Genomic DNA, 54,499 nt, shown 5'->3' with positions numbered 1-54,499 from the left:
CGAATGTCTTGGGCTCGACCAGTTGATGCCTGCCGTCCTTCAATCCCTTCAGCAGGCGGTCGGCACGCTCGGGCTGCTCGGTGGTGCGCTTGACGACACCGCGAACCAGGAAGAATTGCGGATCATGGCTGCGATGCAGTTCGGTATGGACGGCTTTCACTCAAACACTCCGTGGTCGCGTGCTCTTTAGGGCGCAGCAGATGTCTTGATGCCAGCGCCGGCCAGATGCAAGCAAGAAGAATGCCGCCCTTGCCATACCGTTCTGCGCCTAAAGCAGATCGCCCGTGAGGCGCTCTAGCTAGCAGCGCCCGCGCTGGAGGCAGTGCTCGCGGCCCTGCTGGTCGGTGCGGAAGGACTCGACGAAGCCGCCCTGGCGCTGCGTGACGAAGACGGTCTTGCCGTCGCTGCCGCCGAAGGCGAGGTTGGTCGGCTCCTTGGCCTTCAGCACAATCTCGCGCTCGACCGCGCCATTGGGCTTCATCAGCGAGATCGTGCCCTTGAGAATGCGCGCCACATAGAGACGGCCGGCCACGTCGGTGCGCAAGCCGTCGACGGTGTCGGGCTGGAACGACTTCACCAGCTTTGCGCCGGTGAGCTCATTGCCGCTGATCGCATAGGACCAGATCTGGCCGCTGCTGGACTCGCCGACATAGAGCGTCTTGCCATCAGGGCTGAGGTCGATGCCGTTGGTGGTGCCCATCGCGCGCGGCGCCGGCATCACCTGGCCCTGCACGGTTCCGTCGGCAGCTTTCGCGATGCGCCAGATGTGGCCCTCGCGTCCCTTCCAGTTCGGATCGCTCGCATAGATCGTGCCGTCGCGCGCGACCGTGATGTCGTTGGGCTGGTTCATCTCGTCGGAGTGAAACCAGACGGCAGGCTCGGTCGCGCCCTTCGGGATCGCGAAGATGTTGTGCTTCTTGTAGTCGGCGATGAACATGGTGCCGTCGCGCGCGAACCGGATGGCATTGCCGACGCTGCCTTCGGGAAGCGCCGTGAATTGCTCCGACGCCTCGCCGCCCGCGAGCAGCCTTCCGATGGTGCCGGGCTTGCCGAAATTGACGACGTAGAGATTGCCGTCGAGATCGACGGCCGGCCCCTCGATGCCGAAGGTATATTCACCGGAGGGCGTGACCTGCACGCTCTCGAACAGCTTGGTTTCGGCCCGGGCCGGCGAAGCCGCGATGACGAGAAGGACGCTACTGCACAGGCACCAGAAATTCCTGCCGGATGTAATAGCCATCGTCGTCGGTGCACTCGCCGTTCAGATAGGGATCGGCCGGCCGGAAGAATCGGCTGAAGCCGGGTTTGTCTACAGCGCTCCTTTGTGTCACGACAACGACCTTGGCAGCCGGTATTTCGCCGCATTCCTTGCTGGTCTTGCCAAAAAACTTGCGTTGCGGCGGACCGGCCTTGATCCGCATCCGCGTTCCCGGAACCATCCTGGCGACGAGCAGGTCGGCGGTATCGAGCAGGCGCGCATAGCCGGGCTCGGTCTTCGGCAGGGTCTCGCCGCCCGGCGGCATCAGCTTCTCCGCGCCGAGACCGCGAAGCCGCGTGCGCAGCCTGCCGGCATCGGGATCGCCCGGATAGATCCAGCCGTCCTGCGACAGCATGAAGCGCAGCACGGCGCTGTCCTTCTCCGCATCCGATTGTCCTGCCTTCAGACCGAAATCGGAATGGCAGCCGAGGCAATGCTTCTCGACGAGGCCCTTGCGCAGCGTGGTGAGGCGGACGCTGTTCTGCGCGTCCCTGGCGACGAAGGCCGCGAGCTGGTCGATCATCGCCTGGCTGCGCGTGTCGCAGGGCAGCGGCTGAGGCACATCGCCCGCAGCGCGATCAATGCGGATCACGGTCTGGTTCTTGTCCTCGACCAGCCAGATCGCGCCGTCCTCGGCGACCGTCATGCCGACGGGTGCTCCTTGCGGCCGCGCGCCGTTGACCCGGTGCCAGCCTGCAATCAGCTCCTCGAACGGCGCGGCGGCGACCTCGCCGGCGTCGGTCTGGAAGCTGTGCGTCGGATCAGCCGCGCAGCTGACATGGTAGCGCACCGGCGGAGGGCTTGGCCTGGGAAAACCGTGGTCGTCGACATCGTAGATGAGGACGCGGCTGCCGGTCGGGCGATAGCCGTGCAGGCCGACCAGCAGCTTGCCCTCCAGCTCCGGAAATTTCGCCCCGTGATAATAGAGCATCGCGAGCGGCGCGCCGTGCGGCGGCATCAGCGAGAACGGCGGCTTGTACAGCGCGTTGGCCGTGCAGAGCGATTTGTAGGTCCCGGACTGCAGCACGATCCTGAACTCGGGGCTCGGCGTCGACAGGTCATAGCAATAGGGCCAGCCATAATGCCGGCCCTGCTCGATCGCGTTGATCTCCTCGTTCGGCTTGAAGATGTCGGGCAGGTCGCGGCCGTTCTCGCCCTGCAGGAAGGCGTAGCCGGCATCGGGGAAATTCGGATGCAGCGCCAGCGCCATCGAGTTGCGCAGGCCCCGCGCATAGACGGTGTGCGGCGGGTCGGGGTCGTTCGGCCTCAATGCCGGGAAAACGCCGCCCGCGGGCGGCGTGAACAGCCAGATCGATGCCATCGCGGAGGCGCCCTCGGCCGCAGCGCAAGGCTTTGTGATTGGCGCACGCGTGATGCAGTCGTCGCTGTGCGAGCCGACATTGACGAACAGCCGGCCGTCGCGATCGAACACGAACTGCTTGAGCGGATGCGCGCTCTCGTCGAGCTTCGTCCCGTCCGGCAGCGTGATCCGACGGCCCGGCATGTGACGGATGATGGTCTCGACCGTGCCGCGCGGATTATCCGCGAGCGGATCGAACCGGAAGATCGTTTCGGCGGTCGAGGCGTAGAGCTTCTTGTCCGGGCCGATCACGAGGCCGAATGGATATTCGAGGCCTGTCAGCAGCTCCTTGAACCGCTTGCCCTCGGCAGCATGCGGATCGAGCAGCAGCAGCCGTCCATCGATGTGGCCCCAGCCGCCCATGTCGGCCACTACGAACAGGTCGCGGCCGGGCACCTGGACGATCGCGCGCGGAAATTTGAGGTGATCCTCCTCGCTGGCGACGAGGCCGGCGCAAAATCCGGCCTTCATGTCGATCTGGATCCTGGGAAAGGCGAGATCGCCGCTGCCGCAACTATCCGTGCCGATCGCATAGCCGCTCTTCCTGATCGGCTCGGACGAGGCCGGGGCCAAGCCGAGCAGAGCTGCAGCCAAAACCGCTGCAAACACACGCAGATGTCGGCGTTCCCTCCCGAATGTGAACTGGTTCACGGTAGCCTCCCGGACTTTGCGAGAAGCTTGTTCCATGCCGCCGGAACGCCGTCCAGCCATCACCCGCCTGTGATTAAACCTGTAACGACCTTGGTGCCGACCAACCTCCGTAGATTCCCTTACCGGGCTCGACCCGAATGTTTCGCGAAGGCTTCGGGTGGTATCGCTTTGCCATCCTGATCGCTCCCAATAGGAGACGCATATGGTCCAGGTCTATTTTCACTGCTCCAACACCGAGGGCACGCTGATCGACCGCTACGGCGCCGCCGTCTCCAATCTCACCGAGGCACGCGACCGCGCCGCCCAGATCATGCGCTCGATGATCCTGACCCCGAGCAACGAAGACTGGCGCGATTGGATCATCCATGTCAGCGACGACGACGGCGAGGAGATTTTCGATCTCCCCTTCACCGCCATGCTTGGCAAGCCGCATTGAGGTGATGCCATGCTGCTCGCTTCCCTGACCCTGCTTCGCCAGCCCCTGACCTTCGTCGCCACCAAGTGGCAGACGCTGATCAGGATCGCCGGCGACCCCTATCGCCCCGAGCTTCACTACATGCGCGGGCCCGGCCCGAAATGGCGCGCCAAGTATCAGGCCAGCCGGCTCGACCGCAGGCTCTGAGCCGGTTTCGTCGAATTCCCACTGATCTTCCTCGTCATGGCCGGGCTTGTCCCGGCCATTCACGTTCTGGGGATGCAAAGACGTGGATGCCCGGGTCATAGGCGAACGGAAGCGACGCCGTCCTTCGGACGGCTATACCCGGGCATGACGGGTGCGGGAGGAAACGCTCCCCAACTCACCGCCCCGTAAACTTCGCCTTCCTCTTCTCGACGAAGGCGTTGCGGCCCTCGATGGCGTCGGCGCTCTTGCGGATCGTGGCCTGAAGCTCGATCTCGCGGCGGAACTGCGCCTCGTAGGTCGCATGCTCGCTCTCCTCGACCAGCGCCCGGGTAGCGACCAGTGCGCGCGTCGGGCCGTCGGCGAGACGCCGCGCCAGCAGCAAAGCCTCCCCCATCAGCTTGTCGTCGTCGACGACTTGCCGGACCAGGCCAATCTCCTCGGCGCGTTCCGCCGTCAGCGGCTCGTTGAGCAGCATCAGCTCGAGCGCGCGCTGCCGGCCGATCAGGCGCGGCAACAGCCAGGTGGAGCCGAGATCGGGCACCAGCGCGATGCGGCTGAACACCTGGATGAAGCTCGCCGATCGCGCCGCGACGATCATGTCGCCGGCCATCGCCAGGCTGAAGCCGCCGCCGGCCGCCACGCCGTTGACGGCGACGACGACTGGCACGCGGCATTCGCGCAGCGCCCTGAAGGCTGGCCAGTAGAAGCGCATCACGCCGGCCGCGATGTCCTCGCCGAGCGCTTCGGAGGCCTTCAAATTCTGGCCGGAGCAGAAGCCGCGCCCGGCGCCGGTGAGGATCAGCGCGCGAACATCCCCGTCCTGCGTCATCTCGTCGACGGCGGCAGCCAGCGCGCCGAGCAGGTCCGGCGTCATCGCGTTCAGGCTTGCAGGCTCGTCGAGCGTCAGGATTCCGACCGCGCCATCCCGCGCCTGTTTCACACCAGCCATGCCGCTCTCCCTTTGGATGTTCTCGTTGGCCGCAATGTGCCATTGTCCGCGCGCTTCGCCAATCGCGGAGCTTTCACGTCAGCGCAACGAAGCCAAGACACACAAGACGACATCATGCCTCACCAGTTCAGCCTCGCCCAAACCGTCCGCAAGCCTGCCGTCACATCCAAGGGTGGTATCGTCGCCGCGCAATCGCGGCGCGCGGCCGAAGTGGGAGCGCAGGTGCTGGCGGCGGGCGGCGATTGCGTCGACGCAATCGTCGCGACCACCATGGCGCTGAACGTGCTGGAGCCCTGGAACAGCGGCATCGGCGGCGGCGGTGCGATGGTGCTCTACCGCGCCGGGGAAAATCGCACCGAGGTGATCGACTACGGCATGTGCGCGCCGCAGAGCCTGCGCGTCGCCGACTATCCGCTCAGCGGCGAAGGCGCAGCCTCCGATCTGTTTCCCTGGCCGCGGGTGAAGGACGACCGCAACATCCACGGCCCCGGTGCGGTCGCCGTGCCCGGCGTCGTCGCCGGCATGGAGGAGGCGCATCGCCGCCACGCGAAGCTCCCGTGGAAGGATTTGGTCGCGCCGGCCGTCGCCCTCGCCGGCGAGGGCCTGCTGGTCGATTGGTGGACCACGCTGACGATCGCGAACTCGGCGGCCGATCTCAGGCGCTATCCGGGAAGCGCGGCGACGTTCCTGAAGGACGGCCTGCCGCCGAGCGCGCCATGGGGCATCAAATCCGAGACGCGGCTGCCGCTGGACAAGTTGAAGGCGACACTGTCGCACCTTGCCGAAGCAGGCCCCCGCGACTTCTACCAGGGCGATCTCGCCAGAAGCATCGCCTCGGACATCAAGGCCGACGGCGGCTCGCTGTCGGTGGAGGATCTTGCCGCGTTCCGCAGCCATCTGCGCGAGCCGCTGGCGATCCCCTATCGCGGCGGCAAGGTGTTCGCCACGCCGGAGCTCACGGCCGGACCGACGCTGGCGCATGCGCTGCGCCTGTTGCAGCAAAATCTGAGTCCGGGAAGCACGCCGGATGCGGCCGCCTACGCCGAATATGCGGTGGCGCTGCAATCGGCCTATCGCGAGCGACTCAAGGACATGGGCGATGCCGACGGCAAGCGCTCGCTCGGCGCCGAATATCTGGCGCCCGCTTGCACCACGCATTTTTCCGTCGTCGACCGCCACGGCAACATCGCGGCGGTCACGCAGACGCTGCTCTCGTCGTTCGGCTCGAAATACGTGACCCCGCACACTGGCATCGCCATGAACAACGGCATCATGTGGTTCGATCCGACGCCCGGCACCACCAACTCGCTCGCCCCGGGCAAGCGCTGCCTCACCAACTACACGCCTGTCATTGCCGAGACCAGGGACGGCAAGCGTCTGGCCATCGGCGCCTCCGGCGGCCGCCGCATCCTGCCTTCGGTGATGCAGCTCGCATCCTTTGCGATGGATTTCGGCATGGACCTCGACGCCGCCATCCACCAGCCGCGCATCGACGCCAGCGAAGGCGCCGTCGTGATCGGCGATATCAGGCTGCCGGCGGACACGCGCAAGGCGCTCGCCGCGCGCTTCGATTATGAAGAGAGCCGGGTGCAGGCCTTGCCGCAGAAATTCGCCTGCCCCAGCGTGGTCATGCGCGACGGCGACACGAATTCCGGCGCGGTCGAGATCTTCCAGCCGTGGGCTGATGCCGTCGCCGAATCCTAGGCGTCATGACTCCTCCACATTTGCAGGGAACTTACCTGCGCACGGTCCGTTCATTGAACGGACAAGTGCGCTCGCCCCTGTGGAGGACATGATGAAGAAACTTGCGCTCGCCGCGTCGCTGATCATTGCGGCCGGTCTCACGCTGACCAATCCTGCGTTTGCGAAGGGTGGTCATGGACACGGACGCGGTCATGGCCACGCGATGGGTCATCATCACCATGGCACGCCCCCCGGCTGGCATCACGGGCGCAAGGTCGGCTGGCGCGGCATGGGCTGCCCACCCGGCCTTTGGAAACAGGGCCGCTGCTAAGCAGTCCCGATCGGTACGACGGTGCGCCGTCCCTCAAAGGGGCGGCGCAAATGCGTTCAGATCCCCAGCCGGTCCCGCAAGCGGCCCGCGATCACGGCGGTCGTCACGCCAACCGGCCAGAACGCATGCATCGGGATCGGCTTGATGCCGGTGACGGGCATGTCGATCTCCGCCTTGGCGCCGCCGATCAGGCGGCGGGCGAGCTGGGCGCCCATCGCGGTCGAGAGCGCGACGCCGCGGCCGTTGCAGCCGAGCGAGATCAGGACGCTTTCTGCCGGCTCATGCACATGCGGATAGTGGTCCTTGGTAATCGCGAGCCGGCTGTTCCAGCCATGGGTCCAGGCGATGCCCTTGAGCTGCGGCCATAGCCGCTCGGCATAGCGCATGAGATAGGCGACGTCGGTGGGCGAGCTGATCCAGCGCATCGGGCCGCGGCCGCCCATCAACAGCCGGTTGTGCTGGTCGATGCGGTAATAGACGGTGATGTGGCCGCTTTCGTAGAGCACCGGCCGCGTCGGCATGATCGAGCGGGCGACCTCGTCGGACAAGGGCGCGGTGGCCGCGATCGAGGAGAACACCGGCACGATGGTGCGGCGAAGCGCCGGCCAGAGATCGTCGGTGAAGCCGTTGGTCGCGAGCAGAACCTTGTCGGCATGCACGACCGCGCGCGGCGTCTCGATGCGCCAGCTTCTGCCCTCGCGGCGCAGCGACAATGCCGGCGTCTCGCCGTGCACCTTCGCGCCCGCCGAGATCGCGGCGCGCGCGAGGCCGCGGGCGTAGCTGAGAGGATGCAGATCGCCGCCGCGCGTGTCCAGCATAGCGCCGATATAGCGGTCGGTGCCGGTCATCTCGCGCAACTGCTCGCGATTCAGGTACGACACCGGCATGCCGCGGCGGATGCATTGCTGCGCCGTTTTCTCGATCGCCGCGGCACTGGCCTCGTGATAGGCCGCGCGCAGCGTGCCGTTCTGCCGCGCCTCGCACGGGATCTGGTAGCGGCGGATCAGCTCGTGCGTGAAATTCGGTGTGCCGTAGGAGAACTCGATCATGCGGCGGCCGAGTTCTGTGCCGAAGTCCGCCTCGATCTGGTCGGGATCGTGCTTCAGGCCGGGATTGGTGTGGCCGCCATTGTTGCCCGACGCGCCCCAGCCCGGCTCCTGCGCCTCCAGCACCAGCGCTTCGACGCCCTGCTCCGCCAGATGCAGCGCGGTGGACAGGCCGGTATAGCCGCCGCCGACAATCGCGACGGAAACGGTCTTGTCGACGTCGAGCGACGGCGTCGCGACCGGCGCGACGGCGGTGTCGGCATAAAGCGAAGGCGGCAGAGGCAGGCGCGTCGTCATGGCGAAGACCGATCAGAGCGGATGCAGCACGCGGCGCAAAAAGTCCTGCGTACGCGGATGCTGGGGTTGATTGAGGACAGCCTTCGCCGGCCCCTGCTCGACGATGACGCCGCCGTCGATGAACAGCACGCGGTCGGCGACGTCGCGGGCAAAGCCCATCTCGTGGGTGACGACGACCATGGTCATGCCGTCGTCGGCGAGCTTGCGCATCACGCCGAGCACGTCGCCGACGAGCTCGGGATCGAGCGCCGAGGTCGGCTCGTCGAACAGGATCGCCTTGGGCTGCATCGCGAGCGCGCGCGCGATCGCGACGCGCTGCTGCTGGCCGCCGGACAGCTGCGGCGGATGCGCGTCGGCCTTCTCGGCGAGCCCCACTTGCGCGAGCAGCGCGCGGCCGCGCTCGAGCACCTGCGCGCGAGGCTCCTTCTTCACGAACAGCGGCCCTTCCACGACGTTCTCCAGCACGGTGCGATGCGGAAACAGGTTGAAGCGCTGGAACACCATCGAGACCTGGGTGCGGACCTTCACGATGGAGGGCGCATCGCGGTCGACCTTCAGGCCCTCGACGCTGATGTCGCCGCGGTCGTAGCTTTCCAGCCCGTTGATACAACGCAGGATCGTCGACTTGCCGGAACCGGAAGGGCCGACGATGCAGACCACCTCACCCTTCTGCACGGAGGCCGTGATGCCCTTGAGCACCTCGTTCGCGCCGAAGCTCTTGTGGACGTCGGTGAGCTCGATCATTTCTTGCCCGCCCGCTTCTCGAAATGACGAACCAGCAGGATCAGCGGAATGCTCATGGTGAGATACATCAGCGCGACCATCGTGAACACGTTGGTGTTCTTGAAGGTCGAGGAGGCGATCAGCTTGCCTTGCAGCGCGAGCTCGGCGACCGTGATGGTCGAGGCCTGCGAGGAATCCTTCAGCATCATGATCATGACGTTGCCGTAAGGCGGCAGCACGATGCGCACCGCCTGCGGCAGCACCACGCGGCGCATGGTCAGCCACCAACCCATGCCGATCGACTGCGCCGCCTCGATCTGGCCCTTGTCGATCGCCTCGATGCCGGCGCGGAAGTTTTCCGCCTGATAGGCCGAATAGGCGATGCCCAGTCCGAGGATCGCGGCCTGCAAGGCCGACAGCGTGACGCCGAGATCGGGCATCACGAAATACAGGTAGAACAGCAGCACGATGATCGGGATGCCCCGGATCACGTTGATCAGGCTGGCACTGAGCATCGACAGCGCCTTGATGCCGGAGACGCGCATCATCGCCCAGACGAGGCCGAGCACCGTCGAAAGCAGCAGCGAGCCGATGGTGACGACGATCGTCAACGCGACGCCGCTCATCAGGATCGGGAAGAACTCGGCGGCGTCGTGCCAGAAGCCTTTCATCGGGCAGCCTTACCAGCCTCGATCAACCTGTATGTCTCAGCCTTGCGCCTTCTGGCCCCACTTCTCGAGGATCTTGTCGATGGTGCCGTTGGCCTTCAGCTTGGCCAGCGAAGCGTTGATCTTGCCGAGCAGCGCGGTCTCGCCCTTGCGGACGCCGATGCCGACCGAGCCGACCGTGACGGGCCTGTAGCCGTCGACGAGCCGCACCTCGGGGAAACCGCCCTGCTTCAGATTGTAGGCAAGGATCGGATAGTCGGCATAGCCGGCCTTGAGGCGGCCGGTGTTCACGTCGCGCAGGATGTCGGGAATGGTGTCGTAGGCTTTGACGTCGGCGAACAGGCCGGTCTTCTTCAGCGCGTCGACGAAAGCGGTGCCGACCTGGGCGCCGACCGTCTCGCCCTTGAGGTCGTCCTGCGTGGTGTAGGCCTTCGTATCGCTCTTCGGGACCACGAGGCCTTCGCCGTAGCTGTAGATCGGGTCGGAGAAGTCGACGACCTCCTTGCGCGGCGCGGTGATGAACATCGCGGCAGCAATGATGTCGATCTTGCTGGAGGTCAGCGACGGGATCAGCGCCGAGAACGCCATCGGCTCGATCTGCACGCTGAGGCCGGCGTCCTTGCCGACCTCGGTGATGAGATCGACCATGATACCCTGGATGGTGTTGGTCTTGGTGTCGAGGAAGGTGAAGGGAATGCCGGTCGGCGTCGAGCCGACCTTCAGCACCTGCTGCGCCGAAGCCGGCACGACCGCGGCAATCGCGAGCGCCGCAACCGCGGCCTGGACAAAACGCTTCAACGCCATCGCATCATCCCCTTTGGGTCCGGCCGCCGGCGGCGCTCGCAGATGTCTTGATCGCAGACGTTGCGGGCCAAGCCGTTTCGGCCTATTTTCACCAATATGAAAATTTGGTCACACTTTCACGGCTGATGCAAGCGGTTTTCATGCACATGAAGGAAGCGGTTTGACGTGAGCGGTGGCAAAAGAATGCGCAAACCGGCCGCCGCAAAGCCGGTGAAGAAGGCGAAAGCCAGAACGGCGCCGGTCAAGGCCGTCACCAAGCCGGCCGAGCCCGCGATGGATGTCGCGGTCGGCCGCCGCATCCGCGATATCAGGCGCGACAGGCAATTCTCGCTGGAAACGATCGCCGCGCGCACGGAGCTGTCGATCGGCTTCCTCAGCCAGATCGAGCGCGGCCTGTCATCGCCGTCACTGCGCGTGCTGGCCACGCTCGCCGACGTGCTCGGCGTCGGCATCGCCGCGCTGTTTGGCGCGAGCCCGAACGCCGATGGAGCATCTGATCAGGTGGTGACGCGCGGGCTTCAGCGGCCGGAGCTGAAGCTCTGGCGCACCGGCGTCTCCAAGCAATTGCTGAGTCCGGCCAGCGCCGACAACCGGCTCAACCTGTTCATGGTGCATCTGGAGCCCGGCGGCTCCACCGGCGACGAGCTCTACACCCATGACGGCGAAGAAGCCGGCCTCGTGCTCGAAGGCGAGATGATGCTGACCGTGGACAGCGAGACGTGGTCGCTCAAGTCCGGCGACAGTTTTAGATTTGCGAGCCGCAGGCCGCACCGGTTTTCCAATCCGGCGCAGGATGCGAAGGCTGTGGTGCTGTGGGTGAATTGCGTGACGGGGGCGGGGTAGGCCTTCTTCCACGCATAAACTCTCTGCCCAGTCATCCTGAGGTGCGAGGCTTGCGATGCGATCGCATCGCAAGGGAGCCTCGAAGGATGCACGGCCCCGATGCAGCCGGGCCGTCGCCCTTCGAGGGCCGCTGAAGACGCGGCCACCTCAGGGTGACGGTGATGGAAAGGATGCGCGCTGCCTCCACGCCGTCATTGCGAGCGAAGCGAAGCAATCCAGAGTCTCACCGCGGAGGCATTCTGGATTGCTTCGTCGCAAGGGCTCCTCGCAATGACGAGCGGATAGAGCTTTAGCCGAACCGATGTGCGTACCGGTCCACCGTCAGCGCGCTGACGTCGACATCCGGCTTCTTGCCCGACAGCATGTCCGCCAGCACCCGCCCCGAACCGCAGGACATGGTCCAGCCGAGCGTGCCGTGGCCGGTGTTGAGGTGGAGGTTGGCGTATTGCGTCGGGCCGATCACGGGCGGGCCGTCCGGCGTCATCGGACGCAGGCCGCTCCAGAAAGTCGCCTTGGAGAGATCGCCGCCGCGCGGGAACAGATCGGTCAGCGAATGATCGAGCGTGGCGCGGCGGGCGTCGTAGAGCTTGGACGAGAAGCCCGAGATTTCGGCAGTGCCGCCGACACGGATGCGATTGCCGAGGCGCGTGATCGCGACCTTGTAACTCTCGTCCATCACGGTCGATTCCGGCGCGCCGGACGCGTCTTTGATCGGCACCGTGATCGAATAGCCCTTCACCGGATAGACCGGCAGCGAGATGCCGAGCGGCGCGACCATCTGCGACGAATAGCTTCCGAGCGCGAGCACATAGCTGTCGGCCTGCAGCAGGCCGGCGCTGGTGGCGACACCGCTGACGCGCGCGCCATCGGTGACGATGCGGTCGATGCCGGTGTTGAACATGAAGCGCACGCCCAGCGCTTCGGCATGCTTGGCCAGCGCCTGCGTGAACATGTGGCAGTCGCCGGTCTCGTCCTGCGGCAGGCGAAGTCCGCCGACGAACTTCTCCTTCACGCCTGATAGCGCCGGCTCGACCGCGATGCAGCCTTCGCGACTCAGCGTCTCGTAGGGCACGCCGTACTGCTTGAGCACGGCGACGTCCTCGCCGGTGCCGTCGAGCTGGGCCTGATAGCGGAACAGCTGGAGCGTGCCCTGTGCGCGCTCGTCATATTGAATGCCGATGTCGCGGCGAAGGTCACGCAGGCAGTCGCGGCTGTATTCCGCGATCGGGATCATCCGACTCTTGTTGACCGCGTAGCGCGCGCTGGTGCAATTGCGCAGCATCTTGAGCAGCCAGACCCACATCACGGGATCGAGCTTCGGCCGGATCACCAGCGGGCCGTGCTTCATCAAGAGCCACTTGACCGCCTTCACCGGCACGCCGGGACCGGCCCAGGGCGAGGAATAGCCGGGCGACACCTCGCCGGCATTGGCAAAAGAGGTCTCCAATGCCGGCTCCGGTTGACGGTCGACGACCGTCACCTCATGGCCGGCACGCGCGAGGTAGTAGGCAGAGGTGACACCGATGACACCGCTGCCGAGGATCAGAACTTTCACGCTTCGTCAAACTCCCGCGGCATCACGCTCGCCGCTGCAAGGAAACAACTCGCAACGGCGAGAGCAATTATCAGGCCACCCGCTTGATGGCGTCGCCGAGGATCGACACGATGTCGTCGATATGGCTCTTCTCGACGATCAGCGGCGGCGACAGCGCAAAGGAGTCGCCGCTCATGCGGAAGTACAGCCCGCGATTGAAGCAGTCGACCATCACGTCGTAGCCGCGCGCACCAACCGTGCCGTCACGCGGCGACAGCTCGACCGCGCCCATCAGGCCGCAATTGCGGATGTCGATGACATTCGGCAGGCCTTTCAGCGAGTGCAATGCATCGCGCCAGTAGTCGGCGATCGACGCACCGCGCGTGAGCAGGCCCTCGTCCTTGTAGATGTCGAGCGTCGCGATGCCCGCGGCGCAGGCGGTCGGATGCGCCGAATAGGTGTAGCCGTGGAACAGCTCCATCGCGTTTTCGGGGCCGATCATCATGGCGTCGTGCACCTTGCGGTGCGCGAACACCGCGCCGCAGGGAATGGTGCCGTTGGTGATGCCCTTGGCCGTCGTCATCATATCAGGCGTGACGCCGAAGAAGTTGGCGGCGAACGGCGCGCCGAGGCGACCGAAGCCGGTGATGACCTCGTCGAAGATGAGCAGAATGCCGTGCTTGTCGCAGATCTCGCGCAGGCGCTGCAGATAGCCCTTCGGCGGCGGCAGCACCGCGGTCGAGCCCGGCACCGGCTCGACGATGACGGCGGCGATCGTCTCGGCGCCGTGCAGAGCGACGAGGCGCTCGAGATCGTCGGCGAGCTCGGCGCCATGCTCCGGCTGATCCTTGGCGAAGGCATTGCGGGTCAGGTCATGGGTGTGACGGATGTGGTCGACGCCCGGCAGCAGGGTCGCGAAGGCGCGGCGGTTGGCGACCATGCCGCCGACCGAGGTGCCGCCGAAGCCGACGCCGTGATAGCCGCGCTCGCGGCCGATCAGGCGGGTACGGCTCGCCTGGCCGTTGGCGCGATGATAGGCGAGCGCGATCTTCAGCGCGGTGTCGACCGATTCGGAGCCGGAGTTGGTGAAGAAGATCCGGTCGAGCCCCTTCGGAGCGATCTCGGCGAGCCGCTCGGCGAAGTCGAACGCCAGCGGATGGCCCATCTGGAACGACGGCGCGAAGTCCAGCGTCATCAGCTGCCGCTCGACCGCGGCGGCGATCTGCTTGCGGCCGTGGCCGGCGTTGACGCACCAGAGGCCGGCCGAGCCGTCGATCACCTTGCGGCCGTCAACGGTGGTGTAATGCATGCCCTCGGCCGAGGAGAACAGACGCGGCGCCTTCTTGAACTGACGGTTGGCCGTGAACGGCATCCAGAACGAGTCGGTCTTGATAGTGTTCGGAATCTGATGAAGGGTCACGGCCGCGCTCCTTTGCTGACGAAATAGCAGAGGCACGGCTCGCAAAGCGCAACAAGTCCTTTTCTGGTGACCTGCAAGCCATTGATTTTACTAAGGCCACTGGTCCATATTTGCGCGATCCGCAACACTTGCAACAGGGGCCAGGGGCATGAGCGTCGACATCGGTGGACGGCTGCGATTCATCCGGGCGCGCCACAAGCTGTCGCAGCGCGAGCTTGCCAAGCGCGCCGGCGTCACCAATTCGACGATTTCGCTGATCGAATCCAACCAGATGAACCCGTCGGTCGGCGCGCTCAAGCGCATCCTCGACGGCATCCCGATGGGGCTCGCGGAGTTCTTCGCGCTGGAGCCGGAGAGCCGGCGCAAGATCTTCTATCGCGCCGAAGAGCTCACCGAGGTCGGCAAGAAGCCGATCTCGTATCGGCAAGTCGGCGACAATTTGTTCGGCCGCAGCCTCCAGATCCTCAAGGAGCGCTACGAGCCCGGCAGCGACACCGGGCGCGTGCATCTCGTCCATGACGGCGAGGAAGGCGGCATCGTGATTTCGGGCAAGCTCGAAGTCACCGTCGAGGATGAGCGCCGCATCCTCAATCCCGGCGATGCCTATTATTTCGAGAGCCGCCGCCCGCATCGCTTCCGCTGCGTCGGCGGCAAGCCGTGCGAGGTGATCTCGGCCTGCACGCCGCCGACGTTTTGACGCGCATCGAAGGTCATCCGGAATCATACGGAGCCCCGGTGTCTTACGGAGCTTGAGCCACCTCAATTTCCGCGAGCCAAACCGCTATATATTACGAACCGTAGCCGAGCAGCCTGGCGCAAAGGTGCTGAGGTTATGGCCCCGGACTCCTAGGCACTCCGGGGCCGCTTTGTAACAGGGCTCGCCGATGAAGATCACGCTCGCCAATGCAGAAGCCGCGCTCGACGAAGTTCGGCGCGATGCCGACAAGCTCCATTCGCAGGAGCTGCGCGAAGCGATCGCCCAGTACATCGAGACGCAGCGAGAGGCGATCAGGGCCCTCCGGCGGAAGATGAACTGACGCTTCGACGCGCGCCGCGACTCGCGCGGCTCTCATTCGACATCGCCGCAGCGCTCAGGACTGCATCAGCAATTCCTCGATCCGGACCGGAAAGCGGCGCACCCGCACACCGGTCGCATGCCAGACGGCATTGGCGACCGCGCCGGCACTGCCGGTGATGCCGATCTCACCGACGCCCTTGATGCCGAGCGCATTGACGTGCGGATCGTGCTCCTCGACCGTGATCACGTCGAGCGGCGGGACGTCCGCGTTCACGGGGATGTGGTACTCGCCGAGATTGGCGTTCATGATCCGGCCGCTGCGGCGGTCGGTGATGGCTTCCTCGTGCAGCGCGAAGGACATGCCCCAGATCATGCCGCCGAACAGCTGGCTCTTCACCAGATGCGGATTGACGATACGTCCCGCGGCGAAGGCGCCGACCATGCGGGTGACGCGGACCTGGCCGAGCTCGGGATCGACCTTCACCTCCGCGAACACCGCGCCATGGGCGTGCATCGCATACTCTTCCATCGCCGCGGGGTTCGGCGCGCCGGTGCCGCGGGCTTCGACCTCGGCAACGCCCGCGCGCGCAAGGATCTCGGCATAGCCCTCGCCGCGACTCTCGTCATCACGCCGGATCAGCCTGCCGTCCCGCGCGACCACGCCGGCATTGCCGGCACCGAACAGCGGCGAGCGCTCGTCATTCGTCGCGAGGTCGGCGAGCTTTGCGATCACGGCCGCGCCGGCGCTGTGGATCGCGGCACCCGCGGTCGCCGTGTGCGCCGAACCGCCGGCAATGCCGGCATCTGGCAGATCCGATGTCCCTGCCTTGAACGCGACGCGGTCGATATCGAGGCCGACGGCATCGGCCGCGATCTGGGCGAGCGCCGTCCATGCGCCCTGCCCCATGTCATGCGCGCCGATCTCCATGGCGCCGCTCCCGTCACGGCGGATCGCAGCGCGCGCTTCCGCCTGGAACATCAGCGCCGGGAAAGTCGCGGTACCCATACCCCAGCCGACCAGAAGACCGGCATCGTCGCGCATCTGCCGCGGCTGGAGCGAACGCTTGGCCCAGCCAAAGCGCGCGGCGCCCTGCTCGTAGCAGGCACGCAGTGCCTTGGATGAGAACGGCTTTCCGGTGATCGGCTCGACCTCGGCGTAGTTCTTCAGGCGAAAGGCGAGCGGATCGATGCCGCAGGCCCAGGCCATCTCGTCGATCGCGCTTTCAAGCGCGATCGAACCCGTCGCCTCGCCGGGCGCGCGCATGAACAGCGGCGTGCCGGTGTTGACGCGCACGGCATCATGCGAGGTTCGGATCGCAGGTGCCGCATAGAGCGTGTGCGAGGCATCGGCGGCGGGCTCGTAGAAATCGTCGAACGTGCTCGACACGGTCCGGGCGTGATGATCGAGCGCGGTCAGGCGCCCCTCGCCGTCGGCACCGATGCGGAGGCGCTGACGCGTCGGCGCGCGATGGCCGACCGGGCCGTACATCTGCTCACGGCGCAGCACGAGCTTCACGGGACGGCCGACGAGCTTGGCGGCCATGATGCCGAGCACCGGCGGACCCGCCATCAATCCCTTGGAGCCGAAGCCGCCGCCGAGGAAGGGGCTGCGGATGTGAATCTTGTCATGCGCGATACCGAACAGCTCGGCAACGCGCGCGAGCGACAGCATGAGACCCTGGGTCGGCATGTCGATTTGCACATTGTCGCCGTCCCAGGCGGCCACGATCGCATGCGGCTCCATGGCGTTATGATATTGCGGCGGCGTCTCGTACATCGCGTCGATCTGCTTCTCGGCCGCGGCAAGGCCTGCCTCGACATCGCCGAGGCGGTTTTCAGTGGGATTGCCGACGCCAACGACCGGCGGCACGAAGCTTTCACCGGCGTCGAGCCCGACGAGCGCAGGCAGCGCCTCGTAGCGCGGCGCCAGCAGCGCCGCGCCTTCCGTCGCGGCCTCCAGTGTTTCGGCGATCACGACGGCAATCGGCTGGTTGGCGTAGCGGACCTCGTTGCTCTGCAGCACCTCCATCCGGAACACGAACGGATTGGTCTTGATCTCGGGATCGATCGCGAGCGGCGGCTTGTGGTCCGGTGTCATGACGTCGACGACGCCGGGATGACGCTTGGCGGCGGCGACGTCGAACGAGGTCACGCGGCCATGGGCGATGCTGGACACCGCCATCACCGCAAACAGCATGCCGGACGGATGGTTATCGGCAGCATAGGTTGCCTGCCCCTTGACCTTGAGAATGCCGTCGCGGCGGGTCAGCGGCTGGCCGATGCTCGAGCCGTGGCGCAGATGGGCGGGCGCGCCGGTGAGATTGAGCTCAGACATGGAGGGCTCCGGAGGTCGAGGCAAAGGGAGAGGCCGGCAGCGCCGGCAGGCGCGCCGGTGTGCCGGCGGCCGCGAGGGTCAGCGCGCGCACGACGATGCGGCGCGCGAGCTCGATCTTGAAGGCGTTGTCACCGGACGGTTTTGCATCCGAGAGCGCACGCCAGGCAGCCTCCTGGAAGGCGTCGGCCGTGGGCGCGACATTCTTGAGCACGTCTTCCGCAGCCCGAGCACGCCAGGGCTTTGCGGCCACGCCGCCGAGCGCGAGCCGCGCCTCCGCGATCTTGCCGTTCTCGATCCGCAACGCAGCGGCGGCCGAGACGACGGCGAAGGCGTAAGAGGTGCGTTCACGAACCTTGAGGTAGCGGGCATGTGTGGCAAAGCTGCGCGCCGCAGACGGCAGGCGCACCGCGACGATGAGGTCGCCGGCTTCGAGGGCCGAGTCGCGCTCGGGCGTGCTGCCGGGCAGGCGATGCAGTTCGTCGAGCGCGATCTCCCGACGGCCTTTCTTGCCCTCGATCTCGACGACGGCATCGAGCGCGACGAGCGGCACACAGAAGTCGGACGGATGCGTGGCGATGCAGCTCTCGCTCCAGCCGAGCACGGCATGGGTACGGTTCTCGCCCTCCCGCGCGTCGCAGCCAGAGCCAGCCTCGCGCTTGTTGCAGCGGCTGGCGGTGTCGTAGAAGTAAGCACAGCGCGTCCGTTGCAGCAGATTGCCGCCGACGGTCGCGGCATTGCGCAGCTGCGCGGACGCTCCCGACAGAAGCGCTTCGGCGACGGCCGGGTAGGATCTTGCGAAGTTTGCGTCATGTGCGAGATCGGCGTTGCTCACCAGCGCGCCGATGCGCAACGCCCCGTCGGGAAGAGTCTCGATCTGATCGAGTCCGTCGAGATGCGTGACATCGACCAGGCGATCCGGTCGGCTGACGCCGCCCTTCATCAGATCGAGCAAATTGGTACCGGCGGCAAGATAGACCGCGCCCGGCTGCGCGGCGGCGGCAACGGCCTCGGCGACCGTGGCCGGCCTGACATAATCGAACTGCTTCATGCGGAGCGCCTCTGATTGGATTCGTCCATGCCGGCCTGCGCTTCGAGCACGGCATCGACGATGCCGGCATAGGCGCCACAGCGGCAGAGATTGCCGCTCATGCATTCGCGGATGCGTTCGGGATCGTTGCCGGCCTGCGCCTCCTGCATCATGCCGATCGCGCTCATGATCTGGCCAGGCGTGCAGAAGCCGCACTGAAAGCCGTCATGGGCGATGAAGGCGGCCTGCACGGGATGAAGCTGGTCGCCGCGCGCAACGCCTTCGATGGTGAGGATGTCGGCGCCGTCATGGCTGATGGCGAGCGCGAGGCAGGAATTGATGCGCTTGCCGTCGACGAGAATGGTACAGGCGCCGCACTGGCCGCGGTCGCATCCCTTCTTGGTTCCGGTGAGATGGAGGCGCTCACGCAGGAGATCGAGCAGCGTGACGCGCGGATCGTCGAGGACGAAGTCGCGCCGCGCACCGTTCACGGTGAGGCTGATGGAGTGGTTCATACAAGGCTCCGATCAGATATGGACATGAGTGATCGCGCGGCGCGCCACCGCCGTGGCCGCCGTCGACATGCGCCGGCCAGGCGGAACCCGGCCAACATCCATGCGAAGATACGGAGGCACCCTCCGCTTAACAAGGGCCGCCGAAAAATATTTGGAATTCGTCAAAAGCCCATGCGCAGACAACGCGATGCAGCTGGCCAGGGGTTCATTGCAAGGGTTCAATCTAACCAATTCGTGATCTACATTGCCTGATATGGACGACCACACCGACCAGATTCGCAAACCCCGCGCCGATGCCGTGCGCAATCGCGAACGCGTGCTCGAGGCCGCGAAGGTCGTGTTCAACGCGGGCGGCCCCGAGGCGAGCCTCGAGGCCGTGGCCAAACGCGCCGGCGTCGGCATCGGCACGCTCTATCGGCATTTCCCGACGCGCGAGGATCTGTTCGAGGCGGTGTACCGGCGCGAGGTCGAGCAGCTCAGCGAGCTCGCTGAGCAGTTGAAGAACGCCAGGGACCCGGTCGACGCGCTCAGGCGCTGGCTGCGCTCAGGGGTCGAATTCGTTGCCACCAAGAAGGGCATGGTGGCAGCCTTGGCACTCGCGGTGCAGAGCGGGTCGGAGTTGCATGCCTTTTCCTTCGAGCGCCTGACCAAGGCGATCGGCTCGCTTCTCGATCGCGCAGCCGGGGCCGGCGCGATGCGCGCGGACGTCAGTCCCGAGGACTTGCTGCGCGCGTTCTTCGGCATGTGCTACATGCACGACCAGCCCGGCTGGCAATCCTCGGTGCTGCGCATGCTCGACGTGTTCGTCGACGGGCTGCGGGTGCAGCCAGCCGGCAAGCCCGGCCCCAAGACCAAGGTTCGCACAGCCAGGCCCGCGAAACCGGCGGTGAAACGGAAGCGATAGCACGCCCGTATGTCCCATGGGCGTGCTAGGATCAGCACCGCCGGGATTTCAACGCGGAGCCTGTCATGCGCATTGCCGCCTTGCTCGTCGCCTTCATCATCACCCTCAGTGCCGCTCCAGTATTCGCCGGCGACGTCACGGCGGCGCAGGGCGTCATCCGCGCCCAGGAACAGGCTTTTGCGCGTGACGATGCGGCCGCAGCCTATTCCCATGCCGCGCCGGCAATCAGGGAGATATTCCCCGCGCCCGACATCTTCATGTCCATGGTGCAGAACGGCTACGCACCGGTCTACCGCCACAAGAGTTTTGAGTTTGGCGAGAGCAAGAGCGAAGGCAGCTGGATCTCCCAGCAGGTCCATATCGTTGACGCCAATGGCGAAGCCTGGGAAGCGCTGTACACGCTGGAGCAGCAGGGCGACGGCAGCTACAAGATCACCGGTTGCTCGTTGCTGAAGGTGGGACGGGAGGTGTGAGCAGGCACTTTCGTGTCAGGCGACCATTGCGGTCACAGCGCGCAGGACGTTCCCATCGACCTCCGCGATCCGGTCGAGCACCGTGAAATGATTGCAACCGGCGATCTCGCAATACTCGGCCTCCATGCCCCGTTCGCGCCAGCCGGAAACCAGATCCGAGGTCCAGCGCTTGAATCCCGCGGTCTCGTCGCCGCCGACGACACCGAGCAGCGGCACCAGGCTGGCCTGCTTGGGCAGGCGATGGAGCCGCAGGAGCGGGCTCTCCGCCTCGGCCTCCTCGGCCGACAGCGTCAGGTCACGGTTGATCGAGGTCTTGAGCAGCGGACGCAGATCGAAGGCACCGCTGACACCAACCAGGCCGGCGATGCGCCCCAGGCCTCTCTCGGCCTGATCCAACGCGAGCATCGCCGCCAACTGACCGCCGGCAGAGTGCCCGGCGACGACCACGCGGGCCGGCCTCAGATGGCCCAGCGTCCAGGTAAGGGCGAGGCGAATCTGCTCGACGATACCGCCGACGCGCACCTCCGGCACCAGATCGTAGGTCGGCATCACCACCGTCATGCCGGCGTTTCGATAGGGCTCGGCGATGAAGGAGACGTAGGACTTGTCCAGCGCGCGCCAATAGCCGCCATGGATGAAGAAGAACACGGGCGCGCCCTCGCCCGCCGGAAACACGTCAAGCAAACAGCGCGGCCCGCCGCCATAACGAACGTCGAGCCGGCAATTCCCCGTCGCACGCAGTGCGGCGCTGCGCTGCTGGTGATCGCGGTAGATGTCCTCCCGCTCGGGGTGACGGTTGCGGAGCGCATATTGCGCTTCGAGCCAGTCATCGATGCCGTGCAGGATTTCGTTTCCAGAATGCATGATCAGAGTCCGAGATAGGCGGTGCGTATGATCGGATCGCGCGCGAGCGCGGCGCTCTCCGCCTCGCGCACAATCTCGCCTTCCGCGATGACGTAACCCCAGCCGGCGCTTTGCAGCGCCATGTTGGCGTTCTGCTCGGCGAGCAGGATCGAGATGCCCTGCTGATTGAGCCGCCGGATGATGGCGAAGATGTCCTGCACGACGCGGGGTGCGAGCCCCATGGACGGCTCGTCGAGCAGCAGCAGGCGCGGCCGCGACATCAGCGCACGTCCGATCGCCAGCATCTGCTGCTCGCCGCCCGAGAGCAGCCCCGCCGGCTGGCTCTGCCGCTCGCGCAAGCGTGGAAACATGTCGAAGACGGCATCCATGTCGGCTTCGACCTTGCGGTCGCGCCGCGGCCACAGCCGTCGGAACGCGCCCATTTCGAGATTCTCGCGCACGCTCATCGGCGCAAAGACGCGGCGGCCTTCCGGCACCAGCGTTACCCCGAAATCGAGCCGCGTAGAGGCCGACCGCCCGGCGATATCGTTGCCTTCGACCCGAATCTGCCCGCTGCTCGGCCACAACAGCCCGGCGAGGCAGCGCAGCAGCGTGGTCTTCCCGGCGCCGTTGGCGCCGATCAGGCAAACCGACTGGCCCGACTCGACACGCAGCGAAATGTTGTGCAGCACGGAGACGTGTCCGTAGCCGGCCGACAGGCCCACGACCTCAAGCATGCTCGCCCTCCCCAAGATAGGCCGCGAGCACATCGGGATGGCGGCGCACGCTGTCGGCATCGCCTTCGGCGATCCGCACGCCATTGTTGAGCACGAGAATGTCGTGAGAGAGCGACATCACCATGCGCATGTTGTGCTCGACCAGCAGCACCGTCATGCCGTCACGGTTGAGCGCGGAGATGATCTTGCCGATATGCTCGGCCTCCGCCTGCGGCAGCCCGGCCGCGGGTTCATCGAGCAATAGAAGCCTCGGCTCGCTTGCGAGCGCGCGCGCAAGCTCCAGCACCTTCATCTGGCCGAAGCCGAGATCGCCGGCCAGCACATCCGCCTTGCCGTCGAGTTCGAAGCGCGCCAGCAGGTCCATTGCGGCATCCGCCATCGCCCGGTTCTCCGCACGCAGCGACGGGCCGTGCAGCAGCGCACCGACGACGCCGGCGCGACCGTGCATGTGGCGGCCGGTCATGACGTTCTCGAGCACCGTCATCTCGCGGAATATCTGGAGGTTCTGGAAGGTACGGGCGATGCCGAGTCTGGCGCGGCGAAAGGTCGGCATGGCGTCGATGCGGATGCCATCGAAGAAGATCTGGCCCGAGGTCGGGCGGGTCACGCCCGCGATCATGTTGAACAGCGTGCTCTTGCCAGCGCCGTTGGGTCCGATCACCGCCTTGATCTCGCCGGGACGGACCTCGAAGCTGAGGTCGGCGACGGCGCGCAAGCCGTCGAAGTAGCAGTTCAGCGCCTGGGTGCGCAGCAGGGGCGCGGTCATGTCCGCCCCCTTGCGAGCCGGCGTCGCAGGATCGTCGGCAATCCCGCGATCCCCGTCGGGGACGCGATCAGCACGACCAGCATCGCCAAGCCGAACAGCATCAGCTCGGCGTCTTCGTATTCGAGCAGCAGCGGCGGCACAGCGGTGTAGATCAACGCACCGAACAGCGGGCCCCAATATAATCCGCTGCCGCCGATCGCGACCATCACGACCAGCAGGATCGAATTGGAGACGCTGAACGTCTCCGGCGAAGCGAACTGGTTGACATGGACATAGAGGCTGCCGGCAATCCCGGCCATGCCGGCGGAAAGGACGAAGACCAGAAGCTTGGTGCGAAAGCTGTCGATGCCGACGGCGTCCGCGCCAAGTTCGTTGGTCGCGACGGCGCGCAAGGCGCGGCCGATGCGCGAGCGCAGCAGGTTGAGGACGGCGAGCATAACCAGCAGCGACACCAGCCAGACCAGCGGAAACTGGCGCATGTCGTTGTCGAGCGCGAAGCCGCCGACCGCGAACGGGCGCACGCCCAACAGGCCGTTGGGGCCGCCGGTCACGTCGATCAGCCGATTGAACAACACCACCAGGATGGCGTTCCAGCCGAGTGTCGCCATCGACAGATAGAGTCCGCGCAGGCGCAGTGCCGGAATACCGATGATCAGCGCCGCGAGACCCGTGAACAGCGCCGCGGCCGGCAGGCCAATCCACGCGCTCAGTCCAAGCTTCACGCCAAGCACACCACTGACATAGGCGCCGAGCCCGTAGAACCCGGCATGGCCGAGCGAAATCTGTCCGCCATAGCCCATCAGGAGGTTCAGGCTTGCAATCAGGATGAGATTGATCAGCATCATGTTGGCGAGCGAGACGAAATAGGCATTCGGCGCCACCAACGGCACCACCAGCAGCGCGAGCCACACGATCAGCAGGAGCCGATGATCCGACAGGCCGCTGGTCGCGCGGGACGGCTGCCGCAGAGGCTGCGATACCGCCTCGAGCGGAGCTGACGACAACGAAGCGGGTTTGGCGCGGGCCTGGACCATCCGGTCAGACCTTGACCACGTCGGCGCGGCCAAGCAGGCCGGAGGGACGCGCAAACAGGATGAGGAGCAGTACGGTAAAGGCGATCGCGTCCTTGAAATCGGAGGAGATGTAGAAGCTGCCGAACGCCTCGAGGAGGCCGAGGGCGAGCCCGCCGACCACCGCGCCCGGCAGGCTGCCGACGCCACCGAGCATCGCGGCACTGAATCCCTTGAAGCCGAACATGGCGCCCTGATCGTAGGAGGACAGCGTCAGCGGCGTGATGATTGCACCGGCGAGCGCACCGGCAAAGGCGGCGATCGCGAACGAGAGCATCACCGTGGTCTCGACGCGCACCCCGACAATGGCCGCCGCGTCGCGATCGGCCGCCGCCGCACGCAGCGCCTTGCCGAGCATGCTGCGCTCGAAGAACAGATGCATCGCGACTAGGAAGGCGATCGTCAGGCCGATGATCCACAGCGTCTGCGTCTGCACCGCGACGCCGCCCACCACCAGCGTCGGCACCTGCGAGAAGCCGGGATAGCCGACCGGCTTCTTGCCGAGCACCAGCATGACCAGGCTGCGCGTGCAGATCGCGAGCCCGATGCTGACGAGCGTGATCAGGAGCGTGTTCGGGCGCCGCAACGGCCAGATCACCAGTCGTTCCGACACGATCCCGACCATGATCACGATGACCACCGCAAGAGCGCAGGCGAGCCCGATATTGCTCGTCGCCGCAAACAGCAGCGCAGAGATCATCCCGCCCATCACCACCCATTCGCCTTGCGCAAAATTCATCGCTCCCGTGCTCTTGAACACGACGTTGAATCCGAGGGCGATCAGCGCATAGATGCTGCCGGTGCCTATCCCGGCGACGAGCAGTTGGAGGACGGCAGTCGTCATGGCCCTCAGAACGTCCGCATGCGGTTGGACTCGAACAGGGGCAAGGCAATTCCAAGCTCCGCGAGCTTGGCCCGCGCATTCGCGGCATAGTTCGCCAGCGCATCCTCCTCTGCCGCGCGCGGCGCGCCACCGAGACCGGTCGAAGCGGTCAGCGCATCGGCCTCGGCCTCGACCGCCGCATGTTCCGGCGCGAGCCAGGGGCAGTGATATCCTTTCAGCTCGGTTTCGCGGACATGCGCAGTCAATTCGTCGGCAATCAGCGCCCGATCTCTGGCGCTCCAATGCGGCGCGCGCGAGTCGAGATAAAGCCAGCCAAACGCAGCGTGACGCTCCTTGTCGATGATGACGCGGTCGAGCACGGCCTTGACGGTGGGATTGGTGGCGTGGGTACGCCAGGTGCGGCAGAGCTCGAGTTCGAGGCCGTCCTCGAACGCCGCGAACGACGCCACGTAGCTGTCGAGGTTCTGTCCCGCATCCATCGCACGCCGGTGCAGATTGCGGTTGAAGGTGGCCTCATAGGCGCGGTCGGCCGGTGAGGCGATCCGTCCGCCAAATGCCTCGGCAAGCCTGTCGAAACACTCGACGTGCCAGGCCTCTTCGGTATTGCGGACCGTGAGATAGAATTTCGGGTCGATCTCGCGGCCGATCTCCATGCAAAACCGCATCAACAGCGCGGGCGTCTCGGTAAGACCGGTCGCCTCGACCCAGAGCCTGCGGCTCCAGCTGCGCCGCGCCGCCTGCCGCACCGGCTCGTCATATTGCGCGGGGTCCAGCGCCGTCCAGTCGACGTCGCGATGCGGATTCCAGCGCCCGGCCTTGCCGGTATCGTAGAGCTCCCGGATCTCCGGGAGCGTCACGTTCATCTCGAGCGGAAAACGCCGCTCGATCAGCAGCCGTGACGGCGGCAAGGTCGGCTTGACCTGATGCATGGCCCTCTGCACGTCAGATCGCCCCAAGCTTGTCGTGATGGAACGGCGGCAGATCGATGCCGAGCGGCTTCATCTGGTCGCGGATGCGCTGCACTGTCGCGACGAACACCGGCTTCTCGGCTTCTTCCACCGTGGAGCCGAGCCCGGCTTCGTAGGTGATGCGGTCGGCTTCGACCTCGGCCCGCGAGGCCGGGTTCTCCGGCGCGAGCCAGCTCGAATGGTAGCCGTTGAGCTCGACCTTCTCCATCATGGTGATGACCGAATTCTCGATCATCTTCTTCTGCTCCGGCGTCAGCGTCTCGCAGATCGCCTCGAGGAAATACCAGCCGAAGGCGCAGTGGCGCGATTCATCTCGCATGATGAAGCGGACGATCTGTCTGGCGACGGGATCGCGCGTCACGTCGTCGAGATGCTTGAACACGTCGAAGGCGATCTCCTCGGCGGTGCAGACCAGCGCCGCGATGATGCCCTCGAGCGGAACGTCCGCATTCAGGGTCGCGCGACGCACGCCGTGGGTCGACACCGATCCCTCGAACAATTGCTGCACCGGCTTCTCGATGTAGCCGCCGAGCTTCTCCGCCATGGTGTGACAGACCTCGGCGTGGCGCGCCTCTTCCTGGGAGCGGATGGTGAAGAAGAGCTGCATGTCGGAGGGACGGTTCTCCAGGCCGAAGCGGAGCTGGAGCGAGGGGCTCTCCGAGATCGCGCCGTACTCGCTCCAGGCGCGACGGCTCCAGTAGAGCCGCGCCGCATAGCGCTGCTCTTCCGTATAACTCTCCGGCTTGAGCTGATCCCAGTCGACGTCGGTCTTCGGATCCCACTGGTTGCGCGTCGCTGCATGGAACAGCTCGCGAATTCGCGGCAGATCCGAGTTGAAAGTCAGCGGGAAACGGCTTTCGGGCGCATCGAGCAGGGTCTGCACCATTTCGAAAGCCTGATCTTGCGACATATCACGTGAGAGTGCCATGGCATCCTCCCTCCTGTTTTGGCCTATTCGTAGTCGGCGAGGTTGAAACGGCCGTCGCGCCAGTTGATCAGCACGATGTCCTTCTTCGACAGGCCGGAGTGGCGCTCCGGCGAGAAGCTGAACACGCCGCTCATCCCGGCGAAATTCTTGACCTGCTCCATGCCCTGCGGAAGCTTGGAGACGTCGCCGCCGACCTTGCCCAGCGCTTCCTTCGCCAGCATCGCAGCGTCGTAGGATTCCGCGGCATAGAGGCTGGCCGCGCGGTTGAAGCGCGCCTGATAGGAACGGAACAGCCGGAGAATGCCGGCCTTGAGCGGATCGCTGTCCGGAAGCTGCTCGCCGACCGGAAATTTCAGGCTCGCCAGCAGCACCGATTTCGCGGCGTCGCCGGCCAGCGTCATGTAGTGGGACGAGACGAAGCCGTAGCTGTGGACCAGCGTGCGGCTGTCGAGGCCGAGCTGCTGTGCCTGCTTCAGGAATACGACGCCGGCGGGCGTCACGGTCCAGCAGATGATCGCCTCTGCCCCGCTGTCGCGGATGCGGGTGAGCTGCGGCATCATGTCGGTGTCGGCGGGATCGAACGACTCGTAGGAGACGTCGAGACTGCGGCGAGGACCGACCTTCTTCATCTGCGTGACCGCGCCCTGGCCGAAACCGCTGGTATCGGCGATCAGCGCCACCTTCTTGATGTTCTTCTTGGCGAAGTAATCGGCGATGCGCTCGAGCACGTCCTCGTCGTCGACCGTGCTCTTGAACACCCATTTACGCTCGGTGACCGGCGTGACGATGGCGAGCGCGCCCTCGCTCGAGATGAAGGGAATGCCGGCGGATTCCGCCATCGGCGCCATCGCGAGCGCGATGCCGCTCATGTTGCCGCCGCTGAGGATGAGCTCGACCTTGTCCTGGCTGATCAGGCGCTTCGTCGCCGAGATCGCCTTCTGGGTCTGGCTCTCGGCGTCGTAGAAGGTCCAGGCGATCTTGCGGCCGCCGATACCGCCCGCGGCGTTGATCTCGTCGACAGCGAGCTGGAGGCCGGCCTTCATGTCCTCGCCGAGGAACGCGGCGGCCCCGGTGACCGAGAGGATCGAGCCGACGCGCAGCGGCTCGTCCGCCGCCCAGCCGGTCCGCGCGCCCGTTGCGGCCAATGCCGTGCCGCCCATGAATTGCAGGAAGTTGCGCCGGTCAAAATTCACGATACCCCTCCACTCGAATTGGGCGCCTTGCGGCGGCCCGCTGCCCGTCGTTCAATCGTCATGCACGCCACTCTTGTCGATCTCGCCCGCGGGCGCCTTGCCGTCGCGCGAGAGCGGCATGCTCAGCGAGTAGCGCACGAGGTCGCCGCGATGGACGGTGTGGCCCGCCATCACCAGACGGCCGGTCGCGTCGCGGTAGCGCAGCGTGCGCGTCAGCACCGGCGCGCCGGCGGCAAGATGCAGGTATTCAACCTCCTCGGGGCCCGCGACGCCGGCCTCGATGCCGAAGTCGCCGGTGCGAAGCTCGACGCGCTGCCACAAGAGATGAAGCGGCGAAGCGAGCGCCGCGCTTTCATCCCAGTCGTCAACGAGATCGGCAGGCAGGTAGCGATAGTCGATGGCGACGGGTACGCGCGCCGCGGCGCGGGTACGCTTGATGAAGAGAACGCGTGCGCCGATCTCGACCTCCAGCGCGGCGGCGATCTGGTCGTCAGCGCCGCATCGCTCGAAAACCAGAAGCGTTGGCTGGATCGGCGTGCCGGCAGCTTCCCACTGCCGCATGAAGTCCATGCCGGGACCGAACCGCTCTTCCAGCTTGCGGACGGCAACGAAGGTGCCGAGCCCGCGGCTGCGGGTGAGCATGCCTTCGCGAACCAGTTCGGACAGCGCCTGGCGCACTGTGTCCCGGCTTACGCAGAACATCTCGCACAGCTGCTCGTCCGAGAAAAAGCGCCGGTCGGGCTGCTCCCAGCGCAGGATCGATCCGATAAGCCTTTGTTTTATTTGAGCATAAAGCGGAAGCGGCGACGTACGATCGAGCGGAGGATTGATCCAATCCGCCTCCAGTACCGGCAAGCTTTCGCCTACGTCCTGCATCGCACCAACCACATCGTCGGCCCTTTATTGAATGATTGTCTGCCTAACCATACAATTGCGCAAGCGTTAATTTCCGTCCTGCCATGCGTCACTTTGGTGTGGGCGCGGTCGCAGATTTGCTGGATAAGCGGAGCCGGTTGCGTACGAACGGCTAGGCGGATGCGCGTTTTGCCATTAGTTTGCAATCAGCGTGTGCAACATTGCCGCGCGAGGAGCCTATCGGCGGAATGCTGTTGCGATTGACGCGATCGATGCGGATCAGGGTGGGGCGGATCATCGCCCTCGCCTATCTGTTCTGCGTGCTCGCACCGGCCGCAAGCCTTGCCTGGGGCAGCGGTCCGGCACCGTGCTTCGACGACGCGGTCCTCGCCGACCTCGTGCCGGCGCATCACCAGACGTCGGCCGGCCACATGCATGACGGCGTGCCGCATGACCACGCCGGCCCCCACGCGCATCACCAGACCGCCGCACAGGACGCCCCCCCTTCGCATCATCATGACGGCAAGGGAACAGTGAGCCCGTGCTGCGCGATGATGTGCGTGAGCGCACTGCCGGCCGATCTGCCCATCCTCGCCACGCCGCTTCAGCCGATCTCCGCCTGCGCGCCCGAGATCGTGGCCAGCCTGCACAGCGAGGCGCCGCCCCGGCTCTACCGTCCCCCTATCGCCTGATCTGACACGACGACGTCAGGCCGCACGCGCATCCGCGCGCGCGAACCTGTGGTCTTACGACAGATCAGGGATGAATCATGTTGACGCTTTCCGGGGCGAAGTCCGCCGCCGCATCCGCGGTGCGTGGACGACACTATCCATTGAATTGGCCACTGCTGGCCGTGATCGCGTTGGCGCTGTCCGGCTGCATGCCGGCAACGACACAGGTTGCTGACGCCGATCCTGCCGATCCGGCGGCGAAGGTCGCACCAGTCGGCTATCGGTCGACCATCGCGCCCTACACCAGCCGGCGGCCTGCGACGCCGGCACCATGGCGCGACCGCAACGACGCCGTCACGCCGCAGCCGAAGCAAGACCGGTAGGACCCCGCCATGACACACCATTTTGCGCGGGGCCTGCTCGTCCTGATCGCGCTCAGCGTTTCCGGCTGTGCCGCGTTCTCGCCCGACGGCGGCATGACGGCGGTTTCAGACCTGACCAGCCAGACCATCAACAAGGACGTCGCCTTCGTGCGGACGGCCGAGGGAGCCGCGGCTGTCGACGCGCGCGTTCGCCAGTTGCTGTCGCGGACGCTGAATGCAGAGGCTGCCGTGCAGATCGCGCTGCTCAACAACAAGGGACTGCAAGCAACCTATAACGAACTGGCGCTGGCCGAGACCGATCTGGTGGAGCAGAGCCTGCCGCCCAATCCGGTCTTCTCGGTCTCGCGGATATCGGGCAACGGCGCCAACGAGATCGAGCGTCAGGTGGTCGGCGACATCCTGGCGCTGGCCACCCTGCCATTCCGCTCCGACATCGCCCGCGAGCGCTTCCGCCAGGCCCAATTGCGTGCCGCACTGGCGACGCTGCGGCTCGCCGCAGACGTGCGTCGCGCCTATGTCGGCGCGGTAGCCGGCAACGAGATGGTGGTGCTGCTGACGGACGCGAAGGCGACCGCGGAATCGACCGCACAGCTTGCGGTCAAGCTCGGCGAGACCGGCTCGATCAACAAGCTCGACCAGGCCCGCGAACAGGTGTTTTACGCCGAGACCACCGCCGATCTTGCAACCGCGCGGCAATCGGCAACCAGCGCACGCGAAAGGCTCGCACGCCTGATGGGGCTGTGGGACGACGGCCTCGATTTCCGTCTGCCCAACCAGTTGCCGCCGCTGCCGCGCCGGCCGCAGGCGCTGCCCTCGATCGAAGCCGACGCGGTTGCTCATCGCATCGACCTGCAGATCGCGCGGATGGAGCTGACGGCATTGGCGAAGGCGCTGAATCTCACCGAGGCGACGCGCTTCGTGACGCTGCTCGATCTCGCCGGCATCTCCCGCCGCACCCAGGATCCCGAGGGCGCGCCGTTCCGCGAGCGCGGTTTCGACGTGCAGTTCCAGATCCCGATCTTCGACGGCGGCGAAGTTCGGGTGCGGCAGGCGGCCGAGACTTACAGTCTCGCCTTCAACCGCCTCACCGAACGGGCCGTGAACGTTCGCTCGGAGGCGCGCGATGCCTATCGTGTCTATCGCTCGACCTACGACATCGCCAGCCACTACCAGCGCGAGATCGTTCCCTTGCGCAAGATCATCACCGAGGAGATGCAGCTGCGCTTCTCCAGCATGCAAGTCGACATCTTTGCTCTGCTGACCGAGGCGCGGCAGCGGCTGGCGTCGCTGCGCGGCGCCATCGACGCCAGGCAAAAATTCTTCCTCGCCCAGTCCGACTTGCAGACCGCCGTCAACGGCGGCGCGCCGGCCTCCGGCGGCGACACTTCAACCACCATCGCCGCGGCAGCGCCTGCCGATGGCGGTCACTGAGATGGAGGCCAGCATGTATTCCCGCCGAGGTTTTTTGGGCACTGCCGCGCTTGCCAGCGCGTCAGCCATCAGCGGCCGCGTCCAGGCCGCGTCGATTCCGGAAGCGCCTACCATGGACAAGGTGGTGATGCAGCCGCCGCTGCACCCCATCAGCGGCCCCGATTATCGCCCCGTGGTGACGCTGAACGGCTGGTCGCTGCCGTTCCGGATGAACGGCGACTGGAAGGAATTCCACCTCGTCGCCGAGCCCGTGGTGCGCGAGTTCGCCGAAGGCATGAAGGTGAATTTGTGGGGCTATAACGGCCAGTCGCCCGGTCCGACCATCGAGGCCGTCGAGGGCGACAAGGTCCGCATCTTCGTCACCAACAAGCTGCCCGAATACACCACGGTGCACTGGCACGGCATGATCGTGCCGAGCGGCATGGACGGCGTCGGCGGACTGAACCAGCCGCACATCGAGCCGGGCAAGACCTTCGTCTACGAGTTCGCGATGAAGAAGAGCGGGACCTTCATGTACCACCCGCATTCCGACGAGATGGTGCAGATGGCGATGGGCATGATGGGCATGTTCGTCGTGCATCCGCGCGATCCGGACTTCCGTTCCGTCGACCGCGACTACGTCTTCGTGATGAGCACCTACCGCGTCGATCCCGGCTCCTATCTGCCGCAGGTCAACGAGATGACCGATTTCAACATGTGGACCTGGAATTCGCGGGTGTTTCCGGGGATCGATCCGCTGCCGGTACGGCTCGGCGACAAGGTGCGCGTGCGCATCGGCAATCTCAGCATGACCAACCATCCGATCCATCTGCACGGCCACAGCTTCGCTGTGACCTGCACCGACGGCGGCTGGATTCCGGAGAGCGCGCAGATTCCCGAGACGACGACCGACGTCCCTGTCGGAGCTGTCAGGGTGTTCGACGTGCTCGCCGACAATCCCGGCGACTGGGCGTTCCACTGCCACAAGTCGCACCACACCATGAATTCGATGGGGCACGAGGTGCGCACCCTGATCGGCGTGTCGCGCAAGGATCTCGCCAAGGCCGTCGGCAAGCTCGCGCCGGATGCCATGGCGATGGGCTCGACCGGCATGGCGATGGGCAACATGGAGATGCCCGCGCCCGACAACACGCTGCCGATGATGACCGGCACCGGCCAGTTCGGCCCGATCGAGATGGGCGGCATGTTCACCGTGATGAAGATCCGCGAAGGCCTCGCGCGGGACGATTACCGCGATCCCGGCCCCTACAAATTCCCGCAAGGCACCGTCGCCTACGAAGTTACGCCACCGGCCGCAGAGCCGGCGCGACAGAAAGGAAGCGCCCCTCCGATGAAGAACATGAAGATGTGAGCGTCTCGATGAACCACCAACTGGAGAAGACGAAGTTGAAGATGAAGACGATCAAACTCGCCCTCGCGCTGGCTACGCTTTCGATCGCGCCGGCCTTTGCCCACGAGCAGCACGGGCATGAGTCCTTTTCGGCCGGCGAGCCCGGCGACCCCAAGAAGCCGGCGCGCACCATCGAGATCCTGATGAACGAGATGGACTACGCCCCCGCCAAGATCGAGGTCAAACAAGGCGAGCAGGTCCGCTTCGTGCTGCGCAATGTCGGCAAGGAGGACCATGAATTCCTGCTCGCCACCACAAAGGAGAATCTCGCCCATGCCGAGGTGATGAAGAAGCATCCGCACATGGAGCACGACGAGCCCAACGGTGTCAGGCTCGCGCCGAACAAGACGGCCGAGGTCCTCTGGAAGTTCACCAAATCAGGCACGTTCGAATTTTCCTGCCTGATCCCCGGCCATCGCGACTACGGCATGGTCGGCCACGTCACCGTGAATTGAAGCAATGGAGAGAACCATGAACTCGATCACCCGCATCGCCGCCGCGTTCGCACTGACGCTCGGCCTGACCTTCGCCGCCGCGGCGGCCCAGGGCGCCTCGATCAGCGGCGAGGTCAAGAAGATCGACGAGAGCGCCGGCAAGATCACGCTCAAGCACGGCCCGGCCAAGAGCCTGGGCATGAATGAGCCCATGACCATGGTCTATCGCGTCAAGGACCCCGCGATGCTCAAGCAGGTGAAGGTCGGCGACAAGGTGACCTTCGAGGCCGAGGAGGCGGCGTCGGGCTACACGGTGACCAGGATGGAGAAGGCGAAGTAGGGGCACCTCCCCCAACGCCTGCAGCACGATGGATTCCGGGCTCGATGCTTCGCATCGCCCCGGAATGACACCGTTCAAGCCCGAAACACCCCGGCCTGACCTCCTGCCGCACCCCTCCGTTAACCCTTTGCTAACCATACACCCGGCAAGAATTGCCGGGTGAAGTCGAGTGTCGTCAGCCGCGTAAAACGGGAGGTCCCCCGTGGACGCCAGTGCGGTGCCTCACTTTCGGAACGGCGGCCCCTCGGCCGCCGCGCAGACAATTGGGGCGCGCGGACGACAGTCGCGCGGGGAGGCAGCTACCATGGTCGACCTTACCGCGGGACAGGGCGTAGGCAGCACGAATGCCGGCGTCCCCACCCTTGCCGAGATCGTCAACATCCTCAAGCGCGGCGACATCGCGCTGGCGCTCGGCGTCCTCACCATCCTGGTGGTGCTGATCCTCCCCTTGCCGGCGATCGTGCTGGACCTGTTCCTGGCGATCTCGATCACGCTCTCGATCCTGATCCTGATGACGTCGCTGTTCATCCAGGCGCCGCTGGAATTCTCCGCCTTCCCGACCATCCTCTTGATCTCGACCATGCTGCGGCTGTCGCTCAACATGGCCTCGACCCGCCTGATCCTGTCGCACGGGCACGAGGGCACGGATGCCGCCGGTCACGTCATCGAGGCCTTCGGCAGCTTCGTGATGGGCGGCAATTTCGTCATCGGCATCATCGTCTTCGCCATCCTGATCATCGTCAACTTCGTCGTCATCACCAAGGGTTCGGGCCGTATCGCCGAAGTCGCCGCGCGCTTCCACCTCGACGCCATGCCCGGCAAGCAGATGGCGATCGACGCCGATCTCTCCGCCGGCCTGATCGACGAGAAGGTCGCCAAGGAGCGCCGCAAGGCGCTGGAGGACGAGAGCGGCTTCTTCGGCGCCATGGACGGTGCCTCGAAATTCGTCCGGGGCGATGCCATCGCCGGCCTTCTGATCGTCTTCATCAACGTCGTCGGCGGCATGATCATTGGCGTGGCGCAGCAGGGCCTGTCCTTCGCCGACGCCGGGCGCAGCTACACGCTGCTGACGGTCGGTGACGGCCTCGTCACCCAGGTGCCGGCGCTGATCGTCTCGACCGCGGCCGGCCTGCTCGTCTCCAAGGCCGGCGTCTCGGGCGCCGCCGACAAGGCGCTGATGAAGCAGTTCTCCGGCTATCCGCAGGCGCTGGCGATGTCCTCGGCCGTCATGCTGGTGCTGGCGGCGCTGCCGGGCATTCCGACCATCCCCTTCCTCGCGCTCGGCGCCGGCGCCGGCGTGCTGGCCTGGACCGCGCGCAACCGCAACCGCGCGACCGCCAGGGCTGACGAAGTCGCCAAGGCCGCGCCCGCCGCAGGTCAGCCCGGTGCGCCGGGCACGGCGGCGACGGAGGAGCCGATCTCGGCGGCGCTGAAGATCGACGACCTCAAGATCGAGCTCGGCTATGCGCTGCTGCCGCTGGTCAACGGCCCCGACGGCACCGACCGCCTCACCGAGCAGATCAAGGCGCTGCGCCGCTCGCTGGCGATCGAGATGGGTTTCGTGATGCCGGCGGTGCGCATCCTGGACAACGTCCAGCTCGAGGCCAACACCTACATCATCAAGATCAAGGAGGTCGACGCCGGCAGCGGCAAGATCTGGCCGAACCAGTTCATGGTCATGGACCCCGGCGGCAGCCAGGTGCAGGTGCCCGGCATCCACACCACCGAGCCGACCTTCGGCCTGCCCGCGACCTGGGTCGATGCCAGCCTCAAGGAGGAGGCTTCGCTCAAGGGCTACACCGTCGTCGACGCCGCCACCGTGCTCTCGACCCACCTCACCGAGCTGCTCAAGGCCAACATGTCGGACCTGCTCTCCTATGGCGAGGTGCAGAAGCTGCTCAAGGAGCTGCCGAAGGAGCAGAGCGAGCTGGTCAAGGACATCGTCCCCGGCCAGGTCACGGTCTCCGGCATCCAGCGCGTGCTGCAACTGCTGCTCGCCGAGCGCATCTCGATCCGCGATCTCTCCACCATCCTGGAGGGCATCGCGGATTCGCTGGCCTTCTCGCGCAACCCCGCCACCATGGTCGAGCACGTTCGTGCCCGCCTCGCCCGGCAGATCTGCGCCCAAAACACCTCCTACAACGGCTATCTGCCGCTGATCGCGCTGTCGGCGCGCTGGGAGCAGGCTTTTGCCGAATCCATCATCGGCCAGGGCGAGGAGCGCAGCCTCGCGATGCAGCCCTCGAAGCTGTCGGAGTTCATGACCGCCGTGCGCGAGGCCTTCGAGCGCGCCGCGCGCGAAGGCGAGGCGCCGGTGCTGGTCACCTCTGCGGCAATTCGTCCCTTCGTGCGTTCCCTCGTCGAGCGGTTCCGCGCCCAGACGACGGTGCTGTCGCAGGCTGAAATCCACCCCAGGGCGAGGTTGAAAACGGTCGGAAGCATCTGATTTGCCTTAAGAAGCCGTGTGTTTTTCGGCCACAGGCAAATGGTTTTTGAGTTCCTGGCGCCTTGTCGACCAAATCCGGACAAGGCGCCTGAAAAGTACATTACGACTTTGAAATCATTACAAAATTGTACGATCAAGGGTCGCTTTTGATCGCGACCTTTCACGTCCTGTCACGCTCTTGTGATCGCCTCTTGGGAACGAATCCCCCCAATACTAGGTTGTTGGGGACCGGAAGCATGAACCTGCCCGAACAGGGTAGCGACTACTTCGGGTAGATGGCGGCAGGAGCCTTCCATGAACCACTCGATTTACAGCGCAGATCGCTCGACCCACCTGAAGATCGTGGTCGTCGCCCTCGTCGCAGGGATCGCGGTGGCGGGCTTCGGCATCACGGCACGCACGGGTTCGGACGAAGGTCTGACCCAGACGGCTCGCGTCATCAAGGCCGGCAAGCCGGTCGTTGTCACCAGTTCGAACGCGTCCCTCGTTCGCTAAGGAGATCTGACGAGTTTTGTGAATTCACGCGGCTCTTTACCAGCCCCCCAAAGTCGCCACGTGGATATGTAGACGACCCCAACCCCAAGTCGACTACAGAAAGCGCCCGCCCCCCACGGGCGCTTTCTCATGTCTGGGGTATGTGGGGTCGGTGCGAAATCGCCAGTCAAAGCAATTGCCACTCTCGTGTCACCGACGCGCTGCAACGCGCAAGCGTTGCTGCGCTGCGTCCGGGGCACGAGACTGTATTCGATGTATCGGCATGACTTCGCATCCTCGCGGCTGATCTCGCCCGAGCTTTGCCCATCATCTCACCCTCGATTGAAAGAGGGCGCAGGGAAGACCGGGTGCCGGCCGGGCACCCACGGTCCACTGTGCGAAAGGTGGCAACAGGAATCTGCACAGCGGCATACAGGTGAAGCCTGAACATCCGGCCTTCCCTGCGCAGTGGTTTTACGGCTTATGTCGCGCTCTCCCCGGGGAGCGTTGCACTATTGCCCCCGTCGCCTTGCGGATGGCTGATGCGGATGCCCGGTTGGGCAGTCCACATCACCGCAAGACTTGGCGCACAGACCCCGGGCGCCAGGACCACACGATTTTGCCGTACGCGAACCGCACCGGTCGTGTGCGCGACGTCTTTCGCTCACGGTTGCCCGCCCTGCAAAAGCCTTCGCGCCGATATGGCTCGCGTCCACCGCCGTCCGGCCCGCGTTCGTGACGATCGCGATACGCCCCTCTTCCTTGGGCCGGGTTGCCGCGACACATACGCCGTTTCCGAATTTCGGTAAAGTGGAATATTTTTGCCGGCGCTGATTGACCGACCGGCTGGGTGTTTTGCCCGTCGGGCAACGCAAGGGCTTGGGGCCGCTCCCGCCGAACAGCTCGCGATCTACCGCTGCATGCGTGAACCGGTCAGTTCTTGTAGCCCATGCTGCTGCAGACCGCGTACTGATAGTTGGGGTTCGCACCTTGCGCCCATAGGCCTTGTTTGCATTCCACGTACGTCCTGGCCTTGGCTGGCGCAAACGCCCTTATGTCCGGGTCGAGCACTTTGGAATGCGCACCCGCATCATAGATCTCTGTCGATGGAGCGCTCGGCTTCGTCGTTTTCTTCACGGCGTTGGCGGGGGCATTCGACAAGACGGCGACAGCCAGGCCCGCAAGGACCAGCGAGGAAAATCTCATGGTCATGTCCTCCACAACTCCACCTCGAACCGGGCAACCATCCATGGTCGCCACAATCATTGGTGGCGTCCATCGATCGTAACAACCTTGCCCCCGAAGGGCAATGGACGGAATTGCTCCAATGTCGCCGCGGGGCGAGAGGCGGACGTCGAGTAGCATGCGCGAACAGGGCGAGAAGCCGCCACCGCGACGGCTTCTCCGCTTGCACATCCTCCGATTATCGCTTCAGAACGGCAGCCGAACCCCTGCGGACCGCTTCGTCGCGGCCGGCGAATGTTCGAGGAGGGTTTGAGCTTCTTGATCGCTCCATCGTCACAGCGACCAAACCCGAACCCTCCTCAATCTACAACCCAAATGCCGTAGGCGGTGACGGAGGAGAAATGTCGTCAAGACCTGATGAACGAGAGCAGGTCGGGGTTGAGGACATCCGCATGTGTGGTGAGCATGCCATGAGGGTAGCCTGGATAAGTTTTCAGCGACCCGTTCTTAAGCAGGTTGACCGCACGCGGCACGGAACTTGCGAACGGGACGACTTGATCAGCCTCGCCATGCATCACCAGCACCGGCACGGTGATCTTCTTGAGGTCTTCAGTATAATCTTCGAGCCAGGAGTCGACAGTCGCGTAGTGAGCGAGAGCACCGCCGGCCATGCCTTGGCGCCACCAGTTCGCAATGATTGCCTCCGAAGGCTTGGCCCCATCGAGGTTGTACCCGAAGAATGGATTCTCAGGCACGAAGCGGTAAAATTCCGACCGGTTGCCCAGCACGCCTGCCCGGATCGCTTCGAACCACTCCGGCGGTTGACCGGACGGATTGCCCTCGCTCCGGTACATGTTCGGCGTCAGTGAAGCGACCAGAACCGCCTTCGCGACGCGCTTCTGGTGGCGAGCGACATAGCGAGCGACCTCGCCGCCACCTGTCGAGTGCCCGATGTGGATCGCGTCGCGCAGGTCGAGGTGTTCGGTCAGGGCCGCGAGGTCGTCAACCCAATGGTCCATGTCGTTGCCGGTGCTGGGCTGGTCGGACCGGCCGTGGCCGCGCCGGTCGTGGGCGATCACACGATACCCGTGATGAAGGAAGAACATCATCTGGGCGTCCCAGTCGTCCGCTGACAGCGGCCAGCCGTGGCTGAACACGATCGGCTGACCTGATCCCCAATCCTTGTAGAAGATGTTTACGCCGTCTGTGGTCGTGATCGTGGACATCGAGTCGCTCCATCTGTGCTGTTAGACATTTGTTGAAAAGTTTGCGGACGGGGGTCTAGAAAAAGCAAGCTGGCCCAAGCTGATCAGGCCAGACATCGCGCCCCCTGGCTTTCCAAAAGACACGATGTTCAGCGGCCTCGCCGGCGAGCCCTTGCCGTGGCAACACCCGATCGCCGATGCGCTATCGCCGGATCCGGCGCGGCGCTATTCGTCGCTCCTGCGCATTCGCGCGCGTTTCCTGCTAAATGAGGGATGCCACTCTCGATCGCGCTGCAGAATTGTCGAGGCCGTACTGAATTGCGATCACGCCGTGCCTATCGGCCTGGAGTGCTGGGATCACTTTGCTGAAGACGGTACGAGGCTTCGGCGTCGACATTGTTCGTTGTCCTTTTCTTGGTTGGAGACTGCGAAACGGTAAATCCCTCTTTGGCTGATGACCAAGACCTTGTAGGCTCCGAGCTATGCCTGGAAGATATACGAGGGGTCATGGAGCTCCGGCACCTGCGCTATTTCGTTGCCATCGCTGAAGAGGGCAGCCTGCTGACCGCCGCACAGCGGCGACTGAACACCTCTCAGCCATCGCTGAGCCGGCAGATCCGCGATCTGGAAACCGAAGTCGGCGTCCAGTTATTGGAGCGCCAGGCGCGCGGCGTGGCGCTGACCGCCGCCGGACGCGTGTTTCTCGATCATGCGCGGCTGGCGCTGCTGCAGGTGGAGGCCGCAACGGAAGGGGCCCGGCAGACCGCGCAACCGCAAAGGCCCGTTCTCTCGATGGGTTTTCTCGTTGGGCTAGAGGTGATGTGGCTCCCCCAGTTGCTGCGCATCCTCCGCGAGGAAGCGCCCGATGTCGAAGTCACGCTCAGCACGCAGTCTTCACCGGAGCTCGCGCTCGCATTGATGCGGGGAAAGCTGGACATAGCGTTCCTTCGTCCGGAGAAAGGCAACGACGGCGTCGTCTTCAAGATGCTGGCGAAGGAGCCCTTGATTGCCGTGCTGCCGGCCGAACATCGTCTGGCATCGCGCAAGAAGATTCGCCCCCAGGATCTGGCCCGCGAGATCTATGTCAGCTCGGCAAGAACATCGCCGGTCTTGCAGGAGGTCATACAGAATTACGCATCCCAGGTCGGCATTACTCTCAAGGCGAAGTACGAAGGCGAAAACATATCATCGGCCATGTCGCTCGTGGCCTCCACGGGCGGAATCAGCCTCGTCCCGCTCTATGCACAGAACATGCTGGCACCGAACGTCGTCGCCAGAGCGCTCGAGGGCGGCACGCCAACGGTCGATCTGGCGCTGGGATACAATCGGGCCAATCCGTCGCCCCTGCTCCGCCGTCTTTTGTCCCGCGCAGATGAATTGGTTGCAAACGTCCAGAACCAAAGCATCATCCGCTATGTTGAAGCTGACCAGTAGCCGACGCGGGAGTCCGCTTCGGGTCAAAATGCGAAGAACTCAACCTGAGCAAATCTAGTCCGCCATGCCTCAATGAGCGGACCTCAGCGAGGTGCGACGCTGCTTCGGCGATGGGCCAAGAACCGTCTCAAGAACGGACTCATGAACGGACTCATGCAGAATAACTGATGCCATTCGCTATTCGATAGCTGCGTCGGCACGAGCGAGCAGCCTGGGCGGAAGTTCGAGGTCGACCAAGCGGGCAGTCCGTTGATTGAGCCCCTGCTCAAGCCCGGCTGGCAATGCAGGCGTGGCACGGCCCCGGCGACAACGGAATTATTGGCCTGCCGCCGCAGCGGCGGTCGCCACATATTTCGTGTAGAACTCGGCGACCCGGCCGCGCCACATGCCGACGAACGCCTCTGACGTCACGTTGTCCACCGATTTCCAGGTGCGCTTGAACGCCGGAAGTGCATTGCCCCAGATCGCGCGTTTGCACCACCTCTCGCCCTTCTCTTTGCCTTCGCTGGTGGCGCACATCGATTTCCAGGCGGTGCGAGCAGGCCGGCTGATGTGCTCGGCGGCACCTTCCCAGCCCTGCTGATGGATCAGGTAAAGATCGCTCATGTCCGGCGTCCGGTGCGTGATCCACCCGAACTGGACGCCTTCGGTCATGATCTTGTAGGCGGCCGCTACGGCGTTGTCCCGCGGACTACGAATCTGCCCGAAGCCGAACTTCCCGAACTCATATTGGCTCAGCTGAAACAGGCCGATATACGACCCGGTACGTTGATTGGGATTGAAACCGGATTCGATCTTGGCAACCGCCATCATGAAATTGACATCGAGACCAAACGCGTCGGAAGCGCGCTTGATCTCCTCAGCCGGCGTTCCGACCGGAATGTCCTTCAACGCACGCAAGACGATCTCCGCCGGTTTCTCGGCGGGCGGCAGTTCGGACCAGATGTAATAGGTCAGATAACGGAAATCCGGCGTCGACGCCGCTTTCGGAGCACCATCGGACACATCGCGCGCTGGCGGCAGCGACTGGACGATGTCATCTCCCAACGACGCCAATTTCGGCCCGGCGGGATGATCGGCGATGTCGGCTCCGGTGCTCAACGGCGCGGAGCTTGCTGACGTCACTGCGTCAAGCTCTGCTCGTTCTGCCCGAAGCGCTGCCGCGAGCCTGGCGGATGCCTCCGCATACAGCGCGGGCGTCACCATGTTCGCAGGAGTCACAATGTTGGCTGGAGCCGCCACGTCCGCAGATGCTGCAAAGTTCGCTGCCGCTTCCCGCATGACATCCGGCGCCGTCGCAGCCGATCTGTTTCCGGCGGCCAGATAGAGTCCCACGGATGCGACGACACCCACGACGCAGCTGGTCTGCCAAACCTTCATGGCCCGAAGTCCACGGATGACTGCTGTACGAAGGGGGGTCGCATGTTTCCAGGGGCCTGTGGTCAGCCTCCTTCGTAAAATCTTAAGGTTTAAATGAGGTGAACGAGAGCAGACTTTCTGCCTCGCCACTCATCGGGCGTGTCCCGCTTCGGGTCACAGGCGGCACGGCCCCTGGGCGGGCAGGGCAATCGCATATGGTGTGCGCGATGCGGCGGCATTGGCAGTCGGCTCCCTCTCCCGCTCGCGGGCCGCGACGAGCTTCGCTCGCGCTGAGAGGGCTGGGGTGGGGGTGTCTCCGCGTCGGGATTATTGGGGATTGCGGAGGACGTCCCTGCGTAGCGAGAACCCTCACCCGCCGCGTTCGGGACGATGCTTCGCATCGCCCGGGGCGCGTCGGCCTCTCCCGCAAGCGGGAGAGGCGGAGCAAGCCCGCGGACAATCCTCATACCGCCGGCTCAGCGGCGCGGCGCTCCATAGGTCGGCGGCGGCGCCTGCACCGTCGGTGCGGCCGCGGCGAACAGCTCGTCCTTGCTGCCACTCATCGGCGGATAGATGCGCTTGCGGTTGATGGTCTCTTTGGTCGCCTTCGCGGCGGCGCCGGTGGCGCGGACCTCGCGATCCCAGCCCTCCGTGTAGAGCGCGCCCCAGCCGCCGAGATCGAGCACGGTGACGTACCAGTCGATCCGCAGCGGCAGCATCGGCAGGCCGGCGAGATCGGCGACGACGTTATGCCCGGCGAAGCGGCCCATCGGGCGGGCGAACTGGCAGGACATCACGGTCGGGTGCAGTCCGTCGACCACGCTGGAGGCGACGTCGCCGGCCGCGAACACGCCGCCGACATCGGCAACCCGCATGAACGGATCGACGAGAAGGCGACCGAGACGATCGCGCGCGTCCGGAAAGTTTTGGGCCAGCCGGCTCGCGCGCATGCCGGCGCACCAGATCACCGTCCGGGCCGGGATGAATTCACCCGAGCTCAGGTGAATGCCGGCGGCCTCGACCGATACGACGCGCGCGCCGAGCCGTGTCTCGACGTCGAGCGAGGCGAGCGCGGTCTCGATGACGGGACGCGCATGCGCGCCGATGGTGGCGCCCAGCGCCGGATTGGGATCGACCAGGATGATGCGGCGGCTGCCGGTGATGCCGGCACGCGCCAGCCGGTCCGGCATCTCGGCCGCGACCTCGACGCCGGTGAAGCCGGCGCCGACCACCACCACCGTCGAGCGCCCCGGCGAGGGCACGCTGCGCCCGAGCGAGACGAGATGATCCTCGAGGTGCAGCGCCGCAGCGTAGGTATCGACGTCGAAGGCATGGCCGGCAAGGCCCGGAATGTCGGGACGCATCACCTCGCTGCCGAGCGCCAGCACCAGCCGGTCGTAGGAGAGCGTCTCATCGCCCCCGCTTCCGACCAGCGAGATCTCGCGCCGTGCCGGATCGATGGCTTCGACCTCGCCGATGCCATGGTCGACGCCGATCGGATCGAGCAATGGCTCGAGCGGAAGCGCGACCTCGCTGAGGTCGGCCTCGTAATTGCGCACGCGAATGTTGTGATAGGGATTGCGATCGACGAGGCGGATCTCGATGTCGCGGCCGGCAGCGCCGATCTCGTCGCGCTTGCGCGCGGCGCCGATGGCCGCCCACAGGCCTGCAAATCCGGCGCCGAGCACGACAATACGCGCCATGTCCGCTTGCTGCTTTATCCCGAGAAAATCTCGCGGTCTGCCCCGCGCCGGCAGATTAGCTCATCCGGCCGGATCGACCAACCGTGGCGGCATCGCGCCGCTGCATAAAATCCCGGCTCCGAGCCTTTTCCGTTCCGATGAAATCGGAACGGGGCTCTGGGTTTTTGTCTTGACGCGTTTTCTTTACGCGAACCGGTAGCCACTTCGCTCGAAAACGCTCTAGCCCTCGCGCAGGTCCGACGGCGTCGCGCCAAAGCGCTTGCGGAAGGCACGGTTGAAATAGGACAGGTCGGAGAAGCCCGAGGAATGCGCGATGTCGCTGATCTTGCGCGTTCTGGCACGGGGATCGCCGAGCAGCTTGCGCGCCTGCAGCAGGCGCTGCTCCAGCACGAATTCGGTGAAGGTCGTGCCGGCCTGCTCGAACAGGCGCTGTGCCTGGCGCGGGCTCAAGCCCGAGCGCGTCGCAACTTCCGACAGGCAGAGATCGTTGCGGCCGAGTGCGGCCATCACGTCGGCGCGCATGAGATCGAGACGCGCCGCCGCCTGCCCGCGGCCGCGCGCGAGGCTGGCATGATCGGCATCGGTGCCGAGCAGGAGGCCGACGAGATCGACCATGTGCTGCGCGGTCAGGCGCTGGCCGACGGCGTCGAGATGCGGGCCGTGATTGGCGGCGAGCGCGTGGTAGCGGAAGATGGTCTCGGCGACGGCGCCGTCGGAGAGCACCTGCGAGAGCTTGTCCTCGGCGCGCGGATTGATGTCGAGCAGCGCGCGGCGCGGCATGCGGATGCTGGTGAAGCGATCTTCAATGGTGTGGCCGACGGTGCCGGTGACACCCATGTCGACGAGCACCATCTGCGCGGGCGCGAGCTCGACGGTGTGGCCGTTCTGTCCGACCCGGACGAGGCCGGCATGGGCCGCGATCAGGACGAGATCGTCGCTGCCGTCGGCAAGGTGGCTTTGCGTGCGTGAATATTGCGCGGAAGCACCTTCCGGAATCGCCAGCGCGATATTGTCGACCACGCTGATCTGGAGCCGGCAATCGATGCTGTCGCCATGGCTCGGCCCGATGTCGAGGCCACAGGAACCGAAGGCCCGGTCGCGCCAATGTTCGAACGCCGGGCCGTGCGGCAGGCCCGCATATTGGTGAACGAAGATGCCCGGCGTTTTCGCTGCATCCATCTGATTTCTCGCCCCTCTCCGGCACCACGATCGGCGGCGCCGACTGCAAATTCCGGGGATTTGACGCCGCGAAATGCGGAGAGGTTCAAATCCGGGGCGGATTTGGCCGGGCTTGTCGGGATGCGACGGAGGAATGGACGGTGGCGACAGGAACCGGATTGCTACTTCTTCGCCGGAACCTGCTGCTGCGGCTGGGACGGCGGCACGGTCTCGATCAGCTTGCCGGAAAACACCGGCGCCGAGGTCGGCTGGCCGCTCTGCGAGCCGCCGGCCTGCTCGACGGTGACGGCATAGGTCGCGCCGTTGACGACGTCGGCATCGTAGGAGGCGAGCAGCGGACGCGCGGTGAAGTCACCGCCGCCGATCACGCCGAGCGAGCGCGGGCGCGGCAGCTTGTCGGAGATCAGCCAGAGCTCAAAACTCTTGCCGGGCTCCGGCGTCGCGCCGACCTTGCGCACGGTGAAGTTCTTGGTCGCGCCATCCACCGTCAGAATGAAGGCCGGCCCGCCGGCCTGGCCCTGCAACAGCGCGACATATTGCGAGGACGCCGCGAGCGGCGCCGGTGTCTTCACCTCGACCGTCTGGATGCGCGGTGCCGGACGCAAGGTCCCCGGCAGCGCGTCGGGCTTGAAGATCTGAAGCGACAGCGTCACCAGCAGCGCGGCCGCGAGCGCACCGACGGCGGATGCGATCGAGCGCCAGCGCTTCACGCGGCTCTCGAGATAGATCACGTTGGTGTCGTCGACGATCGGCACCTGCGTGACCGGCACGATGCGCGGATCGGGCGCGTGGGTCTGCGGCACGAATTGCGGAGCGAAGTCCGGGATGACATCGGAGTCGGACGGCGGCGGCTCCGGCCGCTGCACGTCCGCAGATGGTGGCTCTGGCGATGCAGGCTCGGCCGAAACAAGCTCCGGCGGCAAGGCCTCGAACGCGGCAGCCGGCGGCACGGGCGGCGGTGGCGGCGAGGCTTCGGACGGCACGGGCGGCTCCTGCGCAGCCGCCGTTCGCGCGATCTCGCGCCTGATGTTCTCCCACACGATCGGGCGCGGCTCGATCGTGCCGACCATCTGGTTGAGGACGCCGAGCCGATAGGCCCAGGCCTGCACGACATCAGCGAACGCCTTGTCCACCGCCATCATGGTCTCGACCTGCGCGCGCTCGTCGGCGTCGAGGGTGCCGAGCGCATATTCCGCGGCGAGCGCGATATGGTCCTCCGTGTAGGCCATCACTTGCGGTCCAGAACCACCCTCACAGTAGAAACCCTCATAATCCGAGACACTCGCGGATATCCAGCATGCTGCGCCGCAGCCACGTCTTCACCGTGTTGACGGGCGCAGCGAATTTCTCCGCCAATTGCTCGCGGCTCCAGCCGTTGTAATAGGCGAGAAGCACGAGCCTCTGACGGTCCGGCTCGAGCCGGCCGACACATTCCAGGAGCCGCTTCAACTCCTCCGTCATCTCCCTCCGCGCCAGCGGATCGGGGCTGTCGGCGGCGACCTCCATCGCCTGAGGCTCTTCCTCGATGGAGACTTCCGACTTCTTGCGCACGATATCGATCGCACGATTGCGTGCGATCGACGCCATCCACGTGATCGGCGACGACAGGGCCGGATTGAACTGGCCGGCGCTGTTCCAGATCTTGACGTAGGTCTCCTGAATGACCTCCTCTGCGAGATCCTGCCGACGCAAGATACGGAGCACGACGCCATAGAGTTTCGCACGCGTGGCGCCGTAGAGGCGCTCGAACGCGGCCTGATCGCCCTTGGCGACCTCCTCAAACAGCCCGACCAGCTCTGCTGGCGTCAGCATTCAGCCCCCTGAAACGCGCCCCGTCGCTTCCCTTCACCTCTCCCCGACGGGGAGAGGTCGATTTGCGCAGCAAATCGGGTGAGGGGGCGCACGGCTAACGGGAAACCGTCACCCCTCACCCGGCGCTCCGCGCCGACCTCTCCCAAGGGAGAGGTGGACACCGCCGTCGCTGGCACAGCATTCATTTCCGCTACCATAGCGCGCAGCAAAGCCGACCACCAAGGGGCGTGGCGCCACGCTGTGGACAGCACATACGAAAACCCGGACCTTGCGGGTCCGGGTTCTGCAATCTCGGTGGTCCGGCTGCTAGCGCCTCAGGCGACGGCGCCGATGCGGGCCCGCATCAGGCCGATGCTGTCGAGGTCGGCCTGCTCGCGGGCGTTTTCCTCGGCGCGTTCGCGGGCCTGGTCGCGCTCGTCGAGGAGCTCGACCTTCTTCAGCTCCTCGAAGGCCTCGGCCAGCGCGGCCTTGGCTTCGTCGAGCTGGCCCTTGAGCTCGTCGGCCGAGCGGGTCAGGTTCTCACGGCGCTGGATCGCGGCCTTGGCATAGGTCGGATAGGCGAAGTGCGAGGGATCGTTGATCCCGGCACGCTCCTGCTCGGTCTGGATCTCGCGTTCGAGATCGACCGACATCCGCTGGAAGTCGGCAATCATGGTCTCGATCTGGGTGACCCGGCGGCGCTTCTCGTCGACCTGAAATTTCTTCAGGCGAATGAGGGTATCACGTGACTTCATCGACTCGTACTCCCCAGAAGTCCCCTGGCTGCAAGACATACACACATTGGGACAACACCGGTCTCCCCACAGGCCCAATTGGGGCCAAGACCGGCTCTGCTACTCTGTGAGAGTGGATGATGACCTGACAAAGTTAGCGTTCCGTTTCCAAGTTACCGAGGATTTGCGCCAACTGGCGGTAGCCGTCCGCCAGCGAGGCATTTTCGTCCTTGCGCTGGCGCAGGAAGGCTTCCAGCGGCTCGTGCAGGCGGATCGCCTCGTCGACCTCGGGGCTGGAGCCGGCCCGATAGGCGCCGAGCCGGATCAACTCCTCCATGTCGGCATAGGTCGCCATCACCGCCCGCGCCTTCTGGATGGTCGGCCAGAACTCCGGATCGGCCGATTTCGGCATGGTTCGGGAGACGGATTTGAGGATGTTGATGGCGGGGTAGCGGCCGCGCTCGGCGATCGAGCGCTGCATCACGATGTGGCCGTCGAGGATGCCGCGGACGGCGTCGGCAATCGGCTCGTTGTGATCGTCGCCATCGACCAGCACCGTGAAGATCGCGGTGATCGCGCCCTCCCCGAGGCCCGGTCCGGCCCGCTCCAGCAGCTTCGGCAGCTCGGTAAAGACGGTCGGCGTATAGCCCTTGGCGGTCGGCGGCTCGCCGGCGGACAGGCCGATCTCGCGCTGGGCCATGGCAAAGCGCGTCACCGAGTCCATCAGGCAGAGGACATCCTTGTCCTCGTCGCGAAAATATTCGGCGACCGCGAGCGTCAGATACGCCGCCTGGCGGCGCATCAGCGCCGGCTCGTCGGAGGTCGCGACCACGACGACGGAGCGCGCCAGGCCCTCCTCGCCGAGGTCATCCTGCAAAAATTCCTGGACCTCGCGGCCGCGTTCGCCGATCAGCCCGATGACGCTGACGGCGGCGTCGACGTTGCGCGCCAGCATCGACAGCAGCACCGACTTGCCGACGCCGGAGCCTGCGAAGATGCCCATGCGCTGGCCGCGGCAGCAGGTGAGGAACGTGTTCATCGCGCGCACGCCGAGATCGAGCGGCGCGCCGACACGCTTGCGCGAATGCGCCGGCGGCGGCGTATTGCGGAACGGCATCGGCGAGGAGCCCTGCGGCAACGGCCCCTTGCCGTCGATCGGCTCGCCGAGCGCATTGACGACGCGGCCGAGCCAGGCCGCCGAGGGGCGCACCTGGTTGGCGGCATTGGCGATCACCGCCTTGCAGCCGCGGCGCACGCCGTCGAGCCCCGCGAACGGCATCACGACGGCATTGTTGCCGGAGAAGCCGATCACCTCGCAGGGAATCGAACGGTTGGCGCCGGTCTCGATCACGAGCCGCGCGCCGACCGACATCGCATGGATGGGACCGGCCACCTCGACCATCAGGCCGCGCACGCCAACCACACGGCCATAGATATTGACGCCGTCGATATCGCCGATCTGTTCGGCCAGAGCCTTCATAAGAGGGCCTTCATCAGGGGGGCGTCTTCGCGATCCCGGGCTTTCACGGTGAAACTCTTAAGTTTCGCCATATTTCTGAACGGCGCTTAACTTCGTGTTTACCCGCATCGTTAATCATTGCGTCACTGTCTTTGTGACTGAGCGTGACTCCCCTTCAGAAGAAGGCTGAGTCGCGGGAGTCGGTTAGGCCCGTCTCTTAAAGTGGAACTTGAACGGAACCGGATAACGAAAGCTGCTTCGCGCGCAAGACCTTAGGGCGATTCGAGAAAAATTGCACCCAGGGGACTTGCGTTCCAGAATCAGGATTTGTTAACCATCTGTTGTCAGGATCCGAATCAGTTGTTCAAAGGCGTTTTGTTGAGTGCCGCGAATGCGGCCGACCTGACGCCCAGGAGCGGCGACTATGGGGAACTGGCATGCGCGTTTTGCTGATTGAAGATGACAGCGCCGTCGCGCAGTCGATCGAGCTGATGCTGAAGTCTGAGAGCTTCAACGTCTACACGACCGATTTGGGGGAAGAAGGCGTCGATCTCGGTAAATTATACGATTACGACATTATCCTTCTCGACCTCAACCTGCCTGACATGTCCGGCTACGACGTGCTCAAGCAACTCCGGGTCTCCAAGATCAAGACCCCGATTCTGATCCTCTCCGGCCTCGCCGGCATCGAGGACAAGGTCAAGGGTCTCGGCGTCGGCGCCGACGACTACATGACCAAGCCCTTCCACAAGGACGAGCTGGTGGCCCGCATCCACGCGATCGTGCGCCGCTCCAAGGGCCATGCCCAGTCGGTCATCCAGACCGGCGACCTCGTCGTCAACCTCGACACCAAGACGGTCGAAGTCGGCGGCCAGCGCGTGCATCTGACCGGCAAGGAATACCAGATGCTGGAGCTGCTCTCGCTCCGCAAGGGCACGACCCTGACCAAGGAAATGTTCCTCAACCACCTCTATGGCGGCATGGACGAGCCCGAGCTGAAGATCATCGACGTCTTCATCTGCAAGCTCCGCAAGAAGCTCGCCAACGCCTCCGAAGGCCGCAACTTCATCGAGACCGTGTGGGGCCGCGGCTACGTGCTGCGCGAGCCGCACGAGCACGAAGAGCGCATTCCCGCCTGATCTTCTGGGTTTACGTCGCGAGCCCGTTCGGCTCGCTCCTCCCAGCCTGGACCCCGCCGCAAATGGCGGGGTTTTGTTTTTTGGGGGATGCGGACGCGGCTCCATCGCCGTCCCGTCGTTGAACCGTTATCCTCTCCCCGCCGACGAATGGTCGCTGCACGATGGGGGAACGATGATCCTGCAATCACTCGCCGGCCTGCCCGCCTTCCTGGTCTACTTCTGCACCGGGCTGATCGCGATCGTGGCGTATCTGTTCGTCTACACCCGCATCACCCCGCACAACGAGTTCCAGCTGATCCGCGACAACGAGCCGGCCGCGGCGATCTCGCTCGGCCTCAGCCTGCTCGGCTTCGTGGCGCCGCTGGTCAGCGCGATCGCGCATTCGGCCAATGTGCTGGACTGCCTGATCTGGGCGACCATCGCGCTGATCGTCCAGATCATCGTGTTCTTCCTCGTCAAGGTCCCGGTGCCGAACCTGTCGGCGCGGATCGCCGACGGCGAGCTTGCCCCGGCGATCTGGCTCGGCCTGTCCTCGCTCGCAGCCGGCCTGTTGAACGCCGCCTGCATGATCTACTGACATGATCAACTGATATGGCCGACAAACCCACCAGCAAGCAGTTCGGCAAGCGCCGGCCCGTCGAGCCGCCGCCTCCGCGCCCCCCGGTGAAACGCTCCGGCCATGTCGCTCTGCTCGTGATGGGCACGATCGCGGTCGGCACCACCGCCTACGCGCTGATGCCGCGGCAGACCTGCGAGCCTCCTCCTCCCGGGACGGATCCAGCGGTGCAGACGAGCACCGCGTGCAGCAGCCGAAGCAGCTCCTCGAGTGGCGGCGGCGGCTCGGGCTCATCGTCGCGATCGAGCTTCTTCAGCAGCGATTCCTCCAGCCATTCTTCGTCGAGCACGTCATCCGACTCGGGCCACAGCAGCGTGAGCCGTGGCGGCTTCGGCTCGTTCGGCCACGGCTTCTCGGGCGGCGGCTAGCGCATGATCCGGAAAAGTGGTGACCGGTTTTCCGACAAGATCATGCGCAGGAAATAACATGCAACGCATCACCTGCCTCGAGCGCGACGACTGGCGAGAGACCGCAGCACAATGCGGCTTCGTCTTCCACACCAACGGCGGCGACCGCTATTGGGACGAGCGTGCCTATTACGCCTTCACGCTCGACGAGATCGAGCGCGGCATCGAAACGCCGACCGGCGAGATCGACGCGATGTGCCTGGAGCTTGCCGGCCGCGTGATCGGCGACGAGCGCCACTTGCGGCGCTTGAAGATCCCGGAGGCGTCCTGGAGTTTCATCGCCGAGAGCTGGAAGCGCGACGACCGCAGCCTTTATGGCCGGCTCGACCTGAGGTTCGACGGCAAGTCGCCGGCAAAGCTGCTCGAATACAACGCGGATACGCCGACCTCGATCTTCGAGGCTGCGGTGTTTCAATGGACCTGGCTCGAACAGGCGATCGAACGCCGCATCATCCCGGTGCGCTCCGACCAGTTCAACTCCATCCACGAGCGGCTGATCGCGGCGTGGAAGACGATCGCCGCAGGCCGCCATCTCCATCTCACCGGCACCACCGGCAACGAGGAGGACGCCGGCACGCTGGCCTATCTCGAAGACACCGCGCGCCAGGCGGGGCTATCGACCACGCTGCTCGACATTGAAGCGATCGGCTGGCGCGACGAGGGAGGCGGCTTCGTCGATCTCGATGACAGCGACATCGCACTCGCCTTCAAGCTCTATCCCTGGGAATGGATGTTTCACGACGCCTTCGGCGCAAAGCTCGAGGGCGCGCCGACGCGCTGGATCGAGCCGCCGTGGAAGGCGGTGCTCTCCAACAAGGGCATCCTGCCGCTGCTCTGGGAGATGTTTCCGAACCATCCCAATCTGCTGCCGGCCTTCTTCGAGGACGATCCGCGCGCAGCCGAGCTCGGCAGCTCCTATGTGCGCAAGCCACTGCTGTCGCGCGAAGGCGCCAATGTCACGCTGGTGTCCGGCGGAATGCCGCTCGACGAGCACGCGGGTCCTTATGGTGCAGAAGGCTTCGTGCGGCAGGCGCTCTCGCCGTTGCCGAACTTCTCCGGCTTCTATCCGGTGATCGGAAGCTGGCTGGTGAACCACGAACCCTGCGGCCTGTCGATCCGCGAAGACGAGCGTCCGATCACCGGCAACGGCTCGCGGTTTCTGCCGCACGCGATTTTGTAAGAGGCTTGCTTCTTACCCTCCCCTGGAGGGTAAGCGAGAGTTCTACTTCTCCCACAAGGGGAGAAGGAAGAAAGTTCACCTTGCCGCTGCAATCTTCAGCGGCTGCGGCATCAATCCGCCCATCGGGCGGCCGGAGCGCGCCGGGTTGAGCTGATAGAGACCGCGGCGATCAGCGACGGGGCGGAACGCGTCGGTGATGCCGACGACGGATTCGGCGGCGCCGAGCAGCAGCGTGCCGTCGGCTTCCAGCCCCTTCGCCATCCGCTCGAAGATCACCGCCTTGGTGCCCTGGTCGAAATAGATCAGCACGTTGCGGCAGAAGATCACGTCGAACGTGCCGAGATGGGAGAAATCCTGCAACAGATTGAGCTGGCGGAACTGCACCATGGCGCGAATGTCGGCATTGAGCTGCCAGAGCTCGCCTGTTTGCGTGAAGTACTTCATCAGGTGCTGGATCGGCAGGCCGCGCTGCACCTCGAACTGGCTGTAGACGCCTGCCTTCGATTTCTCCAGCACCTCCTGCGACAGATCGGTGGCGACGATCTCGATGCGCCAGCCGGCCAGGGCCGCGCCCATCTCCTTCAGGCACATCGCGATCGAATAGGGCTCCTGTCCCGTCGACGACGCCGCCGACCAGATGCGCAAGCTCTTGCGCGCCGCGCGCGCCTGGATCAGTCCGGGCAGGATGGTCTCGCGCAGATGATCGAACGGGATCTTGTCGCGGTAGAAGAAGGTCTCGTTGGTGGTCATCGCTTCGACCACGTCGGTCGCAAGCCGGCCGTCGCCGTTCCTGATCTTCAGCACGAGATCGGGAATGCCGGATAGACTCGCCTTGCGGGCAAGCGGCAGCAGCCGGCTCTCGACCAGATACTGCTTGTCGGCGGAGAGATCGAGGCCGGAGCGCTCTTTCAGGAACTTGCGCAGATAATCGTAGTCGACCGGCGTCACGAACGGTCTCCCGCGAACAGGCGGTTGACCTTGGCGCCGATCTGGTTGAGCGGCAGGATCGCCGCGCAGATGCCGGCATTGGCCGCCGCGCCCGGCATGCCCCAGACGACGCTGGTGGCTTCGTCCTGTGCGATGACGCTGCCGCCGGCCGCAACGATGTCCTTGCCGCCACGCATGCCGTCCGAGCCCATGCCCGTCAGGATCACGGAGAGGATGGCGCCGTGCCAGATGTCGATGGCGGAGGTGAAGAGCGGATCGACCGCGGGCTTGCAGAAATTGACGGCGGGGCCGTCGTCGAGCGCGATCGCCACGTCCGCGCCGCTGCGCACGACGCGCATGTGCTTGCCGCCGGGCGCGAGATAGATCCGTCCCGGCTTCACCGGCTCGCCGTCGACCGCCTCGGCTGCCGGCTTGCGGCTGGAGCGCGCGAGATGCTCGGCGAGAATGGTGGTGAAGGTCGGCGGCATGTGCTGGGTGATCAGCACCGGGACGCGGTCGATGACAGGGCCGAGCTCGGTGACGAGGGCCATCAGCGCCTGCGGGCCGCCGGTCGAGGAACCGATCAGCAGCACCTTCGGTGCCTGGGTCGAGAACGGGCGCGTCGACAGCGCCCCCGACGACGGCGCAGGCACGGCCGGTGCGGGCGCGGCGGGCCGCGCGACAGCCGGTGCACGTGCAGCCGGAGCGGGACTTGCACTCGAGCTTGGGCTCGCAGGCGCCAGCGGCGGGCTCGCAACCGCGGGCTTCCGGCGCAGCCGTGCACCGAGGTGACGGATCTTCTGGATCAGGTCGTGATGGAAGGTGTCGGCGGCCGACGCCTCGCGCGTCGATTCCGGCTTCGGAATGTAGTCGGCCGCGCCGAGCGACAGCGCCTTGAAGCTGATCTCCGCGTTGCGGCGGGTCAGCGTCGAGGCCATGATGATGACGAGATCGCGCTTCTTCGCCAGCAATTGCGGCAATGCCGAGATGCCGTCGAGCTCGGGCATTTCGATGTCGAGCACGGCAACGTCGGGATTGATGCGTTCGAGCTGGTTGACCGCCTCGAGCCCGGTGCGCAGCGAGGCTGCGACCTCCATGTCGTGCTCGGCGCCGACCCAGCGCGAGATCAGACCGCGGATGACGACGGAGTCGTCGACGATCATCACCCGCAGCGGCCCCGCTTCGCGCGACGAACTCGTGGTCGAATTACCTGCGAACGCAACACTCATTACTCACCAACTCAGACTGAAACGGTTCAGTTGAAGACAATCGCCGAAGGATCCGTTCGGCCTCCGGACGATCGCTCAGATCAGGCCGACTTCCTGGAACTTCGCCGTCACGATGTCCTTGTCGAAAGGCTTCATGATGTACTCGTTGGCGCCGGCATGAAGCGCACGCGCGATGTGCGCGACGTCGTTCTCGGTGGTGCAGAACACCACCTTGGGCTGGTCGCCGCCGGGCATGCGCCGGAGATGGCCGAGAAACTCGTAGCCATCCATGACCGGCATGTTCCAGTCGAGCAGCACCGCGTCCGGAAGGCCGCGCTTGCAGGCCTCCAGCGCCTTCTCACCGTCCTCGGCTTCGAGGATCTGGAAGTCGAGGCCCTCCAGGATCCGGCGCGCAACCTTGCGGATGACGCTGGAATCATCAACGACGAGACAAGTTCGCATATGAGCCTCTGCTTCCTGTCCCCTTTGCGGGGGCACTTCCAATTGCAAGTCCGTCGGCGGCGATGGCGCCGTATCAGGCCGCCATCATCTCGGGCGCGAGCTCGAGGACGCGATCGACGTCGAGGACGACCATGAGCTGGCCGTCGAGGCGGTGGACGCCGCCGGCGAGCTTGGCCATGCGGGGGTCGAGGTTGACGGGGTTTTCCTCCATGCCGGCCTCGGGCAGGCGCAGCACTTCGCCGATCTGGTCGATCAAGAGGCCGTAGGATTCACCGCG

57 protein-coding genes and 1 pseudogene (1 of these 58 cut by a window edge) are annotated in these 54,499 nt (G+C 65.3%); 22 read left to right on the top strand and 36 right to left on the bottom strand.

What is annotated here, in order from left to right; all coding sequences use genetic code 11:
- The 3 genes from AC1RUR_RS34630 to AC1RUR_RS34620 all read right to left on the bottom strand — a co-directional run.
- Window positions 1–160, bottom strand: the start of a protein-coding gene (locus AC1RUR_RS34630; protein ID WP_492852467.1) for a histone deacetylase family protein. 866 nt of this gene lie to the left of the window's left edge; the window shows 160 of its 1,026 coding nt (coding positions 1–160); it begins with the start codon at window positions 158–160; the stop codon falls past the left edge of the window.
- Window positions 161–298: 138 nt separating this feature from the next.
- Complete coding sequence (locus tag AC1RUR_RS34625) at window positions 299–1,240, bottom strand: SMP-30/gluconolactonase/LRE family protein (protein WP_492852465.1); 942 nt, start codon at window positions 1,238–1,240, stop codon at window positions 299–301.
- Complete coding sequence (locus tag AC1RUR_RS34620; RefSeq protein WP_492852463.1) at window positions 1,197–3,269, bottom strand: PQQ-dependent sugar dehydrogenase; 2,073 nt, start codon at window positions 3,267–3,269, stop codon at window positions 1,197–1,199. The genes AC1RUR_RS34625 and AC1RUR_RS34620 overlap by 44 nt, the downstream gene beginning before the upstream one ends.
- 202 nt (window positions 3,270–3,471) lie before the next feature.
- On the opposite strand from AC1RUR_RS34620, the gene AC1RUR_RS34615 reads away from it, so the two are divergent.
- Both AC1RUR_RS34615 and AC1RUR_RS34610 read left to right on the top strand, forming a co-directional pair.
- Window positions 3,472–3,705 carry a DUF6894 family protein gene (locus AC1RUR_RS34615; RefSeq protein WP_492852461.1) on the top strand — a complete coding sequence of 78 codons (234 nt, stop codon included), beginning with the start codon at window positions 3,472–3,474 and terminating at the stop codon, window positions 3,703–3,705.
- Between the two features lie 9 nt (window positions 3,706–3,714).
- A complete protein-coding gene (locus AC1RUR_RS34610) occupies window positions 3,715–3,891 on the top strand; it encodes a hypothetical protein (protein ID WP_492852459.1) in 177 nt (58 codons plus the stop codon).
- A 175-nt stretch (window positions 3,892–4,066) separates the two neighbouring features.
- Here AC1RUR_RS34610 and AC1RUR_RS34605 read toward each other — a convergent pair whose 3' ends face one another.
- A complete protein-coding gene (locus tag AC1RUR_RS34605) occupies window positions 4,067–4,840 on the bottom strand; it encodes an enoyl-CoA hydratase-related protein (RefSeq protein WP_492852457.1) in 774 nt (257 codons plus the stop codon).
- Between the two features lie 114 nt (window positions 4,841–4,954).
- On the opposite strand from AC1RUR_RS34605, the gene AC1RUR_RS34600 reads away from it, so the two are divergent.
- Both AC1RUR_RS34600 and AC1RUR_RS34595 read left to right on the top strand, forming a co-directional pair.
- Window positions 4,955–6,544, top strand: coding sequence for a gamma-glutamyltransferase family protein (locus AC1RUR_RS34600; RefSeq protein WP_492852455.1), 1,590 nt, complete (start codon window positions 4,955–4,957; stop codon window positions 6,542–6,544).
- 91 nt (window positions 6,545–6,635) lie between these two features.
- Window positions 6,636–6,854 (top strand): hypothetical protein, encoded by a 219-nt coding sequence (locus tag AC1RUR_RS34595; protein WP_492852453.1) that lies wholly within the window; start codon window positions 6,636–6,638, stop codon window positions 6,852–6,854.
- A gap of 56 nt (window positions 6,855–6,910) precedes the next feature.
- Here AC1RUR_RS34595 and AC1RUR_RS34590 read toward each other — a convergent pair whose 3' ends face one another.
- The 4 genes from AC1RUR_RS34590 to AC1RUR_RS34575 are packed head-to-tail and all read right to left on the bottom strand — an operon-like array spanning window position 6,911 to window position 10,392.
- Complete coding sequence (locus AC1RUR_RS34590) at window positions 6,911–8,197, bottom strand: NAD(P)/FAD-dependent oxidoreductase (protein WP_492852451.1); 1,287 nt, start codon at window positions 8,195–8,197, stop codon at window positions 6,911–6,913.
- A 12-nt stretch (window positions 8,198–8,209) separates the two neighbouring features.
- The gene (locus AC1RUR_RS34585; RefSeq protein WP_492852449.1) at window positions 8,210–8,941 is read right to left on the bottom strand and encodes an amino acid ABC transporter ATP-binding protein; all 732 of its coding nucleotides are present in this window, start codon (window positions 8,939–8,941) and stop codon (window positions 8,210–8,212) included.
- Window positions 8,938–9,591: an amino acid ABC transporter permease gene (locus AC1RUR_RS34580; RefSeq protein WP_492852447.1), complete on the bottom strand. Its 654-nt coding sequence runs from the start codon at window positions 9,589–9,591 to the stop codon at window positions 8,938–8,940. The genes AC1RUR_RS34585 and AC1RUR_RS34580 overlap by 4 nt, the downstream gene beginning before the upstream one ends.
- A 36-nt stretch (window positions 9,592–9,627) precedes the next feature.
- On the bottom strand, window positions 9,628–10,392 hold the full coding sequence (locus AC1RUR_RS34575) for an ABC transporter substrate-binding protein (RefSeq protein ID WP_492852445.1): 765 nt from the start codon (window positions 10,390–10,392) through the stop codon (window positions 9,628–9,630).
- 183 nt (window positions 10,393–10,575) lie between these two features.
- On the opposite strand from AC1RUR_RS34575, the gene AC1RUR_RS34570 reads away from it, so the two are divergent.
- Window positions 10,576–11,235, top strand: coding sequence for a helix-turn-helix domain-containing protein (locus AC1RUR_RS34570; RefSeq protein WP_492852443.1), 660 nt, complete (start codon window positions 10,576–10,578; stop codon window positions 11,233–11,235).
- Between the two features lie 289 nt (window positions 11,236–11,524).
- Here AC1RUR_RS34570 and AC1RUR_RS34565 read toward each other — a convergent pair whose 3' ends face one another.
- On the bottom strand, window positions 11,525–12,790 hold the full coding sequence (locus AC1RUR_RS34565; protein ID WP_492852441.1) for a D-amino acid dehydrogenase: 1,266 nt from the start codon (window positions 12,788–12,790) through the stop codon (window positions 11,525–11,527).
- 70 nt (window positions 12,791–12,860) lie between these two features.
- Window positions 12,861–14,189: an omega-aminotransferase AptA gene (gene aptA / locus AC1RUR_RS34560; RefSeq protein WP_492852439.1), complete on the bottom strand. Its 1,329-nt coding sequence runs from the start codon at window positions 14,187–14,189 to the stop codon at window positions 12,861–12,863.
- 148 nt (window positions 14,190–14,337) lie between these two features.
- Between aptA and AC1RUR_RS34555 the strand changes: the two genes are divergently transcribed.
- A complete protein-coding gene (locus tag AC1RUR_RS34555; protein ID WP_018646206.1) occupies window positions 14,338–14,886 on the top strand; it encodes a cupin domain-containing protein in 549 nt (182 codons plus the stop codon).
- Between the two features lie 187 nt (window positions 14,887–15,073).
- Window positions 15,074–15,226, top strand: coding sequence for a hypothetical protein (locus tag AC1RUR_RS34550; RefSeq protein ID WP_492852437.1), 153 nt, complete (start codon window positions 15,074–15,076; stop codon window positions 15,224–15,226).
- 54 nt (window positions 15,227–15,280) lie between these two features.
- Here the strand turns inward: AC1RUR_RS34550 and AC1RUR_RS34545 are convergent, their stop codons facing one another.
- From AC1RUR_RS34545 to AC1RUR_RS34535, 3 genes are read right to left on the bottom strand one after another with little or no spacing between them, the layout of a single operon-like run.
- Complete coding sequence (locus AC1RUR_RS34545; RefSeq protein ID WP_492852435.1) at window positions 15,281–17,542, bottom strand: xanthine dehydrogenase family protein molybdopterin-binding subunit; 2,262 nt, start codon at window positions 17,540–17,542, stop codon at window positions 15,281–15,283.
- Window positions 17,535–18,590, bottom strand: a complete 1,056-nt coding sequence (locus tag AC1RUR_RS34540) for an FAD binding domain-containing protein (RefSeq protein WP_492852433.1) — start codon at window positions 18,588–18,590, stop codon at window positions 17,535–17,537. Before AC1RUR_RS34540 ends, AC1RUR_RS34545 begins: the two co-directional genes overlap by 8 nt.
- Window positions 18,587–19,084: a (2Fe-2S)-binding protein gene (locus AC1RUR_RS34535; RefSeq protein WP_008140891.1), complete on the bottom strand. Its 498-nt coding sequence runs from the start codon at window positions 19,082–19,084 to the stop codon at window positions 18,587–18,589. The genes AC1RUR_RS34540 and AC1RUR_RS34535 overlap by 4 nt, the downstream gene beginning before the upstream one ends.
- 253 nt (window positions 19,085–19,337) lie before the next feature.
- Here AC1RUR_RS34535 and AC1RUR_RS34530 point away from each other — a divergent pair, with 253 nt between their 5' ends.
- Window positions 19,338–19,988, top strand: a complete 651-nt coding sequence (locus AC1RUR_RS34530; RefSeq protein ID WP_492852431.1) for a TetR/AcrR family transcriptional regulator — start codon at window positions 19,338–19,340, stop codon at window positions 19,986–19,988.
- A 65-nt stretch (window positions 19,989–20,053) separates the two neighbouring features.
- Window positions 20,054–20,461, top strand: coding sequence for a DUF4864 domain-containing protein (locus AC1RUR_RS34525; protein ID WP_492852429.1), 408 nt, complete (start codon window positions 20,054–20,056; stop codon window positions 20,459–20,461).
- Window positions 20,462–20,476: 15 nt separating this feature from the next.
- Here the strand turns inward: AC1RUR_RS34525 and AC1RUR_RS34520 are convergent, their stop codons facing one another.
- Genes AC1RUR_RS34520 through AC1RUR_RS34480 form a run of 9 tightly spaced genes read right to left on the bottom strand, consistent with a single transcriptional unit; the run spans window position 20,477 to window position 28,686 of the window.
- Complete coding sequence (locus tag AC1RUR_RS34520) at window positions 20,477–21,325, bottom strand: alpha/beta hydrolase (protein ID WP_492852427.1); 849 nt, start codon at window positions 21,323–21,325, stop codon at window positions 20,477–20,479.
- Between the two features lie 2 nt (window positions 21,326–21,327).
- Window positions 21,328–22,041, bottom strand: a complete 714-nt coding sequence (locus tag AC1RUR_RS34515; RefSeq protein ID WP_492852425.1) for an ABC transporter ATP-binding protein — start codon at window positions 22,039–22,041, stop codon at window positions 21,328–21,330.
- The gene (locus AC1RUR_RS34510; protein WP_492852423.1) at window positions 22,034–22,807 is read right to left on the bottom strand and encodes an ABC transporter ATP-binding protein; all 774 of its coding nucleotides are present in this window, start codon (window positions 22,805–22,807) and stop codon (window positions 22,034–22,036) included. Before AC1RUR_RS34510 ends, AC1RUR_RS34515 begins: the two co-directional genes overlap by 8 nt.
- A complete protein-coding gene (locus AC1RUR_RS34505) occupies window positions 22,804–23,841 on the bottom strand; it encodes a branched-chain amino acid ABC transporter permease (protein WP_492852421.1) in 1,038 nt (345 codons plus the stop codon). Before AC1RUR_RS34505 ends, AC1RUR_RS34510 begins: the two co-directional genes overlap by 4 nt.
- A 4-nt stretch (window positions 23,842–23,845) precedes the next feature.
- Entirely contained in the window at window positions 23,846–24,721 is an 876-nt protein-coding gene (locus AC1RUR_RS34500) for a branched-chain amino acid ABC transporter permease (protein WP_492852419.1), read from the bottom strand.
- A gap of 5 nt (window positions 24,722–24,726) precedes the next feature.
- Window positions 24,727–25,650, bottom strand: a complete 924-nt coding sequence (locus AC1RUR_RS34495) for a hypothetical protein (protein ID WP_492852417.1) — start codon at window positions 25,648–25,650, stop codon at window positions 24,727–24,729.
- A 13-nt stretch (window positions 25,651–25,663) separates the two neighbouring features.
- Window positions 25,664–26,617, bottom strand: coding sequence for a ferritin-like domain-containing protein (locus AC1RUR_RS34490; protein WP_492852415.1), 954 nt, complete (start codon window positions 26,615–26,617; stop codon window positions 25,664–25,666).
- 23 nt (window positions 26,618–26,640) lie between these two features.
- Window positions 26,641–27,810, bottom strand: a complete 1,170-nt coding sequence (locus tag AC1RUR_RS34485) for an ABC transporter substrate-binding protein (protein ID WP_492852413.1) — start codon at window positions 27,808–27,810, stop codon at window positions 26,641–26,643.
- Window positions 27,811–27,861: 51 nt separating this feature from the next.
- Window positions 27,862–28,686 (bottom strand): GntR family transcriptional regulator, encoded by an 825-nt coding sequence (locus AC1RUR_RS34480; protein ID WP_492852411.1) that lies wholly within the window; start codon window positions 28,684–28,686, stop codon window positions 27,862–27,864.
- Between the two features lie 227 nt (window positions 28,687–28,913).
- On the opposite strand from AC1RUR_RS34480, the gene AC1RUR_RS34475 reads away from it, so the two are divergent.
- The 8 genes from AC1RUR_RS34475 (at window position 28,914) to AC1RUR_RS34440 (ending at window position 36,255) form a co-directional block, all read left to right on the top strand.
- Window positions 28,914–29,357 carry a hypothetical protein gene (locus tag AC1RUR_RS34475; RefSeq protein WP_492852409.1) on the top strand — a complete coding sequence of 148 codons (444 nt, stop codon included), beginning with the start codon at window positions 28,914–28,916 and terminating at the stop codon, window positions 29,355–29,357.
- A 77-nt stretch (window positions 29,358–29,434) separates the two neighbouring features.
- Entirely contained in the window at window positions 29,435–29,719 is a 285-nt protein-coding gene (locus AC1RUR_RS34470; RefSeq protein WP_492852407.1) for a hypothetical protein, read from the top strand.
- 9 nt (window positions 29,720–29,728) lie between these two features.
- Complete coding sequence (locus AC1RUR_RS34465) at window positions 29,729–31,150, top strand: TolC family protein (RefSeq protein ID WP_492852405.1); 1,422 nt, start codon at window positions 29,729–29,731, stop codon at window positions 31,148–31,150.
- A 13-nt stretch (window positions 31,151–31,163) separates the two neighbouring features.
- The gene (locus AC1RUR_RS34460; protein WP_492852403.1) at window positions 31,164–32,501 is read left to right on the top strand and encodes a multicopper oxidase family protein; all 1,338 of its coding nucleotides are present in this window, start codon (window positions 31,164–31,166) and stop codon (window positions 32,499–32,501) included.
- Between the two features lie 8 nt (window positions 32,502–32,509).
- Window positions 32,510–32,995 carry a cupredoxin domain-containing protein gene (locus AC1RUR_RS34455; protein ID WP_492852401.1) on the top strand — a complete coding sequence of 162 codons (486 nt, stop codon included), beginning with the start codon at window positions 32,510–32,512 and terminating at the stop codon, window positions 32,993–32,995.
- Window positions 32,996–33,011: 16 nt separating this feature from the next.
- Window positions 33,012–33,314 (top strand): copper-binding protein, encoded by a 303-nt coding sequence (locus AC1RUR_RS34450; protein ID WP_492852399.1) that lies wholly within the window; start codon window positions 33,012–33,014, stop codon window positions 33,312–33,314.
- A gap of 304 nt (window positions 33,315–33,618) precedes the next feature.
- Window positions 33,619–35,760: a flagellar biosynthesis protein FlhA gene (gene flhA / locus AC1RUR_RS34445; RefSeq protein ID WP_492852397.1), complete on the top strand. Its 2,142-nt coding sequence runs from the start codon at window positions 33,619–33,621 to the stop codon at window positions 35,758–35,760.
- A 294-nt stretch (window positions 35,761–36,054) separates the two neighbouring features.
- A complete protein-coding gene (locus tag AC1RUR_RS34440; RefSeq protein ID WP_270166865.1) occupies window positions 36,055–36,255 on the top strand; it encodes a hypothetical protein in 201 nt (66 codons plus the stop codon).
- 912 nt (window positions 36,256–37,167) lie between these two features.
- Here AC1RUR_RS34440 and AC1RUR_RS34435 read toward each other — a convergent pair.
- The 3 genes and pseudogenes from AC1RUR_RS34435 to AC1RUR_RS34425 form a co-directional block, all read right to left on the bottom strand.
- On the bottom strand, window positions 37,168–37,500 hold the full coding sequence (locus AC1RUR_RS34435) for a hypothetical protein (protein WP_492852395.1): 333 nt from the start codon (window positions 37,498–37,500) through the stop codon (window positions 37,168–37,170).
- A gap of 326 nt (window positions 37,501–37,826) precedes the next feature.
- The gene (locus AC1RUR_RS34430; protein ID WP_492852393.1) at window positions 37,827–38,645 is read right to left on the bottom strand and encodes an alpha/beta fold hydrolase; all 819 of its coding nucleotides are present in this window, start codon (window positions 38,643–38,645) and stop codon (window positions 37,827–37,829) included.
- A gap of 277 nt (window positions 38,646–38,922) precedes the next feature.
- Window positions 38,923–39,021: pseudogene (locus tag AC1RUR_RS34425) on the bottom strand (alpha/beta hydrolase); the annotation flags it as partial.
- Window positions 39,022–39,131: 110 nt separating this feature from the next.
- Between AC1RUR_RS34425 and AC1RUR_RS34420 the strand changes: the two are divergent.
- Window positions 39,132–40,058 (top strand): LysR substrate-binding domain-containing protein, encoded by a 927-nt coding sequence (locus tag AC1RUR_RS34420; protein ID WP_492852391.1) that lies wholly within the window; start codon window positions 39,132–39,134, stop codon window positions 40,056–40,058.
- A gap of 315 nt (window positions 40,059–40,373) precedes the next feature.
- On the opposite strand, the gene AC1RUR_RS34415 is transcribed toward AC1RUR_RS34420, so the two are convergent.
- The 7 genes from AC1RUR_RS34415 to fliI all read right to left on the bottom strand — a co-directional run bounded on the left by AC1RUR_RS34415 (window position 40,374) and on the right by fliI (window position 48,304).
- Complete coding sequence (locus AC1RUR_RS34415) at window positions 40,374–41,438, bottom strand: transglycosylase SLT domain-containing protein (protein ID WP_492852389.1); 1,065 nt, start codon at window positions 41,436–41,438, stop codon at window positions 40,374–40,376.
- A 455-nt stretch (window positions 41,439–41,893) separates the two neighbouring features.
- Window positions 41,894–43,120, bottom strand: coding sequence for an NAD(P)/FAD-dependent oxidoreductase (locus AC1RUR_RS34410; protein ID WP_492852387.1), 1,227 nt, complete (start codon window positions 43,118–43,120; stop codon window positions 41,894–41,896).
- A gap of 219 nt (window positions 43,121–43,339) precedes the next feature.
- The gene (locus AC1RUR_RS34405; protein WP_492852385.1) at window positions 43,340–44,299 is read right to left on the bottom strand and encodes a helix-turn-helix transcriptional regulator; all 960 of its coding nucleotides are present in this window, start codon (window positions 44,297–44,299) and stop codon (window positions 43,340–43,342) included.
- A 161-nt stretch (window positions 44,300–44,460) separates the two neighbouring features.
- Window positions 44,461–45,528, bottom strand: coding sequence for an anti-sigma factor (locus AC1RUR_RS34400; protein WP_492852383.1), 1,068 nt, complete (start codon window positions 45,526–45,528; stop codon window positions 44,461–44,463).
- Window positions 45,529–45,565: 37 nt separating this feature from the next.
- Window positions 45,566–46,111 carry a sigma-70 family RNA polymerase sigma factor gene (locus AC1RUR_RS34395; RefSeq protein WP_492852381.1) on the bottom strand — a complete coding sequence of 182 codons (546 nt, stop codon included), beginning with the start codon at window positions 46,109–46,111 and terminating at the stop codon, window positions 45,566–45,568.
- A gap of 314 nt (window positions 46,112–46,425) precedes the next feature.
- A complete protein-coding gene (fliJ, locus tag AC1RUR_RS34390) occupies window positions 46,426–46,845 on the bottom strand; it encodes a flagellar export protein FliJ (RefSeq protein ID WP_011084990.1) in 420 nt (139 codons plus the stop codon).
- A gap of 133 nt (window positions 46,846–46,978) precedes the next feature.
- Entirely contained in the window at window positions 46,979–48,304 is a 1,326-nt protein-coding gene (gene fliI / locus AC1RUR_RS34385; RefSeq protein WP_492852378.1) for a flagellar protein export ATPase FliI, read from the bottom strand.
- Window positions 48,305–48,720: 416 nt separating this feature from the next.
- On the opposite strand from fliI, the gene ctrA reads away from it, so the two are divergent.
- The 4 genes from ctrA to AC1RUR_RS34365 all read left to right on the top strand — a co-directional run bounded on the left by ctrA (window position 48,721) and on the right by AC1RUR_RS34365 (window position 51,625).
- On the top strand, window positions 48,721–49,422 hold the full coding sequence (gene ctrA, locus AC1RUR_RS34380; protein WP_008138878.1) for a response regulator transcription factor CtrA: 702 nt from the start codon (window positions 48,721–48,723) through the stop codon (window positions 49,420–49,422).
- A gap of 172 nt (window positions 49,423–49,594) precedes the next feature.
- Window positions 49,595–49,999 (top strand): DUF350 domain-containing protein, encoded by a 405-nt coding sequence (locus AC1RUR_RS34375; RefSeq protein WP_492852376.1) that lies wholly within the window; start codon window positions 49,595–49,597, stop codon window positions 49,997–49,999.
- A 14-nt stretch (window positions 50,000–50,013) separates the two neighbouring features.
- The gene (locus tag AC1RUR_RS34370) at window positions 50,014–50,406 is read left to right on the top strand and encodes a hypothetical protein (RefSeq protein WP_492852375.1); all 393 of its coding nucleotides are present in this window, start codon (window positions 50,014–50,016) and stop codon (window positions 50,404–50,406) included.
- 58 nt (window positions 50,407–50,464) lie between these two features.
- Window positions 50,465–51,625 (top strand): glutathionylspermidine synthase family protein, encoded by a 1,161-nt coding sequence (locus AC1RUR_RS34365; protein WP_492852374.1) that lies wholly within the window; start codon window positions 50,465–50,467, stop codon window positions 51,623–51,625.
- 75 nt (window positions 51,626–51,700) lie between these two features.
- Here the strand turns inward: AC1RUR_RS34365 and AC1RUR_RS34360 are convergent, their stop codons facing one another.
- The 4 genes from AC1RUR_RS34360 to AC1RUR_RS34345 form a co-directional block, all read right to left on the bottom strand.
- A complete protein-coding gene (locus AC1RUR_RS34360) occupies window positions 51,701–52,573 on the bottom strand; it encodes a CheR family methyltransferase (RefSeq protein WP_492852373.1) in 873 nt (290 codons plus the stop codon).
- Window positions 52,570–53,781, bottom strand: coding sequence for a protein-glutamate methylesterase/protein-glutamine glutaminase (locus AC1RUR_RS34355; RefSeq protein WP_492852371.1), 1,212 nt, complete (start codon window positions 53,779–53,781; stop codon window positions 52,570–52,572). The genes AC1RUR_RS34360 and AC1RUR_RS34355 overlap by 4 nt, the downstream gene beginning before the upstream one ends.
- A gap of 75 nt (window positions 53,782–53,856) precedes the next feature.
- Complete coding sequence (locus tag AC1RUR_RS34350) at window positions 53,857–54,222, bottom strand: response regulator (RefSeq protein ID WP_007600538.1); 366 nt, start codon at window positions 54,220–54,222, stop codon at window positions 53,857–53,859.
- A 73-nt stretch (window positions 54,223–54,295) separates the two neighbouring features.
- The coding region (locus AC1RUR_RS34345; protein ID WP_492852369.1) for a chemotaxis protein CheW at window positions 54,296–54,499 on the bottom strand (204 nt) is incomplete at its 5' end.

The sequence above is a fragment of the Bradyrhizobium sp. GW821-FHT12B03 genome (assembly GCF_058807535.1).
This window is presented reverse-complemented; position numbering and strand designations above follow the sequence as displayed.

What these genes read in the sequence shown, in the direction of transcription:
- flhA (WP_492852397.1), top strand. Translation starts at nt 33,619, where the DNA reads ATGGTCGACCTTACCGCGGGACAGGGCGTAGGCAGCACGAATGCCGGC.
- AC1RUR_RS34595 (WP_492852453.1), top strand. Translation starts at nt 6,636, where the DNA reads ATGAAGAAACTTGCGCTCGCCGCGTCGCTGATCATTGCGGCCGGTCTC.
- AC1RUR_RS34395 (WP_492852381.1), bottom strand. Translation starts at nt 46,111, where the DNA reads ATGCTGACGCCAGCAGAGCTGGTCGGGCTGTTTGAGGAGGTCGCCAAG.
- AC1RUR_RS34475 (WP_492852409.1), top strand. Translation starts at nt 28,914, where the DNA reads ATGCTGTTGCGATTGACGCGATCGATGCGGATCAGGGTGGGGCGGATC.
- AC1RUR_RS34505 (WP_492852421.1), bottom strand. Translation starts at nt 23,841, where the DNA reads ATGGTCCAGGCCCGCGCCAAACCCGCTTCGTTGTCGTCAGCTCCGCTC.
- AC1RUR_RS34455 (WP_492852401.1), top strand. Translation starts at nt 32,510, where the DNA reads ATGAACCACCAACTGGAGAAGACGAAGTTGAAGATGAAGACGATCAAA.
- AC1RUR_RS34450 (WP_492852399.1), top strand. Translation starts at nt 33,012, where the DNA reads ATGAACTCGATCACCCGCATCGCCGCCGCGTTCGCACTGACGCTCGGC.
- ctrA (WP_008138878.1), top strand. Translation starts at nt 48,721, where the DNA reads ATGCGCGTTTTGCTGATTGAAGATGACAGCGCCGTCGCGCAGTCGATC.
- AC1RUR_RS34410 (WP_492852387.1), bottom strand. Translation starts at nt 43,120, where the DNA reads ATGGCGCGTATTGTCGTGCTCGGCGCCGGATTTGCAGGCCTGTGGGCG.
- AC1RUR_RS34580 (WP_492852447.1), bottom strand. Translation starts at nt 9,591, where the DNA reads ATGAAAGGCTTCTGGCACGACGCCGCCGAGTTCTTCCCGATCCTGATG.
- AC1RUR_RS34545 (WP_492852435.1), bottom strand. Translation starts at nt 17,542, where the DNA reads ATGTCTGAGCTCAATCTCACCGGCGCGCCCGCCCATCTGCGCCACGGC.
- AC1RUR_RS34415 (WP_492852389.1), bottom strand. Translation starts at nt 41,438, where the DNA reads ATGAAGGTTTGGCAGACCAGCTGCGTCGTGGGTGTCGTCGCATCCGTG.
- AC1RUR_RS34375 (WP_492852376.1), top strand. Translation starts at nt 49,595, where the DNA reads ATGATCCTGCAATCACTCGCCGGCCTGCCCGCCTTCCTGGTCTACTTC.
- AC1RUR_RS34400 (WP_492852383.1), bottom strand. Translation starts at nt 45,528, where the DNA reads ATGGCCTACACGGAGGACCATATCGCGCTCGCCGCGGAATATGCGCTC.
- AC1RUR_RS34365 (WP_492852374.1), top strand. Translation starts at nt 50,465, where the DNA reads ATGCAACGCATCACCTGCCTCGAGCGCGACGACTGGCGAGAGACCGCA.
- AC1RUR_RS34530 (WP_492852431.1), top strand. Translation starts at nt 19,338, where the DNA reads ATGGACGACCACACCGACCAGATTCGCAAACCCCGCGCCGATGCCGTG.
- AC1RUR_RS34465 (WP_492852405.1), top strand. Translation starts at nt 29,729, where the DNA reads ATGACACACCATTTTGCGCGGGGCCTGCTCGTCCTGATCGCGCTCAGC.
- AC1RUR_RS34495 (WP_492852417.1), bottom strand. Translation starts at nt 25,650, where the DNA reads ATGCATCAGGTCAAGCCGACCTTGCCGCCGTCACGGCTGCTGATCGAG.
- AC1RUR_RS34525 (WP_492852429.1), top strand. Translation starts at nt 20,054, where the DNA reads ATGCGCATTGCCGCCTTGCTCGTCGCCTTCATCATCACCCTCAGTGCC.
- AC1RUR_RS34550 (WP_492852437.1), top strand. Translation starts at nt 15,074, where the DNA reads ATGAAGATCACGCTCGCCAATGCAGAAGCCGCGCTCGACGAAGTTCGG.
- AC1RUR_RS34470 (WP_492852407.1), top strand. Translation starts at nt 29,435, where the DNA reads ATGTTGACGCTTTCCGGGGCGAAGTCCGCCGCCGCATCCGCGGTGCGT.
- AC1RUR_RS34610 (WP_492852459.1), top strand. Translation starts at nt 3,715, where the DNA reads ATGCTGCTCGCTTCCCTGACCCTGCTTCGCCAGCCCCTGACCTTCGTC.
- AC1RUR_RS34535 (WP_008140891.1), bottom strand. Translation starts at nt 19,084, where the DNA reads ATGAACCACTCCATCAGCCTCACCGTGAACGGTGCGCGGCGCGACTTC.
- AC1RUR_RS34430 (WP_492852393.1), bottom strand. Translation starts at nt 38,645, where the DNA reads ATGTCCACGATCACGACCACAGACGGCGTAAACATCTTCTACAAGGAT.
- AC1RUR_RS34540 (WP_492852433.1), bottom strand. Translation starts at nt 18,590, where the DNA reads ATGAAGCAGTTCGATTATGTCAGGCCGGCCACGGTCGCCGAGGCCGTT.
- AC1RUR_RS34555 (WP_018646206.1), top strand. Translation starts at nt 14,338, where the DNA reads ATGAGCGTCGACATCGGTGGACGGCTGCGATTCATCCGGGCGCGCCAC.
- AC1RUR_RS34460 (WP_492852403.1), top strand. Translation starts at nt 31,164, where the DNA reads ATGTATTCCCGCCGAGGTTTTTTGGGCACTGCCGCGCTTGCCAGCGCG.
- AC1RUR_RS34440 (WP_270166865.1), top strand. Translation starts at nt 36,055, where the DNA reads ATGAACCACTCGATTTACAGCGCAGATCGCTCGACCCACCTGAAGATC.
- fliJ (WP_011084990.1), bottom strand. Translation starts at nt 46,845, where the DNA reads ATGAAGTCACGTGATACCCTCATTCGCCTGAAGAAATTTCAGGTCGAC.
- AC1RUR_RS34355 (WP_492852371.1), bottom strand. Translation starts at nt 53,781, where the DNA reads ATGAGTGTTGCGTTCGCAGGTAATTCGACCACGAGTTCGTCGCGCGAA.
- AC1RUR_RS34515 (WP_492852425.1), bottom strand. Translation starts at nt 22,041, where the DNA reads ATGCTTGAGGTCGTGGGCCTGTCGGCCGGCTACGGACACGTCTCCGTG.
- AC1RUR_RS34615 (WP_492852461.1), top strand. Translation starts at nt 3,472, where the DNA reads ATGGTCCAGGTCTATTTTCACTGCTCCAACACCGAGGGCACGCTGATC.
- AC1RUR_RS34435 (WP_492852395.1), bottom strand. Translation starts at nt 37,500, where the DNA reads ATGATTGTGGCGACCATGGATGGTTGCCCGGTTCGAGGTGGAGTTGTG.
- AC1RUR_RS34575 (WP_492852445.1), bottom strand. Translation starts at nt 10,392, where the DNA reads ATGGCGTTGAAGCGTTTTGTCCAGGCCGCGGTTGCGGCGCTCGCGATT.
- AC1RUR_RS34370 (WP_492852375.1), top strand. Translation starts at nt 50,014, where the DNA reads ATGGCCGACAAACCCACCAGCAAGCAGTTCGGCAAGCGCCGGCCCGTC.
- AC1RUR_RS34600 (WP_492852455.1), top strand. Translation starts at nt 4,955, where the DNA reads ATGCCTCACCAGTTCAGCCTCGCCCAAACCGTCCGCAAGCCTGCCGTC.
- AC1RUR_RS34490 (WP_492852415.1), bottom strand. Translation starts at nt 26,617, where the DNA reads ATGGCACTCTCACGTGATATGTCGCAAGATCAGGCTTTCGAAATGGTG.
- fliI (WP_492852378.1), bottom strand. Translation starts at nt 48,304, where the DNA reads ATGAAGGCTCTGGCCGAACAGATCGGCGATATCGACGGCGTCAATATC.
- AC1RUR_RS34625 (WP_492852465.1), bottom strand. Translation starts at nt 1,240, where the DNA reads ATGGCTATTACATCCGGCAGGAATTTCTGGTGCCTGTGCAGTAGCGTC.
- AC1RUR_RS34405 (WP_492852385.1), bottom strand. Translation starts at nt 44,299, where the DNA reads ATGGATGCAGCGAAAACGCCGGGCATCTTCGTTCACCAATATGCGGGC.
- AC1RUR_RS34510 (WP_492852423.1), bottom strand. Translation starts at nt 22,807, where the DNA reads ATGACCGCGCCCCTGCTGCGCACCCAGGCGCTGAACTGCTACTTCGAC.
- AC1RUR_RS34590 (WP_492852451.1), bottom strand. Translation starts at nt 8,197, where the DNA reads ATGACGACGCGCCTGCCTCTGCCGCCTTCGCTTTATGCCGACACCGCC.
- AC1RUR_RS34585 (WP_492852449.1), bottom strand. Translation starts at nt 8,941, where the DNA reads ATGATCGAGCTCACCGACGTCCACAAGAGCTTCGGCGCGAACGAGGTG.
- AC1RUR_RS34520 (WP_492852427.1), bottom strand. Translation starts at nt 21,325, where the DNA reads ATGCATTCTGGAAACGAAATCCTGCACGGCATCGATGACTGGCTCGAA.
- AC1RUR_RS34605 (WP_492852457.1), bottom strand. Translation starts at nt 4,840, where the DNA reads ATGGCTGGTGTGAAACAGGCGCGGGATGGCGCGGTCGGAATCCTGACG.
- AC1RUR_RS34500 (WP_492852419.1), bottom strand. Translation starts at nt 24,721, where the DNA reads ATGACGACTGCCGTCCTCCAACTGCTCGTCGCCGGGATAGGCACCGGC.
- AC1RUR_RS34350 (WP_007600538.1), bottom strand. Translation starts at nt 54,222, where the DNA reads ATGCGAACTTGTCTCGTCGTTGATGATTCCAGCGTCATCCGCAAGGTT.
- AC1RUR_RS34570 (WP_492852443.1), top strand. Translation starts at nt 10,576, where the DNA reads ATGCGCAAACCGGCCGCCGCAAAGCCGGTGAAGAAGGCGAAAGCCAGA.
- AC1RUR_RS34480 (WP_492852411.1), bottom strand. Translation starts at nt 28,686, where the DNA reads ATGCAGGACGTAGGCGAAAGCTTGCCGGTACTGGAGGCGGATTGGATC.
- AC1RUR_RS34420 (WP_492852391.1), top strand. Translation starts at nt 39,132, where the DNA reads ATGGAGCTCCGGCACCTGCGCTATTTCGTTGCCATCGCTGAAGAGGGC.